Source organism: Nostoc sp. NMS8, from assembly GCF_017115045.1.
Taxonomy (GTDB): Bacteria; Cyanobacteriota; Cyanobacteriia; order Cyanobacteriales; family Nostocaceae; genus Nostoc.
This window is the reverse complement of the sequence record NZ_JABXKK010000046.1, coordinates 1-57,671: the sequence shown is the minus strand read 5'-3', so window position 1 is coordinate 57,671 and position 57,671 is coordinate 1. Positions and strand designations below refer to the sequence as shown.

37 protein-coding genes and 2 pseudogenes (1 of these 39 running past the window's edge) are annotated in these 57,671 nt (G+C 40.8%); 28 read left to right on the top strand and 11 right to left on the bottom strand.

Going from position 1 to position 57,671, the window contains the following annotated elements; all coding sequences use genetic code 11:
• From HWQ39_RS07930 to HWQ39_RS07920, 3 genes are all read left to right on the top strand, one after another.
• On the top strand, positions 1 to 31 hold the 3' portion of the coding sequence (locus tag HWQ39_RS07930) for a hypothetical protein (RefSeq protein ID WP_292843298.1). It extends 386 nt beyond the left edge of the window; the window shows 31 of its 417 coding nt (coding positions 387-417); the start codon falls outside the window, past its left edge; its stop codon occupies positions 29 to 31.
• Positions 24 to 1,250 (top strand): hypothetical protein, encoded by a 1,227-nt coding sequence (locus HWQ39_RS07925; RefSeq protein ID WP_292843296.1) that lies wholly within the window; start codon positions 24 to 26, stop codon positions 1,248 to 1,250. The genes HWQ39_RS07930 and HWQ39_RS07925 overlap by 8 nt, the downstream gene beginning before the upstream one ends.
• Before the next feature lie 117 nt (positions 1,251 to 1,367).
• Positions 1,368 to 2,189: a restriction endonuclease gene (locus HWQ39_RS07920; protein WP_292843294.1), complete on the top strand. Its 822-nt coding sequence runs from the start codon at positions 1,368 to 1,370 to the stop codon at positions 2,187 to 2,189.
• A 122-nt stretch (positions 2,190 to 2,311) separates the two neighbouring features.
• Here HWQ39_RS07920 and mobF read toward each other — a convergent pair whose 3' ends face one another.
• A complete protein-coding gene (gene mobF, locus HWQ39_RS07915; protein WP_292843292.1) occupies positions 2,312 to 8,722 on the bottom strand; it encodes a MobF family relaxase in 6,411 nt (2,136 codons plus the stop codon).
• 624 nt (positions 8,723 to 9,346) lie between these two features.
• Between mobF and HWQ39_RS07910 the strand changes: the two genes are divergently transcribed.
• The 5 genes from HWQ39_RS07910 (at position 9,347) to HWQ39_RS07890 (ending at position 12,444) form a co-directional block, all read left to right on the top strand.
• Positions 9,347 to 10,450, top strand: coding sequence for a ParM/StbA family protein (locus HWQ39_RS07910; protein WP_292843290.1), 1,104 nt, complete (start codon positions 9,347 to 9,349; stop codon positions 10,448 to 10,450).
• A gap of 103 nt (positions 10,451 to 10,553) precedes the next feature.
• A complete protein-coding gene (locus HWQ39_RS07905; protein ID WP_292843289.1) occupies positions 10,554 to 10,823 on the top strand; it encodes a hypothetical protein in 270 nt (89 codons plus the stop codon).
• 10 nt (positions 10,824 to 10,833) lie between these two features.
• Positions 10,834 to 11,637, top strand: a complete 804-nt coding sequence (locus HWQ39_RS07900; protein ID WP_292843287.1) for a hypothetical protein — start codon at positions 10,834 to 10,836, stop codon at positions 11,635 to 11,637.
• Between the two features lie 98 nt (positions 11,638 to 11,735).
• Positions 11,736 to 12,029, top strand: a complete 294-nt coding sequence (locus HWQ39_RS07895; RefSeq protein WP_292843285.1) for a hypothetical protein — start codon at positions 11,736 to 11,738, stop codon at positions 12,027 to 12,029.
• A gap of 13 nt (positions 12,030 to 12,042) precedes the next feature.
• On the top strand, positions 12,043 to 12,444 hold the full coding sequence (locus HWQ39_RS07890) for a hypothetical protein (protein WP_292843283.1): 402 nt from the start codon (positions 12,043 to 12,045) through the stop codon (positions 12,442 to 12,444).
• 220 nt (positions 12,445 to 12,664) lie between these two features.
• On the opposite strand, the gene HWQ39_RS07885 is transcribed toward HWQ39_RS07890, so the two are convergent.
• The gene (locus HWQ39_RS07885) at positions 12,665 to 13,195 is read right to left on the bottom strand and encodes a hypothetical protein (protein WP_292843281.1); all 531 of its coding nucleotides are present in this window, start codon (positions 13,193 to 13,195) and stop codon (positions 12,665 to 12,667) included.
• A gap of 49 nt (positions 13,196 to 13,244) precedes the next feature.
• Here HWQ39_RS07885 and HWQ39_RS07880 point away from each other — a divergent pair, with 49 nt between their 5' ends.
• From HWQ39_RS07880 to HWQ39_RS07865, 4 genes and pseudogenes are all read left to right on the top strand, one after another.
• Positions 13,245 to 18,035 (top strand): hypothetical protein, encoded by a 4,791-nt coding sequence (locus HWQ39_RS07880; RefSeq protein ID WP_292843279.1) that lies wholly within the window; start codon positions 13,245 to 13,247, stop codon positions 18,033 to 18,035.
• 49 nt (positions 18,036 to 18,084) lie between these two features.
• Positions 18,085 to 18,210 (top strand): hypothetical protein, encoded by a 126-nt coding sequence (locus HWQ39_RS07875; protein WP_277926785.1) that lies wholly within the window; start codon positions 18,085 to 18,087, stop codon positions 18,208 to 18,210.
• Positions 18,211 to 18,565: 355 nt separating this feature from the next.
• A pseudogene (locus HWQ39_RS07870) lies at positions 18,566 to 18,976 on the top strand (transposase); the annotation flags it as partial.
• Positions 18,977 to 19,026: 50 nt separating this feature from the next.
• On the top strand, positions 19,027 to 19,380 hold the full coding sequence (locus tag HWQ39_RS07865; protein WP_292843275.1) for a transposase: 354 nt from the start codon (positions 19,027 to 19,029) through the stop codon (positions 19,378 to 19,380).
• 687 nt (positions 19,381 to 20,067) lie between these two features.
• Here the strand turns inward: HWQ39_RS07865 and HWQ39_RS07860 are convergent.
• From HWQ39_RS07860 to HWQ39_RS07830, 7 genes are all read right to left on the bottom strand, one after another.
• Positions 20,068 to 21,519, bottom strand: a complete 1,452-nt coding sequence (locus tag HWQ39_RS07860; RefSeq protein WP_292843273.1) for an NHLP bacteriocin system secretion protein — start codon at positions 21,517 to 21,519, stop codon at positions 20,068 to 20,070.
• A gap of 206 nt (positions 21,520 to 21,725) precedes the next feature.
• A complete protein-coding gene (locus tag HWQ39_RS07855; protein ID WP_292843272.1) occupies positions 21,726 to 22,820 on the bottom strand; it encodes a cyclic nucleotide-binding domain-containing protein in 1,095 nt (364 codons plus the stop codon).
• A 71-nt stretch (positions 22,821 to 22,891) separates the two neighbouring features.
• Entirely contained in the window at positions 22,892 to 23,182 is a 291-nt protein-coding gene (locus tag HWQ39_RS07850) for a CTB family bacteriocin (RefSeq protein WP_292843270.1), read from the bottom strand.
• Positions 23,183 to 23,391: 209 nt separating this feature from the next.
• On the bottom strand, positions 23,392 to 23,898 hold the full coding sequence (locus HWQ39_RS07845; protein ID WP_292843268.1) for a hypothetical protein: 507 nt from the start codon (positions 23,896 to 23,898) through the stop codon (positions 23,392 to 23,394).
• Between the two features lie 374 nt (positions 23,899 to 24,272).
• The gene (locus tag HWQ39_RS07840) at positions 24,273 to 24,596 is read right to left on the bottom strand and encodes a hypothetical protein (protein ID WP_292843266.1); all 324 of its coding nucleotides are present in this window, start codon (positions 24,594 to 24,596) and stop codon (positions 24,273 to 24,275) included.
• A gap of 61 nt (positions 24,597 to 24,657) precedes the next feature.
• Positions 24,658 to 24,906 (bottom strand): CTB family bacteriocin, encoded by a 249-nt coding sequence (locus tag HWQ39_RS07835; protein WP_292843264.1) that lies wholly within the window; start codon positions 24,904 to 24,906, stop codon positions 24,658 to 24,660.
• 83 nt (positions 24,907 to 24,989) lie between these two features.
• A complete protein-coding gene (locus HWQ39_RS07830; protein ID WP_292843264.1) occupies positions 24,990 to 25,238 on the bottom strand; it encodes a CTB family bacteriocin in 249 nt (82 codons plus the stop codon).
• Between the two features lie 591 nt (positions 25,239 to 25,829).
• Between HWQ39_RS07830 and HWQ39_RS07825 the strand changes: the two genes are divergently transcribed.
• Both HWQ39_RS07825 and HWQ39_RS07820 read left to right on the top strand, forming a co-directional pair.
• Complete coding sequence (locus tag HWQ39_RS07825; RefSeq protein WP_292843262.1) at positions 25,830 to 26,798, top strand: DUF3365 domain-containing protein; 969 nt, start codon at positions 25,830 to 25,832, stop codon at positions 26,796 to 26,798.
• A gap of 259 nt (positions 26,799 to 27,057) precedes the next feature.
• Positions 27,058 to 27,888 carry a MinD/ParA family protein gene (locus HWQ39_RS07820; RefSeq protein WP_292843260.1) on the top strand — a complete coding sequence of 277 codons (831 nt, stop codon included), beginning with the start codon at positions 27,058 to 27,060 and terminating at the stop codon, positions 27,886 to 27,888.
• Positions 27,889 to 28,219: 331 nt separating this feature from the next.
• On the opposite strand, the gene HWQ39_RS07815 is transcribed toward HWQ39_RS07820, so the two are convergent.
• The gene (locus tag HWQ39_RS07815; protein ID WP_292843258.1) at positions 28,220 to 28,357 is read right to left on the bottom strand and encodes a hypothetical protein; all 138 of its coding nucleotides are present in this window, start codon (positions 28,355 to 28,357) and stop codon (positions 28,220 to 28,222) included.
• Positions 28,358 to 28,701: 344 nt separating this feature from the next.
• Here HWQ39_RS07815 and HWQ39_RS07810 point away from each other — a divergent pair, with 344 nt between their 5' ends.
• The 14 genes from HWQ39_RS07810 (at position 28,702) to HWQ39_RS07745 (ending at position 57,072) form a co-directional block, all read left to right on the top strand.
• Positions 28,702 to 30,108, top strand: coding sequence for a hypothetical protein (locus HWQ39_RS07810; RefSeq protein WP_292843256.1), 1,407 nt, complete (start codon positions 28,702 to 28,704; stop codon positions 30,106 to 30,108).
• A complete protein-coding gene (locus HWQ39_RS07805; RefSeq protein WP_292843254.1) occupies positions 30,105 to 31,391 on the top strand; it encodes a DUF1822 family protein in 1,287 nt (428 codons plus the stop codon). Before HWQ39_RS07810 ends, HWQ39_RS07805 begins: the two co-directional genes overlap by 4 nt.
• A gap of 483 nt (positions 31,392 to 31,874) precedes the next feature.
• Positions 31,875 to 34,298 carry a CHASE2 domain-containing protein gene (locus HWQ39_RS07800; protein ID WP_292843252.1) on the top strand — a complete coding sequence of 808 codons (2,424 nt, stop codon included), beginning with the start codon at positions 31,875 to 31,877 and terminating at the stop codon, positions 34,296 to 34,298.
• Entirely contained in the window at positions 34,270 to 35,028 is a 759-nt protein-coding gene (locus tag HWQ39_RS07795) for a hypothetical protein (RefSeq protein ID WP_292843250.1), read from the top strand. Before HWQ39_RS07800 ends, HWQ39_RS07795 begins: the two co-directional genes overlap by 29 nt.
• 395 nt (positions 35,029 to 35,423) lie before the next feature.
• A complete protein-coding gene (locus tag HWQ39_RS07790) occupies positions 35,424 to 40,505 on the top strand; it encodes a filamentous hemagglutinin N-terminal domain-containing protein (protein WP_292843248.1) in 5,082 nt (1,693 codons plus the stop codon).
• A 38-nt stretch (positions 40,506 to 40,543) separates the two neighbouring features.
• Positions 40,544 to 44,938: a filamentous hemagglutinin N-terminal domain-containing protein gene (locus tag HWQ39_RS07785; protein ID WP_292843246.1), complete on the top strand. Its 4,395-nt coding sequence runs from the start codon at positions 40,544 to 40,546 to the stop codon at positions 44,936 to 44,938.
• 502 nt (positions 44,939 to 45,440) lie between these two features.
• Positions 45,441 to 46,061 (top strand): hypothetical protein, encoded by a 621-nt coding sequence (locus HWQ39_RS07780; protein ID WP_292843244.1) that lies wholly within the window; start codon positions 45,441 to 45,443, stop codon positions 46,059 to 46,061.
• Positions 46,062 to 46,420: 359 nt separating this feature from the next.
• On the top strand, positions 46,421 to 46,687 hold the full coding sequence (locus HWQ39_RS07775) for a hypothetical protein (protein ID WP_292843242.1): 267 nt from the start codon (positions 46,421 to 46,423) through the stop codon (positions 46,685 to 46,687).
• 466 nt (positions 46,688 to 47,153) lie between these two features.
• Positions 47,154 to 49,838 (top strand): CHAT domain-containing protein, encoded by a 2,685-nt coding sequence (locus tag HWQ39_RS07770; RefSeq protein ID WP_292843240.1) that lies wholly within the window; start codon positions 47,154 to 47,156, stop codon positions 49,836 to 49,838.
• 164 nt (positions 49,839 to 50,002) lie between these two features.
• A complete protein-coding gene (locus tag HWQ39_RS07765; RefSeq protein WP_292843239.1) occupies positions 50,003 to 50,854 on the top strand; it encodes a sensor histidine kinase in 852 nt (283 codons plus the stop codon).
• 205 nt (positions 50,855 to 51,059) lie between these two features.
• Positions 51,060 to 51,428 (top strand): histidine kinase dimerization/phosphoacceptor domain-containing protein, encoded by a 369-nt coding sequence (locus tag HWQ39_RS07760; protein WP_292843237.1) that lies wholly within the window; start codon positions 51,060 to 51,062, stop codon positions 51,426 to 51,428.
• 72 nt (positions 51,429 to 51,500) lie between these two features.
• Positions 51,501 to 52,157 carry a response regulator transcription factor gene (locus HWQ39_RS07755; protein ID WP_292843235.1) on the top strand — a complete coding sequence of 219 codons (657 nt, stop codon included), beginning with the start codon at positions 51,501 to 51,503 and terminating at the stop codon, positions 52,155 to 52,157.
• A 201-nt stretch (positions 52,158 to 52,358) separates the two neighbouring features.
• On the top strand, positions 52,359 to 54,536 hold the full coding sequence (locus tag HWQ39_RS07750) for a ShlB/FhaC/HecB family hemolysin secretion/activation protein (RefSeq protein WP_292843233.1): 2,178 nt from the start codon (positions 52,359 to 52,361) through the stop codon (positions 54,534 to 54,536).
• 316 nt (positions 54,537 to 54,852) lie between these two features.
• Positions 54,853 to 57,072, top strand: a complete 2,220-nt coding sequence (locus HWQ39_RS07745) for an NHLP family bacteriocin export ABC transporter peptidase/permease/ATPase subunit (protein WP_292843231.1) — start codon at positions 54,853 to 54,855, stop codon at positions 57,070 to 57,072.
• Positions 57,073 to 57,446: 374 nt separating this feature from the next.
• On the opposite strand, the pseudogene HWQ39_RS07740 reads toward HWQ39_RS07745, so the two are convergent.
• A pseudogene (locus tag HWQ39_RS07740) lies at positions 57,447 to 57,671 on the bottom strand (transposase); the annotation flags it as partial.

Sequence of the window (57,671 nt, the reverse complement as noted above, 5' to 3'; positions counted from 1 at the left end):
GTCAATTCTCAAAGGCGAAAATAATGATTGATGATGGTGAAGCGAAAGAAATTAAGCGAGATTATTTAGACATTTTAGAATCTCTCCTCCAACTCATCCATGCGAAAGCTAAAGAAAAAGGATTAGATCCCAGCAAGGATGTTCATATTTACTCTAGCTCTAGCAAAGTTTATCAAGGAACATTGGGAGAATCCCCCTCTAAAAACTTATTAACACCAACGATAGTAGAGAACTTAAAAAAAGCTCTGTCTGACCCGAAAAATTCTCAAGGTGCAATTTCTATTAAAATTGGCAATGAAAAAGTATTCCACATTAAAAATGGAGAGGTACTGACTGACAAATTAGGTTTAGCTCCCTCATCACTGAAAAATAAAGTTGTAAGTAATGAGCGAACCTACAGTGTAGAAGCTCTGGGGAAACAAGTGCAAGTATTGCAGAAAAAACTAAGCGAACAACAAAAACTTGTAGATAGTATCAAATCAGAAAAGCTTTCACCCGAATCTTTGTCAGAACTGGCTGCTCAAGTTGCCGAAATGGGTAAGTCTTTAGAAAAGCAACAACAGTTGATCGAAAACACCCAAAAAGCTTTGTCCCAGGTGAATCAGGGGTTTTTACCACAAGTTCAAAATACGGTTCTTCAAAACTGGGTTGGGTCAGTTGAACGTCAGGTAAAGAAAACGGCTTCAAACGCATTTGAGCGCCTTTTGGATGCGCTGACCCCTGAAGTCACGAAGTTAAGGAAAGAAATTGCACAGATGAAAGCTCAAATAGAGCAACAAGTTACTAACCGACTAGATGAAGCCAGGGATGAACTCAATCAACAAGTTGGTAACTTAACTCAAGAGTTACGTACACAAGTAGATGGTGTTAAAAACACGGTTGAGCAAAAGATTAAGGGTGTTCAGTCAGCCATTGACAATACTCGAACTGAACTACGGGCTGCTGTCGATGATGTCAAAGGTCAGGCAATTGAGCAAAGTGTCAAAGCCCTGTTGAATATCTTGGGCAAAGATAACCCTGATGGTTCTAAAAGTTTTAAGAGTACAAGTTTTGATTTTGAACGCCTTGGCGAGAATGTAATCGTTCGTGCCAAAAACGGCGATGCTGTTCTCACTGACGGAGTTTTATCACCTAACGTTAGTGACCAACAGTTACAGGCACTTGGTAAGGTTCAATCTGTTGTTGATATGCATCATCAAATTCAGCAGGATTCTCAACAAGAATCACAATCTAGAGGTATGCACAGATAAGCCCGCGTTTCTCACTCTTCTTGAGGGGCAGAGGGGAAAGAACAAGGCACATTGAACTCTCCTCTGCTCCCTATCTCCTCTGCCCCCGCCCCAGAAAGCTCCCCCAAGGTGGTGAAAATGCTTATTATTGCTTTATTGTTTGTACTGGGTGCGGTAATTTTTATTGCTTGGCTGTTTGGTTTTTTTCCGCCTCCTCTTCCTGAGCCAAAGTATCGCTCCCAAGATTTTAGACCTGACCAATTACCAGCCAAGAGTACAAAAGCGTCGTCAATTTCACCTCAAAATTTTGTACCACTAAGCCCAGCACCAACGCAAAAGGCTCTCTTAACTAAAAATTTTTTGAAGCCTGTACGACAAAGCCCAGCAACGACGCAAAAAGCTCTCTTAACTAAAAATTTCAAAAAGCAGTTACCACTAAGCAAAGCAACAACGCGAAGGGTTAGATTACCTAAAAATCTTAAGAAACACTTGAATAATATTGAGTACGCTTCTCAAGTGTTGCGACAGTTTCGTAGCATAACTCAATTAGCCAAATTGCCAATAGTAATCGCTACACTACGTAAGATATCACCTTACGTTTTTGAAGAGTTGGTACTTACTTGCTGCCTTGAACAGGGCTGGGAAATCCAACGCAACTTTCGGTACACTGGTGACGGCGGGATAGATGGTCGCGTGTTGATTTTGGGAAAGCTCTATGTAATCCAGGTTAAACGCTACGCTAATCACATTAATGCAGAACACATAAAAGATTTCCTGTACTGTATTGAACACGAAAGAGCTAGTGGTGGATTCTTCGTGCATAGTGGCATAACTGGACGGTTATCAAAAGAGTTGATTCGTCGCTCCAACAAAATAATCTTAGTGAGCGGTCAGAAACTAGTAAATTTTGTTTTAGGTAAGCAGTTGAAGATAATAGGGATAACAATACCAGTTAAATGAGTGAACAGTTATCAGTGAATAGTGAACAACTAACCCATCAATGAATTGATGGGAATACCTGATATCTCATACCTGATACCTGATACTTAATAATTGATAACTCTTCACTGATAACTGATAAGTTAGCGCCGGAACCGTAGATGCTCCTCTTTGTCATCTGGCGATGGCGAGTTGATTCCCAATCTTTTCATAATCGATGGTTTGTCATCTCTAATCAGTTGCCTAACGATGTTCATTTGTTGCTCAAAAGTCAAAGCGAAAGCATCAGTTGTAACACTCGTAAATAACTCGCTGATTTTTGCTCCTGTTACCTTTTCACCTTTGACATATTTTCCTACTTCCATAACTAAAGGAGCCAATTTTTCAATATTTAAACACTGAATTATCTGTTTGAGATGCAACTTTAATTCTGCTAGTAATGTTTTAGCTAAGGTTGATTCAGTAGCTGATTGCTCAACAGAATTAGAGGTGGATAAAATAGCTCTCTTCTCTGCATGAGATTGCAACTCAGCCGTCAATACTGTTTCAAAGTCATTGAATGTACTTTTAGCAGCAACAAGTTGTTGATGAGACTGAGAAAGTTGCTCTGTCAATCCTAATATTGTTTGGGCTAAAGCAGACTCGATAGCTGATTGCTCAATATAATCAGAGATTGACAGAATAGCTTTCTGAACTGCATGAGATTGCAACTCAGCCGTAAATACTGTTTCAAACTGATTGAATGTAGTCTTAGATGCAAGAAGTTGTTGATGAGACTGAGAAAGTTCTTCCGTCAATCCTAATACTGCTTGGGTTAAAGCAGACTCAATAGCTGATTGCTCAATATAATCGGAGATTGACAGAATAGCTTTGTTTTGTGCATGAGATTGCAACTCAGCCGTAACCGCTTCATCAAAGTCACTGAATGTACTTTTAGCAGTAACAAGTTGTTGATGAGACTGAAAAAGTTGCTTTGTTAATTCTAATATTGTTTGGGTTAAAGCAGACTCGATAGCTGATTGTTCAATATAATCAGAGATTGACAGAATAGCTCTTTTCTTTACATGAGATTGCAACTCAGCCGTCAATGCTGTTTCAAACTCATTGAATGTACTTTTAGCAGCAAGAAGTTGTTGATGAGATTGAGAAAGTTGTTCTGTCAATCCTAATACTGCTTGGGTTAAAGCAGACTCAATAGCTGATTGCTCAATATAATCAGAGATTGACAGAATAGCTTTCTGAACTGCATGAGATTGTAACTCTTGAGTCAAGGCTGTTTCAAAGTCACTGAATGTACTTTTAGCAGTAACAAGTTGTTGATGAGATTGAGAAAGTTGTTCTGTCAATCCTAATACTGCTTGGGTTAAAGCAGACTCAATAGCTGATTGTTCAATATAATCAGAGATTGACAGAATGGCTTTCTTTTCTGCATGAGATTTTAACTCTTGAGTCAAAGCTGTTTCAAAGTCATTAAATGTAGTCTTAGATGCAAGAAGTTGTTGATGAGACTGAGAAAGTTGTTCCGTCAATCCTAATACTGCTTGGGTTAAAGCAGACTCAATAGCTGATTGTTCAATATAATCAGAGATTGACAGAATGGCTTTCTTTTCTGCATGAGATTTTAACTCTTGAGTCAAAGCTGTTTCAAAGTCATTAAATGTAGTCTTAGATGCAAGAAGTTGTTGATGAGACTGAGAAAGTTGTTCCGTCAATCCTAATACTGCTTGGGTTAAAGCAGACTCAATAGCTGATTGTTCAATATAATCGGAGATTGACAGAATAGCTTTGTTTTGTGCATGAGGTTGCAACTCAGCCGTAACCGCTTCATCAAGGTCATTGAATGTAGTCTTAGATGCAAGAAGTTGTTGATGAGACTGAAAAAGTTGCTTTGTTAATTCTAATATTGTTTGGGTTAAAGCAGACTCGATAGCTGATTGTTCAATATAATCAGAGATTGACAGAATAGCTCTTTTCTTTACATGAGATTGCAACTCAGCCGTCAATGCTGTTTCAAACTCATTGAATGTACTTTTAGCAGCAAGAAGTTGTTGATGAGATTGAGAAAGTTGTTCTGTCAATCCTAATACTGCTTGGGTTAAAGCAGACTCAATAGCTGATTGCTCAATATAATCAGAGATTGACAGAATAGCTTTCTGAACTGCATGAGATTGCAACTCAGCCGTCAAGGCTGTTTCAAAGTCATTGAATACAGTTTTAGCTTCAACTAACTGCTGATTAGACTGAGAAAGTTGTTCTGTTAGCCCTAATATTGTTTGGGTTAGAGCAGACTCGATAGCTGATTGCTCAACATAATCAGAGATTGTATTTAAGAGTTGTCTGGTGGCTGGTTGTGAAGAATGGACATAATTTGCTTCTCTATTAAAAATTGTTGAATCTTGTCCGTTAATTTGTCTTGAGAGTTTCTCTGTTCGTTGACCTCGAAGCCCATCATCTGTAGAGCTTTGGTTAATTCCTGCAATATCGTCTCCATGCTCGAAGACTTTTTCGAGTTCAGCATCTCGGTTAATTGCTGCAAGAAGTTCGACTGATTCGCGCTCATTTCGATTAGGTTCTCGGCTTGGCTCGTTTCTAAGAACTCGATTTTCTGGGTCAATTGCTCTATCTTCTCGGTTAGGAACTGTATCTGGGTTAGGTTGTTGTCGTTGGTTAAAGTCATGGGTTTGTACCTCTGGTCTATTTTGTTGTATAGAACGTTGTTTTGGTATCGGCTTACGCAAAGATGGAAAAGCCGCAGTCTTTGAATGCTGATTCTGCTGTTGCCAGTCCCTTAACTTCATTGCTTCATGGCTCAATTTTTCGTAAGGGAGTGGCCCACTTGCGGCGATGAAATCATCAACACCTTTGTCTGGTCCTGGCAAATTGATGACTTTTACTACAGCACCCTGCTTTTGCAGCAACCACCCAGTCGTAGAAATATCTCGTCTTACATTAACAATCGTTTCGGGCTTGGTTTCATAGTCAAAGCAGAACTTGAAAACTCTATTAGGTGTGGCGAAAACCGCTAATTCTTCATGTAGATAAGACTTGCCGACTTTATTACCAAACTCGGATTTCGGAGTTCGGTATCCCGCCGAAATCCCAGGTAGCCCAATGGCAGCGTGACCCTGGCTCAACAGGCTGGCCGCTTTTTTGGCTCCCTCAGCGATCGCACACGGTATATTATATTTCCATACACAATACCAAAATCCTGATTGGCGATCGCACTCGGTGGGGTTGATTTTGTACTTCGAGTAAATCTGATCAGCTATTTCCTGGGGTACATCAAGCAAAAAGATACTTAGCTCTACCTTTGGGGGATGCTCATATTTGATAAATTTTCCTTCAATGATCTGATTATCCTTATCTTTCTTGGGTCTAGGTGTATTTGGCTTGTAGCATCCCCATCTTTTACTCAAAGGTTTATCGCCTGGGGTTAAATCAGCAAATGAGCGTGGGTCTACTCCAGCATCACACCACCACCCGCCAGCATCAAGATGAGAATATGCGTTTATAAATCCTTGTGTTAAGCTCCCGGTATTTGTACGATTAAGTTTTTCACTAACCATAAGCCTTTCCCAAGCCTCATGCTCACCACCTGCATATTTGAACTGAAGGCTTTCAAAGTTCAAAGCGGTAATATCAGGATGGATAGCGCTATCAAAAAACTCTTGCCAGTGGTCTGGTTCAATGAAATTGGGTACTTCTTCTGACTTTCGAGGTATCCAAAATGCTTCTGTTGGAGCAGCAGTCTTTAATACTGGTTTTGAAAAAGCAGGAGACTTTCTATCATCTCTACGTTTTTCTTTGAGAGTGGGTTTGGCTACAGTTTTTAAACTTGTTGTAACCAATGGGGCTGGCCGACTAACTGGTAGGGAAACTTGCTCTGTGGCTAGCGGTTGAACTTTCAGTGCAGGCTCTGCTATTGCAACTTCAAGTTTTACTACTGGCTCATTAGCTCTTGGACTGACCGAGGCAGTTTTCGCCTGAATTCGTTCTACTTTTAAGGAATTCATCAGCAATTCTAAAGCGTTATCTTTGGCTTTAGACTCTTGCGCCAGTTGCAGCAATTCTGATTTGTCTTTAGTATAAAGTTTGACGTTGTGCCTAGCTCGACTAATCGCCACATAAAAACTTTCTTGCCCAATGGTGTAATCTGCCGCAATCAAGGCTAAGTCAGTGGTTTTACCTTGGCTACTGTAGATTGTGTTGACGAGCGCATAGTCCAGGTTTTGCGGTTGTTTTAGGTTAATAGTTTCAGTAATTTTAGTGTCTAAGTACTCAATTTGGGCAGAGTCTCCCTCAATCGTTGTGACTATAAACTCCTGTCCATTTCGCCTTTGTAGTTGGCAGTCATTTTTCTTCCATTGCAAGCGATCGCCTACAGCAATCTCAATTTCATCACGTTGGTAAACAGCTTTGTCAAAATTGGGATCTACTTCTAACTGCTTTCCATCGTCTGCTTTCAAAATTAATCGGTCGATGTTCTTGCCCACGACTTCATACAGCAAAGCTTTCTCTAAACCCCGGCGTTTGTAGTTGCGCGTTGGCATTACGACATTACCTAGTTCAAAGTTATGGGTATAGCGCAGCTGCACTTTGGTCAAGTTTAGAGCTTGCAACTGGGTAATGTTTGCAGTTGCCCCTAAACTCCCCTCCTGCTTTAGCTTGTCTCGAATCGCCTGGGTAAGTGCTAACTTCTCTACATTTGTGCCAGCGAGTACCAATGTTCGCGCTCGTTGCTCTTGAGCTAATCCTATATAGTCAGCAGCAATTATATCTAGCTTCGTATCAGGCGATACTTCCTGAATACTACCAATTGTCTCTAGTTGCTTAAATCCCGCTTCTACTCTCCCGTCTGCAATTAAGTCTACTGCTATCTTGAGATCCGGGTTACGCTGCCTATTTGATTGGTTTAAGTGTGCGGTCTTGATGCCAGCTTGTTGCAAGGATTTGAATGGGTTTCCAGCTTCCACTGCCGATAATTGCTTGGTATCGCCAACTAGCAATAGTCTTGCTCCCTCAGTGGTCGCTCTTTCTAACAGGGCATGAGCATATGCAGCACTAAGTAAACCTGCCTCATCCACAATCCAAATCTGATTTGATTCAATTAGGGGTGCTGGCTCAGACACCAATAAACTAGCTACAGTCTCGCCTTGTATGCCTAGTTCCTCACTCAGTACCTTTGCTGCCATTGATGAAGGGGCAAAAGCTTTGATTGTATAGCCCTGGGCGAGTGCGATCGCGTTTAATTCCTTGAGGGCGAAAGTCTTACCAGCACCAGCTACCCCTTGCCACGCTACAAATTGGTCTGTTGTGCTTAGAGCCATGTTTACTGCGAGTCGTTGCCCCTGATTGAGCAAGGTTTTCTCTAAAAGGCTTTCTACTACAACTGTGTGCTGTATGGAATTAACTGCCCCAATTCCTGACTGCATTAACTCAATCGTCGCTAGTTCTCTTTTTACTGCCGTCCACGTTGTGTATTGTCTTTCCATTCCCGGCAGAACGATTAACTCTTGATGCTCCTTGATTAATGGCTCAAGTGCAGTCACATCAGTCAAAAGTCTTTCAGAAAGGATAAACTTTTCTAAATCTTCAAGCTTAAAAGCAACATTCCTCTCGCTACAATGAGCGATCGCGGGAGCCAACGCATCTTCAAGACTTTGCTTTGAAACTGAATTTTGTACTACTTGAGTATTTGGCTCAGAAGGCTTGACGAAACTGATGCCCAGTGCCTCCGCTTCTTCATACCATAGCGATTTGAGTTCTGCCTCTGTTAACTTTTGCTTGCGTTGACGAGTAGTATCCCAAACTTGGTTTCGCTGTGCCCATGAAGAAGATGCACCAGCAAGAGCTACGATCTGCTGCCGCCGTTTTGAGAACGCCTCTAAATCTTGTTCTGTAAAACCTTTAATCTCAAATTGTCCATGTTTTCTGAGTTCTACCTCATACCCTAGTTTCTGGACTTCTGCCGCTAGATAGCTCTGGTATGCCATCCCCAGGAATTTCTTGTTAGCAAATATCTCACTATTCACCAAACTCATCCACTGACCATCATTAGCTTGCGTCGTATTCATGACTAAACAGTGGGTGTGCAAATGTGGATCTAAATCCCGACTCTCAATATGGTCAAACTGCGCGACCACCAAGTTACCCGTGTTTACCCTGTGCCTACCGTTGTTTTGTGTCACCCTCGTTATGGCATAACGCCTTTCCATCAGCCCGATCACTTCCTTTAATGCCTGATGGTGCGCGGCAATTAATCTTGAATCCCCACCGACCAACGCCATCAAGCTCACACTCTTGGGCGCAGAGAATGTACAGTCTAGTGCTGCCCTGCGTTCTTTGGGTTTTAACACTCTGGCATTAAGTTGCTTACTCCCATCAGGCGATAGCCCTTCGATTACATTGGTAAATTCTTGCTCATTATCAATTGCACCTGACAACCCCAATTTTTCAGCACCTAGTCCACTCCAGCGCGACTTGCCTTGATGGTAGTAGTTTTTGACGAAGTACTTCACCGCCATCTCTGAGGAAACGTTAGCAGCTGTTAGCATTGCTCACCTCTGCTATGAAACTTCTTACGAAGTAGGGAAAAGGGAAAAGGTGAAAGGGAAATGGTAATACGCTTTTTCCTTTCCCCCTTACCCCTTCCCCTTCGGAAAACCAAAGCAGTCGCCAATAACTCTTGAAGTCATTGTTTATCACCGACATCAAACCAAAAAAAGTTTGATGCCGAGTTAAAAGTTTTTGGTGAGACAATGACAGCAACATTTTTTTATTCACCAACTCTCATGCACTTAAATATAGCTTATTACCGTCTAAAACTTTCCGCCAAATTTGGCGTACTGTGCGTCGTTTTTTGCTATTATTCGCTTGGAAAAAGAATAATATCATTGTAATAGCATATATTTCCAAAATGCTTTTCTTTTATGGCATTGCGCCAGATTAATGCCAGAGTTGTGCCATTTTTCTGAGGAAAAAAGACTTGATTGTCAATAAATTTAATTTGTTGATAAATACTATTTAAAATTCCAGAGTTGTGCTAGAGTTGTGCCAGAGTTACGCCGGATTTATATGGGTTTGAGCCTGTTTTTATCAAATTCCATAAATTTGCCATAATTGCGCTATTAACGACTTGTGATTTCATGAAATGGTTGAGTAATTTTTGTTGAAAGTAGATGGCAGATTTAATAATCTCATTCGATCCGGGAGCATCCTTGAGTAGAGTTTTTTTTACTCTAGATTCAAGTAAGCCGGAGTTGCTTTTGATGGAACCCTACACAGCATTAATCCCGAAACAAAGCCTTTTAAGTTATGAGGAGGATGCGATTGGTATATCTTCTCCAGAGAATTCAGCTTGGATTGAATACAATCAGCAATGCTGGGGTATAGGATTAATTTGTCAGAGGTTTTTTGCAGATTTGAAGTTAGAGCAGCCAAAATTTGAGCTAGCGATTTATAAAACCTTGGCTGTAGTGGGTGCTATAGCTCAAAAGAAGTCGTTAGCCAACGGTGCAAGTATTCGTCTGGGCATCTTGTTTCCTTACGGAGAATACTCGGATCGCAAATTATTTGAGATATCGATTACAGGCGCTCTGCTCAACTTTAAATGGAGAGGTGAAAAACGCTCTTTCAAGCTAGTGGAGTTTGTTTGCCGCCCTGAAGGATTTGGATTGCTCTCACGAGGACGTACAACTACTCATAATTTGCGTGAAAGGAAAGTAGCGGTGGTGATGATTGGCTTTCGCAATGCCTCTATTTTGATTATGGATAAGGGTGCGATGACAAGTGGAGTTACAGAAGACTTAGGCTTTCATAAGTTAGTATCATCAGTACAGCGTCGGGTAGCTGGACAAAAACCTCTGACTCTTGCGGCTGCTATTAGTGCTGCTGGTTCCAAAATAAATCTAAAAGCCTTATTACCTCTAGTTCGAGTCGAAGATGCTTTGCTACAAGAATTAGAAATTCAATCAATCAAATCAGCAATCAGTATTGGTCGTGAAGAATATTGGGCAGTGCTTTCAAGTTATTTGCATCGTTATATTCCATCAGATATTGATGAGATTATTTTTGCTGGTGGAACTGCCCACTATTTCAAGAATGAATTGAATCGATTATTTCCGCGTCCTGAAAAAATTTCTTGTGATGCCTTGGAATATTTAGTACAGCAAGAATTTTTATCTGACAAACCTAAATCAGATTTATCCTTTCGCTTAACTGATAACTACGGTTTTTTCTCTTATCTTTGTAAAAATTATCAACAGGTCGCAAATCATGCCTGAACAAGTTGATTTTCGTTTTCAGTTCAGTACTTCATCTCCTTACCTTCCCCTCTTAAAATATCTGAGTCCCAAAAATAAAACTCTTGAATTTCCAAGACAAAACATGATTATCTGGGCAATCGCTGCCTTTTGGCATCCGATAGCTTGTCGGTGGTTAGGAGGGTTCTCAGAATCAGATTTAAAATCAAAGGCAAGAATTTCAATTTACCAACTGCAACAACAAATTATTTATTTAGCTCAAACTTTTAACTTGGAGCAAGAACTGGAGAATCATCTAATGGTTGCAAACCCTACCGACGAGATTGATACACATTTGGGTTCTTCACCTACTCACGAAGATGATGATTGTTTACTAGAAAATGCCTTTAACTAGGAATAAATTTATGCCTTATACCAAAGAACTGCTACAACAAACATATTCACTCTCTGTAGAAGACGTTGATGCCACGTTGACAGCAAGTAATTTACCTATTGACCAAGCTGATTACAGTGATGAAGAAATTCAGTCCCGTTTTGATGTGATCCGAGCGTTGATTCAACAGGGTAAAACCTATAAGCAAGCGGCAGCACACTTCCAACGACAATCGAAAAAACGTGCCGATAAAACTGAATTTCCACCAATGAATATTCTGGAAATGTTAACTCACATTAAATCAGAGTACGGCATTGAGATAGAACTAACTGAAGCGATTGAGATTATCAGCGCTTGTGGACTATCTCCAAATCAGAAGGAGTATCGTCAGTTGGAGTGTGAGCGCTTTCTCGAAGCTTGCGACCTAATTAAGGAGCAAAATAAAACATATTTTGATGTAGCTGCTCACTTTGGCATAGTTCAACCCCAAGATGAGAGCCAGTTAATTGCTGAGTTTTTTGGTGAGGAAGCATCTGTTTCTGAAGAGGAATTGGTCAATTTAGTGGATAATATTACCCGAAAACGCGCTCAAAATATTCCAGGGCTAGTCAACCAAATGTATCTCAAGAATGTACTCCGCGCACTTTCGGAAAACAAACAGGATATTAAGAAATTTTATTCGGGACTAGAACAACGTATATTGGAGCGCATTGAGGGAAAGTCCCCATTGAAAACTCTAATGGCGAATCACTATCCGATGAAGGATTTTCCGCTTTCTTCGCCCACGCCGATGCTATCGCCCAACGTGTCCGAGAGTGGAACGAGTACCGATTAGAACAAGAAATTGCTGACCAAAAACGCACCATCGATCTGAAAATCGAGAAGGCATCTGATGTTAAAGCTGTTGAAAAGTTAAAGAAGTCCAAAGAATGGTTGAAACATCGCCAACAGCGGTTTGAAAAAGTTAAAGAATTTCTTTTCTGGATTGGTGCTTGGGTCGGCTCTGGTCGCTCTGGTACTTTATTTGTCCTGACTGCCATTGTCACCTTCGCTACTCTTGGACTAATCGCAGGACTCAACTGGCCTACCACCATCGCTTGTAAAAGTGACTCTGAGGGATGTTATTTACTGCGATTTGATAAGAAAACCGTGATTCTTCCCCAACAATTCAAAAATATCCTTGCTGAGTACGAACGTAATAAGGACAAATCCAAGCGTCGTAAATAATTAAGAAATGCTCATGTCTGAACTACAACAAACCAAGCTTTGGGATGATTGGGACGATATTAATTTATCTACTCCAGAACGTCGCATTGAACGCTTAGAAATTCTGCTGTGTCAAAAAGTCTACAAAGGCGAGGACATATCTGAATGTCTGCAAGTTTTAGAGTACTTGAAAAATTGCACGACTCACCAAAAGTTAGAATCTGTTTTCTTTAAGCGAGTTCATTCTAAAATGACTTTCAACTCGTGGAAAATAATTGGTCAGGCTACCTTAATCTCCCTAGTCGCTATTTCTTGCTATTTTGCCATGTATAAAATAGTTACTTCATCAATATCTAATAATTCTTCGTCGGAATTATCTCAGGGCAAACAATTATCAAAAAACACCCCACCACACAGTAAAAAACATCACAAATAAACATAATCGCAGTGCGGTATATTTCTTGAACGCACTGCAATTATTGACTATGATATTCCATCAGCAATCTCTAAAATCTTTCAAGTTAACGAAGTAAAAAGGCAGTTTATGAATATTTACTTTCATACCCAAGGTGAGGCGATCGCTTTCTTTCACATATTCAGGTAAAGTCACTGCATTTGATAGATAAAAACTTTCTTTACAGCGTAACTCACCTACTTTAATAAGAGGTGTCCTTGTCGAAAGGCAAGCTGTCAACATCCTCAAAATTACGCAAGTCTTGCTCCATCTGCTGCCGACGTTGGACGTATGTTCTGCTGTTTCCAATCCTCCCTTCCATCAACCATTCACCAAAGTTGATGCCTTGTTCTACGTGTGAGGCAGACATTTTATTATAATGATCAACCTCCATTTTCTTACGCCACTCAAGTTGTTCCAGGGCACTTTCACTGATGCCAATTTGACGAGCATATTCTACATATTCAGGTCTGAGAGAACCATCTGGGTTAAATTCCTTTTTTTCTTGTTCAGTAAAGAAATCGTAAGCTGTGTAGATTGGCCACGGTTCTGGATCAGTCTCGTCCAGGTGCTTCCATTCGTCATATCTTGCTTTTAGCCTAGAGGCATAATCATCAATTGCCTCGTTACTCATTCCCACAGATAACATTTCTTGTCGAGCTTCATTTTTCAAGCTGCCATCTGGATGGAACTCTTTCTTGTGCATATTTATCCAACGCTTAATCCTTGACATATAAATCTCCTCAGAAATTGATTAAACTTCATCAATTTACTTAGCATTTATGACTCTGGAATTGAAACATTTTGATCCTCGTTTAAATCAGTGGATCTATACAGACGATAACCAAACCAGATCTCAATCAATTTTAACTGAAAAGCTCAGTAATACCTTATTAGAATTTTACTTTCCTGGCAAAGAATTCTCGTTTGGACACTCAGATGAATACAGCACAGCCGAAGAATTAAAGAATCATCCAGATGGACAGATTTTATTGCTATCTTCTAAGACTCGCTTACTTTATGGAGATAAAGAATGTTTAGAAACGATTCAAAAAATTTGTCCAGATAGTAAAGACCGTGGGGCTTATGGTTCAATCTTCCTTGGGGCTTGTAAAAATGCAATTCACGAAAAGTTAAGCATTCTGGTAGTAAATGATTCTACTGAAAAGGCTGGTGAAAATGGAGGGATATTATCGAATGATTTGGCATATAAATTAGTTGGTGACTGTTATGGGCAGATTTCAACACAACTTTATGACAAAGTAACCTTAAGAGAATCCCTTGCAGATAAAAGCTATCGTGTAATTCAGCATCGATTTGGTTGGGTGGATGGAGTTGGAGAGGATACTACTAAATACCATTTTGGCAAAGGAACACTACGACCATACAGGTTAGACGAAATCAAATATGCAGATCCAAATAACAAACCAGAAATAGACATAATTCTCCCCGTAAGCAGTTTTAAGGGAACAGACAAGGATAGACCCGAAGGGCCCACTAAACCGCAGATTAAGCCAGGATTATATCAGCAAAATATTTGGTTAGCTGAAAAAGGGCAATCTCAACAAGGACAGATGTCTATCTCCCAACTGCTGGCATCTTTCCCCCAAGGAATTAAAGATTTTGCCGAAGAGCTAGAGGTACAAGCTCAAAGATTAGCTTCTATTGAAGATGACCCAAGAAGAGTTGCTACTTACTATTGTGAAAGATACGAAAAACGTAAAGAATCATTGAGCCAAAATAAATTAAAAACAGGAGAAGTCACAAATCTTGAAACAGATGTTAAAAACTTAGGGGCAAACGACGACTTAGATGCAGATCAGGAGTTGGATGATGATCCCGGCAAAGATGACTTGTTCATGTACAAACTCATTAAAGCTGATTTACTTGGTCATCAACAGCTTTTAGAAACAGAGAAGGTAAAGCAGGAGCTAAGTCGTTTTGTACAAAGTGAGTGGCGAGATATTGCTATTGGGAAAACGCTCACTTTTGACCGAGCAATGATTATTCCTTCCAAAGAACTCAAAAATGGTGAAATTTGTGTCCCTTGGCTTGATGAGCAAGAAAAAATTCTTAACTTCCGTTCTCCTTTCCTCAACTCTAATGGTTTGTGTGTTTCTAATAATAAACACGTTGAAGACTGTGTTGCTCCAGATGGTAAATCTTTGCAAGGCATAATTGTAGTTAATGACGAAGACCACAAGCGTATACAAGCCAGAATTACAGAGTTAGAAGCACTCTTGATCGATGTTGATTTTATCGACCCAGCAGAAACCGAATCAGAACGCCAAGCACGAGACTACGATGGTGATTGTATTGGTGTAGCACGAGCCGGCTTATATCCTAATTTAACAGCAGAGGCAGAGCGAAGAAATCTCCCCCAAAACGCCTATTCGCCCACGGTTAAGCTCAAAAAACAGTCATTTTATGATCCTAGCGATGGAAGCCAGCCCCCATTTGAAGAGATAGCTATCCACATGAGCGATAGCATTAGCGTGGGCATAATCAACAATCAAGTGACGGCACTGGAGGCATTAGAATCAGAAATTGAGGTACTAAAGACTTACGGTACTTTTGAGCAGAAATCAAATTATCTAGACCAAGTTTCTAACCATTACGAAACCCTGTTTGAACAAGAACGCCAGAAAGAGCCAAAGTTAATTCGAGAAGAATACAAGCTTTATATGCAAGGGGTTGTTGAAATTGCTCATTCTCAAAGAACTCCCGAAATTATCCAGCAAGCAATGGACATTAACCGTCAAATGTACCGGAGCATGATTGAAGAAGGATGTTATCAAAACCAAATAGCGGTTGATTTATTCAAAAGTGCTAAAAAACCTGAGATGGATAAAATCAGGGAAAACAACCGCTACTTGTATCGTGATGTTAACTATATTAAAGATAAAAAGTCGCGTTCAGTTTATTTAAACACAGGTATAACACCAAAGGGCTACTCACCAGTAGAATTATTAATTAGCCAAACTAATAAATATTTCCAAGAATCACAGTTAGAATCGCGTCCCATCGTCCAGTTTAAAGACTTATTCAAAGGAGTAGAATTTACACCACAACAAAAATTTGCAGCGATCGCCGCAAAGTACGAGTTCGATCTGAAGTTCAACGCTGCGGTACGTATGGAGCGACGGCGGGAAACCGAGAAGGGGCCATCAGCAATCATCCAAACTCCACAGTCTTGCCAACTCGAAATTACCAATCTAACTCGTTACGGGCATCCCCTAATCTGGAAAGCCCAGACACTTAACATTCGCCTAGAAGAAATTAAATTTACAAGTAGCGAACGCCCCTACAAATTACTAGCAGTCGCCCAGATTAATGGAGAAATCGATAAAGATGGAAAACCTGCATACCGTCAGTTGGGAACAGTTAGCCAACAATCTGTGACTGACCACAACCTCAAGGCAGGGATGGCCATGCAGGGAGCTAAACTATTAGAACTAAAACCAGAACTTACTAGAAGCCAAACTAAACTACTCTTTGCCTTGGCAAATGATGCAGCAGAAGCATTTTACGCGAAAATCCCAGAGTCAGAAAAACTTGCTCTATCCGCCGCTGCTTGGAGCATCTGTGCATCTCGCCAGGATGAACTCGAAGTTGCAAGAAAAGAAAACGCAAACCCCCAGGTGATCGCTAAAAAAGTCTCTAATTTTGCGTTCGCTGCTTTCCCCAATGAGATTATCTCTCGCTTAGATAAATTGCAATTTACTGAGCCGAAGTTAGTCACATTAAATAATGAAGCGAATCAATTTTTGGGTCGAGACTGGAATCCAACCGAAAAACATCCTATAGAAATCAGAGCTTCTCACCACCCAGTTGGGCATGAGCGCCATGTTTCCAGACTAATGTTTGTCCAGGATGCTGACGGCGAATATAAGGAATTCGCCATGCTCGAAACCAGGGCTGGAATGTTACCAATTGGCACAAAGGCGCAAGCTAATTTCATTGGGGTAGAACCTGCCACTGCCAAAGCAACTATTGGACTACCAGGAAACGAGCCAGTTGAAATTACTATCCGTGAACTCAAGAACTTCTCTTATGCAGGACTTGTTTTTAACGCCGAACCGGTCAACTTAGAATTTGGCACTGTGCCGGTGACTGACAAAACAGTAAAAATCAAAATTGATGCTTTGACTCTGGGCGAGTTAGACAGTGATTCTGTCCAACAGTTGAAACAAGTTGATTACCTAAAAAATGGTAATCCCCTCAAATTAAAACTTACCTCTATCTCCGAAGCTGGAGATCAAGCTTTTGTGCTAGGTGAGTCTCCCAATGGGAATCTCCTGAAAATTAATAAAATTAACTTTTATGATTTTTCTGGTCAGACATTCAATGATCAAGATTACCGAAAACTGACTATCGAAACCTCAGCTTCTAAAACTAGAGATGCAGTATTTTTCAATGGTGAACCCTTGGGGGTATTGCACTTCAAAAAAGATAAGGATGCGCTCAGACAGCTTGGACTACTCAAAACCGGGCAACTTACCCCAGCCCCCGCTATTATTGAAAGTAATTTTTCTGTTATTTGCGCTCAAATTGACCCTAAGACCGTTGAATATCCTACTATTTGGACGAAGGAATTTCAGGCTTTTGGGACTCAATCAGTTAATTCTGAACAACAAGAGATGATTGAGAGTAGTGCGAAAATTCTCCATCATATTAAAGAGCGCCCTACTTTCTTATTTTCTACAGAATCAAACAAAAAACTTGGAGTCATGGGCTTGGCTGTTGACAACCAGAAAGCTGAGACTGTAACTAAATGGTTAACTGCTCAAAAAGTTGAATGGGAGCAAGTACCAACAGAAGATGTTATCAGGGAAACTAAAAAAGGTCTAGCTGTATTTAACTTGGTTGATAGCTCCATCCCTGCCAAAACTTTAGAGAGCATGTCCAAGAAATTTGGGGCTGTGATTGAAACGGATAGTGAGTATCAACAAAGGGTTAATTCCCTCGCCACACGACCGCAGTTTTTGAAACCACTAGAACAAACAGCACAATCCCCACCTAACCAATCAACTCTATTACTCTCCACTACTCCTTCTACACCAGACATTAGTAATGGTGTGAAAACCGAACCTCTAAGTGTAGAGAAGTTCCCGACAGTCACTATTGATGACTTGAGAAATTGGTACAATGCCGCAGATAAGTTAGGGAAGCCGGAGAATTACAAAAAACGCATTGTAGAAGTGGCCAATCAGTTTAAAGCTGGTGAGCAATTGTCAGCCGAAGCGTTGACAGTAATGAATAAAGATAAATTTGAACTTGAAGCCATCAGTCGGCTGACTCAAATTGCTCAAAGGATTGGCATGGTTTGGGGTAAGCCTAATGAAAATGGCACTCAAGTCCAAGGAAAGATTTATGACTTGGCTTTCAATACCCAGCAGAGGGATTTAACTATTTCGCAGAAAAATGGAGAAGTAGTTTTAAACTTACAATCTGGCAAGGTGCAGACTAATAAAGTAACTCCACAGATATTGCAAACTTTTGAGGATGCTAATACTCAAATTGATAAAATACTAGCTAAATCTCAAACACAACAAATAGACATACAAAAATAGATTTATCCTAGAATAGCCTTTTTAAGTAATAGAAAAGGAGGACAGCACTATGGAGACGGCTAATTTAGAGCAAGCACAGGTTTCTTATAATCAAGGTCTGGCACATCTAAAGTCAGGTAATTTAGATGCAGTTATCGAGTGCTTTAGAGCAGGGTATACAGTCAGCCAACTGTAAGGATGTTCAAAACTGATTTTTCCGCAAGTAATAAAGAGAAAGCAGCAGTGTTGGCAGAAATATAACTATTGAAGAACGACTTACTCATCATCTTTTTCAAAAAGGCTTTGAATGTCTCTTGCCCCATGTATAGGGGCTTGAGTAACAGGCGAACCAAAAACCGGGATACAGCGCTTCCGGCTATTATGCAATACAGTTTTTTTCCTTGCCCTTTCCTATCAAAGCTTTCAGATTTGGGAATGTACCTCATAGCTGCCGTAAGTGCTGTAAGCTTGAAAGTCTCATTAGCGCTCTTTTATTACTCTCATAAGAGTATAATTAATTACTAAGAGTTGAACTTAGCAAGGGTATTTAATTGGGTTCAAGAACGGCTACCTCCACGATCACCGTGGTAGATCAGTACTGCGATGCCTATAGAGATTTGTTTCCAGAAGTGAGGACATTTGAAAATTTTAAACATCTTCATGCTGGAATGTTATCTGATATAAAGCGTAAATCTTTGCCAGAATAAGCTTTGGCAGTTGGTTTACACGATGCACAACCCCTGCAAAACTTTCTCACAAATTCACCTTGGTCAGTACTTGCTTTACGAGACAGGCGTTTAGAACTGACTCTCTTAATGTTAGAGGGACGTTCATTTAAGCTAGTAATTGATGAAACTGGAGATAAAAAGAAAGGGAAGCATACAGATTATGTTGCGAGACAATATATTGGGAACTTGAGGAAAGTTGATAATGGAATTGTCTCAGTTAATGCTTATAGCGTTTCCCAGTCAGGTGCGGTACAAAATTGTGTCGCAAGGTGTAGGGGCAATTCATGAATTGCCCCTATGGGTGTACCTCACATGAACGAGAACCGCTATATGGAGTATTAGGAGATTTAACTTTTCCTTTAATATTTTTAATATATAAGCCACGAAAAAGACTTGAAGTAGGAGGAGTCTATAAAACCAAACCACAATTGGCAGTCGAGATAATTGAGGCATTGCTCAAAATTGGATTTAATTTTGATTTGGTTTTAGCGGATAGTGTTTATGGAGAAAGTCCAACATTTATTTCTGTGTTGTCCAAGCATAAAAAGCATTATTTACTAGCGATAAGAAGTAATCATCGAGAGTTTAGCTTGCCAGGACAGGAGGCTAAGTATGGTGTGTGTCACTATAAGCATTGACTGACAAGCCTTTTCGCTGCTTTCTTTCCCACTATTTACTTCTCTCTGGGCTGATTTTTATTTTGTTACCCGATTACTGAATCGGTGTGATTTGAAACAAAAAATGAGATTTTAACTCATGATATGGTTCAAAAATGAGTATCCAGTTTATAGTTCACTTTTAGTATTCGAGTTTTTTTACTAATAATGATTATCGTGTAAGGGATAAAAAGACTGATACGAGAGGCGTTTGTATCAACGCTTCGGCTTGATCATCATTATTATTCAGCTACGATTTGAGTAGGCGATCGCCCAACAACAGAGCGATCGCTTGTTCAATGAAATATTTGATTTTTACTCAGATATCTACTACAACAAAAGTTTTGAATCATAACATGGGTATTTGAACCATATTTTGAATTGAAAGTTGAAGTTAGAAAAATTTTGTCAGGGATTTTTTGTGCAAGTTTTGTCCAATTATGTTTTTTCAACTCCCGTTCTAGTTATGATTCAGAATTTCAACTCTCACTCATAATATGATTCAAAGTTTTAATTTGTGATTAGCGCGAAAGCCTGAATTTTCGTTAACTCTTTTCTAATTTATGGATCAAAATTTTTCTCACATTATCATTCAAAGCATAATCGGTGTTCTAGTACTTTATTTTCCTGCTAGTCGCTAACGGGAAAAGTCAGAATCAAAAATCCGCATTATTCCATACCCGCCCAATCTTTCAAAATAGGTAGAACAAACTCAATAGGTGTTTTTTCGCACACCGTTATTCGCACTGTACTTGTGGTGCCAGGTGTAATTTTTTGCTTTGGTCCTTGAGAAGAAGACCATTTATATCCGCTTTCAGTAAATGAATCGCGTTCAAGTTCAGTAAAAATTGCTAGATGTGGACCTTGACCGATTACACTAGGTAAAATATCTGGATTGCCAACTAAACTAGCTGCACCTTGCTGTGTAACTGGAAATGCGGATACATTTATAACCTTAGCTTTGATGCCACCAAATTCTTCGCGTTTCACGGTTGAAGGTGTAATTTGCAACTCCATATCTGATTTAATTTTCTTCCCCTCACTTACGGGCAAAAATGTAACGTTAACTAACTTGGCATTTGATTCTTGTGCGGAAATAGTGGTAACTCCCACACCCGGTTCTAATTGTTGTCCAGGTTTGGCAGTAATTTCTAAAACTATACCAGTGTAATTACTGAGGATTTGACTAGTATTTTGTAACTGTAATTCTAATTGAGCAATCAGGCGTTGGGTCTCCTGAATTTCTTTGACCCGGTTGGTATTGGTAGTGAAATCCTGTTCTTTTTGTGTTGCTTGACGGCTATCCAAGGCTTTTAATTGAGCTTCTAACTCGTTGACTTGATTGATATTGCGGAGATATTCGCTTTGAGCTTGGGCTTCTTTAACTTCTAGCTGGTTTAACTGCGACTCTGCTTCGTCGATTTGCGCTTGGGCACTAATATATTCTTGCTGTGCCTGGAGTACAGTATCTTGAGGAACAGCCCCTTGCTTTAAAAGAGACTTGCGAACGCTCCAGCGTTTCTGTAACGTGGGTTGTAATTGGCGTAACGTTTGTAAGCGTTGACGAAGATTTTCCCGTTCTTTTTTCAGCACATCTAATCCTTTTTCTCGCAGCACGGGAGTCAGGGATTGCACCGTTTTCAGACTTTGTTGTAAAGTCTGCCGTTGTTGCTCTACAGCATCTTTTTCCAAGTTAAAACGTTGCATCTGCACTAAGCTTGCTGTTTGGTCTTGGATTCGTAGTTGCAGCAGTTTGTCACGGGAAAGCTGTAATTGCTTGCGTAATTCGGATTGGTCAATTGTGGCGATAACTTGACCTTTTTTCACACCATCACCGACTTGCACATTCAGTTCCAGGATGCGTCCGGGATTGGATGCTTGGACTGTGACAACCTTACTCGGATAAATTAGTACCCCTCGACCTGACACAATAATTGGGATGCGTCCGAGTACACTCCATGCAGTACCTAATGCCACCAAAGAACCAAGAGCAAATAATGAAAACCAGCGCTTAGGATTGGTTATTTTAATTAATTGGTCTAGTTGTTCTGGAGAAGCCACTTTGTTTAGGGCTTCTTTGCGAAATAGACTATTTTTCTCTGTATTTTGCTGCGTCACCATTTCATTTTCCCCCGATTTTTATTTATGAAAAAGGAGTAGGGAGTGGGAGGAGATGAGGGAGATGAGGAAGACGAGGGGATAAGGAAGACGAGGGGATAAGGAAGAATATCTCCCCAATGCCCAATACAACTCTTGGAGACGCTACGCGTAGCTTGCTTCCCCGCAGGGAAGGGCAGTACAAGTGCCCCATACCCCATGCCCAATACCTAATCAATTCCAATTTGCTTCAACATCCACTCAAACCGCGCACCGGCTAACGCCACTTGCGTGAGAAAATCCGAATTTAGCTCGTTGGCATAAGATTTGTGCAAAGATTGCCCGCTGCTGTAAGTCAATCTGCCATATCCCAGTCGTTGGACGATTGCTGCTTGCTTATCCGCTAACAAAATTGCCAAAACGCGATAAAACCGCACCGCAAACCCGACATCATGTAATAATTTTGCCGCCAAGCGCCAACGAGGAATCGATAACACCCGCGAATCTCGCACTGCTTTGACTGTAACCGCAGGGGGTTGTACCTCAAGAAACGGAGTCTCACCAAGAATATCGCCCCGCGATAACCGCGCAAATTCTTGCTCTAAAGGTTGTTGGCTGCCTTCTAAATTAGAAAAAGCTCGCGCTAATGGGTTAATCTCTGCTGCTGCTGCATTCAACCCCACGGCACCATCAAGTAAAATATGTAAAGCCTCAATTGGTCTACCACTGCGAATTAACACCGTATCAGCAGCAATTTGTTGGACTCGTCCCGCAGCAATTAGCCATTCGATATCGCTATCGTGCAACTCTGCAAAGATAATCAATGCTTCTCGAAGTTGCGGCTTAGTTAAAATTACCGTACTCCGTCCGAGTTGATTCATTATTTGCTCCAGCCGATTCGCCAACAAAACTGCACTTGCACGGTAAAGGTGCGCGGCAAAATCAAGGTCTTGGTGCAACTTTTGAATTAGTCGATTTCTGGGAATTGTCAAAACTAAGGATTTGGTTGTCGCACGAACTGTAGTAGACGGTAAGTAAGTTTCTATAAAGGGAATTTCTCCTACCATCTCCCCACTTGCTAGTCGAGCAATTTCCCGTCCGGGTAACGTTCCTCCTTCTAGCGCTGCAAAAGCGCGACCCAATGGATTTGTATCCGGTTGAGTTAGCGAAACCGTCAATCCACCATCTAAAAGAATATGCAGTGCCTCGAGGGGTTGACCTTGCTGAATCAGAATGGTTCCCGACTCAATTTCTACTTGATGTCCCGCTGCTAACATCCAATCTATATCTTGATTGCTCAGTTCCTTTAGTAGAACTTCTGTCATTTAAATAAACTCCAGATGAAATCAATGTCTGGGAAGACAAATGATTTTGAAATAGTTTGATGGTAAATTGATTATCTTCGCCCAAAAAGTGCAGCTAATCCGCTAAAAAAGCTCATAATATCGTTTGGAGAATTCAATCCAAAACCAATAGCTTGAAACGCAGAAGAAAATATATTGGAAGATTGGAACATAGAATTTCTTCTACTACATTTTCTTCTGGAGCTACTTCGCTGGGCTGAAAAAATATCACTTTTTTCAAACATCGAGCTAGATAAGAAAATGCTGATTCCACCAGAGATTCCGTCAAGTTCTTCTTCAGATAGTTCAACATTTGTATGATTTCTGTCTATCTCATTAGACATTTGTTTCTCCTTTGGCTTTTGCTGATACAAGCAGGTTAATCACTTGTCTTTGAAAGCGATTAACGATTTCTGAAATTAAACTATTTCTGGGAGGTAAGGACTTATGCAGGTGTGTGGGTGAATCGCCTAACTGGGAATGATTAAAAATTTTTAGGGTGAGTTACCAACACCGTAACGCACCCAAATTTTATTACCATCGACACTTTTGACTATTGAGGTATTACCAAGCCAACATTTGGAACATAACCAAAAATTTGCGAGCTATCACTCCAATAGAGTTCTCCTGATGAATTAGTACCCAGATCAATGTAACAGGCAACTGTATAATATGGATGAGAAATATCTTGGAATTGTGAACCATTAAAGTAAGACCACTTACCATTCGAAGTTATAAGATAAACTGTACCAGCTTCAGATTTACATAGATTTCCAACGAAATGGATATTAGAACTTTGTGGATGGGAATTTGTAGAATTAAAAATAGTACTCCTAGTCTGCTTAATTATATATCTTCCTGCCTTATTACCAAGAAAACGTAAAATCTTTTGACGAATTGAAGGTGGAATTTTAGGCAGTTTAGGCAGCTTAAATTTTGGAGCAGCTTCAGCAGATTGTCCAATCTCTAGACGAAAATTTTGAATGCTATCAAAGTTGTTAAAAGAAGGGGTAACTAATGCAAATGAGATGAAAAATAGACCAATTAATGACCGTTTCATGTTGTATTTCTCCGGAAATATGATTAAATATCAAGCATAAATAAGTAAAGTTTAACTAAATATAAGTAAGTAAAAAATAAGTCTGGAATGTTGGTTTTAATGATATTTGAAAAATTTTTGTTAAAATTTGCGTTGTCTAGATACCCGACTTGTTTGAGAAGTCGGGTATCTCATTTTTCACGAATGATTTAGGACTGCTATAGTATTTTAGTGGCGTTGCATATTTGTAAGATGAATTAAGATTTTTGACTAAAGCTCAAGGTAGATTCTTTACGTCTTGACGCGCCAGCTGCTTATAAAGGAAATCTTTAAGACCGCGCTGCCTTACCTTTGTGTGAGGCAAAAATTATTCTATCAATCAGCAACGCCTTATTTTAGTTATGCAATTTGCGACTTATATTAACAAATTTCACAACTTGCGCTGGATCATTGAGAGCTAAAGAAGTATCACGAAGGTCTACTCTTATAGCATCAATCACACCATCATGATTGGCGTCTATATTGTAAGCAACACCTGTGTGGTCAGTAATTCCATCGTGATCGCTATCAATTGCGAGTAATAATCCACCGAAGATATTATCTCCATCAGCATCGATCGCCCCAATAATTTGCACGTCTGGATCTACTGGAACTTCTAAAGAGCCATCAAAGAAGATAGCATCGAATAAACCTGTTAAAAATTCCCAAATTTCTTGCATAATGACACCTATTTTTTTTGATTTTATGAGGTGGGCAAAATGCCCACCTGAATCAGCTTTATTAACCAACAGCGATCGCCTGACCAGCAGAACTGAAGATTTCTTGAACGTTGGTTAAAGAAGCAGTACCGCTACCATTGGGTCCAGCGAAGGTTTGTTGACCAACTGTGAGATTTTTCTGTGAGAAGGTGTTGTTAGCATCGGATGCAAAGCCTTGAACATCACCAAAAGTAATTGCCAATCCACCAGCTAGGGTGTCGAGTTCGCCTTCAGATAATTCAACTGCAAGGATGTTTTTGATATCAGACATGATGTTTTCTCCGTTATTGTGTAAATAAATTGGGTGAAATATATCGGCTTTGGTGGGCATTTTGCCCACCTGAATCATCTTTATTAACCAACAGCGATCGCCTGACCAGCAGAACTGAAGATTTCTTGAACGTTGGTTAAAGAAGCAGTACCGCTACCATTGGGTCCAGCGAAGGTTTGTTGACCAACTGTGAGATTTTTCTGTGAGAAGGTGTTGTTAGCATCGGATGCAAAGCCTTGAACATCACCAAAAGTAATTGCCAATCCACCAGCTAGGGTGTCGAGTTCGCCTTCAGATAATTCAACTGCAAGGATGTTTTTGATATCAGACATGATGTTTTCTCCGTTGTTTTATTGTTGTATTTTTCTCTGGGATATTGCAGTTTATTTAACCGATTTGTTGTTGTCTTGGTTCTCTTCGCTGCGTTTCCTTTCGATGTGCTTATAATAGGAAACTCGCCAGGAAGTGTACATCGTCAAAACGTTTGGTTTGCACCTTGGGTTATATCCACCAAAGCGACTCCTACTAAAGTTGGAGTTCCTAGAGAAAGCAATTTTGAACGAAAAATATTAGATATTTCCGAAAAATAATGTAGAGACGTAGCAGTGCTACGTCTCTACAAGGGTTATGGATAAGGCATATTTAATTTATGGAAATGTCTATTTGGCTTACTCCCCTTCCTTTGCAGGGAAGTAGGGATTAGGTTTGTATTGAACTCAACTCAGAAGCAGTATATATATAATCGGGTTTACGGTTTTCGTGGTTGGGAAAAATATGCTTGAGTTAATGGGGTTCAGATATATGAGTAAAAAAGAGCGTTGGTAGAAATTAGGAAAATGCTATGTCGTCTAAAACTTGCGTCTCAATTTACGCTGCTTCTCTCTTTAATCTTTATTAGTGGAATTGCATTAGGGGGATTTGCGTTGTCTCAAGCGCTTGAGCAAAAAGCCGAAGTGGAAATGAGTTATCGAGGGCAGATGGCGATGCAGATGGTCAATGCAGTTAAAAGTTATACAATTAACGACATAGCAACTCGATTTGCTCAAATAACCGATCCAGAAACTCAGTTTATTCCAGAAACTATACCCAGCTTGGCAGCAAGACAAGTATTTGACACGCTGAAGGAAATCTGGAAATACAAAGATTTTATTTACAAAGATGCAACTTTAAATCCGACTAATTTAAATGACCAAGCAGACCGATTTGAGGCAAAATTAATTGAGCAGTTTCAGGGCGATCGCACTCTCAAAACTCTCTCTGGTTTCCGTTTTCAGACTGGCGACAAACTATTTTATAGCGCTCAACCTCTAACTGTGACCAATTCAAGCTGTCTTAAATGTCACAGTTCACCAAAGCTTGCTCCCAAAAGCCATGTAGAAAAATATGGGATTCAAAACGGTTATGGCTGGCAATTAAATCAAGTTATCGGTACCCAAGTTATTTATATACCTGCTAGTGAAGTCACAAACAACGTTCGGCAAGCACTTGTTCTATTCATCAGCATATTTATTGGCATTTTTGCATTAGTACTAGCCTCTGTTAACTATCTACTTAAGTGGAGAGTAATTCAACCTTTAAAGCCAATGGCGCAACTTGCCCAAATAATTAGTCTCGATACCATTAACGCTCACGAAGTCAGAGTATTGGAACCAGAGGAGTTAAGCAAAATTGCTCAACGTCGAGATGAACTAGGACAACTTGGGCGGGTGTTTCAAAAAATGGTGCGCGAAGTTTGCGATCGCCAACAGCAACTATCTGAACAATTAAAGCAGCTACGAGTAGAAGTTGACCGGACTCAAGTAATACATCAAGTCGCGGAAATTGCTGAAACAGATTATTTCCAGAAGTTGCAACAAACTGCTAAAGATATTCGCAATGAATGGAATGAATAGGGGAATGGGGAATGGGGAATGGGGAATTGGTTATTAATTCTTCCCTTACATCTTGCACTCTTGCACTGGAAGTCGCGGCTACACAGGCAAAACCCGCCTGCGCGGGTTGAAAACATTGATTTTGCGTTAGTCCTCGCAGGTGGACTTTGTTTGTATAGCCACGATTTCTAATCGCTAGGACTAGGTGCAAGATGTGAGTTCCCCCCACTCCCCACTCCCCAATCCCCGTAAATTTAAAAAATAGAGGAATACATAAATAATGGCGAAAATTATCTCAATTCACTCTTTTCGCGGTGGAACTGGTAAATCTAATGTAACTGCGAATCTGGCAACGGCGATCGCTCGTGCAGGATACCGGGTTGGAATTGTAGATACCGATATTCAATCACCAGGAATTCATGTCCCTTTTGGTTTGGATGACACGAAGGTAAAATACACGCTAAATGATTATTTATGGGGACGTTGTGCAATTGACGCCGCTACCTATGATGTTAGTTCAGTATTCACAACACGACAAAAAACTAACTGGTTTGGAAATAATCGAAGCAAAATCTACCTAATTCCATCCAGCATCAAAACGGGTGAAATTTCGCGGATTCTGCGTGAGGGATATGACGCTCGTTTGCTCAATGATGGGTTTCGCCATTTGGTGCAGCGTCTTCAGTTAGATTACCTATTTATTGATACTCATCCTGGAATTAATGAAGAAACTCTTCTTTCTGCCATTATCTCTGATGTACTATTAGTAATTCTGCGCCCCGACAAACAAGATTATCAGGGAACGGCGGTGACAATCGATGTCGCCCGAAAATTAGAAGTGCCAAAAATGCTGTTGATTGTGAATAAAGCATTACCTAGCCTAAATTTTGAGGCATTAAAGCACCAGATTCAAGGAACTTATAATGTCCCAGTGGCCGGGATTTTACCTGTTTGTGAAGAGATGTTTCATTTGGGAAGCAGTGATATTTTTTGTTTGCGCTACCCCGAACATCCCTGGACAAAAACTGTGAGTGCGATCGCCAAACACATCAGCGAAAGCAGCAAACCAGTAAATCAGCCATTTCAACTAGGAAGAAGGTGCGATCGCTGAGGCAGAAGGCAGGAGGCAGAAGATTGCAATATAGCTTTCTTGCTAAGAGGTTGTTTGAAAAGTAGTTAGCTGTGATTTTAGGCACTTGTTGATCCCCCCTTTCAATGGTAGGGGTTTAAAAATCAGGCAGTAGAGAGAGTGATTTGAGACACATGAAGTTGTGGAGTCAAGGTTGGCCAAGGCTCAGGAAAAAAACTACCGATTGGTAATGGTAGACGTTTGAGAACAGCAGCCTTAATGACTAAAAATCCCCGGCGAAAACAACTCAAGCAACGATGGAGAAGACTATTTTTGAAATTGCGTCGTGCCACATGAGTTGGTGGTAAGTCATCTAAACTACTAATGGGTAGATTGGCATCAACTTCTCCACCAACGCTGACTTGCCAAAAGCTGGTTTACGAGTCGCAAAAGCTGGTTTACGAGTCGCAAAAGCTGGTTTACAAGTCGCAAAAGCTGGTTTACAAGTCATAAAAGCTGGTTTACAAGTCACAAAAGCTGGTTTACCGAAGTGAAAAAACCTGTCGATAATTTTGCATGAGTTCCCTAACGCCAGAAATAGAAGGATATAACCCAATACAGTTCCAGTTATCTGTTAAAGCATCAAGCAGGAGAAAAGAGTGTTTTAGGCTAGTTTACTCTTCTTCACATAAATAATTTGGTGGGAATAAACAAAACTATATTACAAAAAGTAAATACACCTGAAACCTTGCAAATGACGAATGACAAATGACAAATGACTAATGACTAAGTAAATTGCTTTTACTTCAAGGATGTGAAAAAATTATGGATAAATAGCTTTAAATAAAAAATATTGTGGCTTCAGCATCAAGATATTGGGAATTTGTCAAGTTAAATTCTACAAATAAACGTAGGGTTGAAATGATGGTAGTTGCTCGAACTTATTTTCACTCATTATTTCCAGAAAAAGTTGAAGTTGGTGATGCAACAATTCAGCGACAACTTTGGCAACAAATGCGTGTGAATAATCAAACCGATACAGATGCATCCAATTTGCCAGAAATTTGTCTTCGCTGCTATATTTCTCACAGAATATATCAAGTTTGCTTCGATTTAGGAACTAAATTTGGCAGTCGTAACGGTTTTAGTTGTGAAGATTTGTTGCCGTTCGTATTGGATGATGAGGTACTTTTAGCAGCGCAAACCCAACAAACAAGACCTGGATCTTCTTATCAATCTTTAGCGACTACTGTTTTGAAAACATTCGATCCAGCTAGAGGGTCGTTGAATACATGGGTAAGTCGCTATGTTAAACAACATCCCGAACTCAAACGATTTTTGCTCCAGCATGGTGTTTTTTTGGTGAGCGATTGGGCGCTTTTAAATGATACCAATTCTAAGGAGGTACAACGAATTTTTACTGAGATGTATCGTTCTGCAAAGATTGAAATTCAGCAAGCCTGTGATTTATTGATAAGTTACCACGCAGTTTATCGGCAAGACCGCATAGAACAACGACTTACGGGAGGAACTCTACCCTGTCAGCCACCAACACTTGAGCAGTTAACTCGCATTGCAAATCACCTGCAAACCCTGAGTGGTAAGAAACTTAGCACAGAGGTAGTGTTAAATCAACTTTCGGCGATCGCCTCTAAGCTCAGACGGTATAGAATTGCTGCACAAGGTGGTTCTGTTTCGTCGGTTTCTTTTGACCAAACTGATGTGCAAGCAATTGTCGAGCGATCGCAAATTCATCAAGATGACGAAGAACAAAATGAATTTCTAAATTTATATCAAAATCAATTCCGTGAAAGTTTAGACCAAGCTATTTCTCAAGCTGTTAATGATTTTATTAATAAGCTACAACGGAAACGGAATACTGTTGAAGAATCTTTTATTAAAGCCTTGCATCTTTTTCATTGTCAAGGCGAATCGATGAATCAAATTGCACCTCAAATTGGTTTAACAAAACAATACGAAGTCACCCGCTTATTAAAACTTAGCGAATTGCGTGCTGATATTCGCCAAAAGCTGTTATTGATTTTGCGCGATCACGTTATTGATCTTGCTACACACTTCGCTAACTCCGAACGCTTGCAAAGTTTGGATCAACAGGTAGAAGCGATTTTAAATGAGCAAATTTCTGACATGATTCAACAAGCCGAATCAGAAGTCAAAAATCCCATTCGTAATCAACCGCTACCTAGTCTCTTAGCTCGTCGCCTCTGTTATTATCTCAATTCTAGGAATACCAAATTATGATAAATCAACCATCACCTCAAGACTTCAGCGATTTGCTCGATTGGCGATCGCTCAAGTCAGCGCGAACGGAATTATTACCAGAGCATTTCCAACAAGCTGCACGTTTGAGTAAATTGATATATCTCCCGCAACAACGCTGGCAAGTTTATCTTAGCGCTTTGGCAGTTTTGGGATTTGAGCAATGGCTAAAAGAACGCGCTCCCGATTTACATATACAGACCGATTCTGCCTCCATTTGGCAACCTGCATACGCAAATTTACTAGCTGTGGCTTATAATATTCGGGTTGGTGATTTTAAAATCTGCTTGATCACTTCCAGTAATTTAACTGATCAACATAGCGTCCCTTTCGCAGCTTTCGATATCCCTGATTTTGCTGCTCATTTCTATGTGTTAATGCAAGTTGAAGAGGAGGAGCAGCAGGTTGCTGTATCCAGCTTCATGAACTACGAGCAGTACGATCGCTATCAAACAGCAGCAGGGTTAGAGATAGATGCAGATTGGACATATACCTTACCCTCAACTTGGTTTAACCCAGACTCAGATGCTTTACTGCTAAATCTCCGCTGTCTGCAAGCAGATGCAATTAAATTGCCGACACTTAGTCAAACTACACAAAATAATACAGTTTTTGCACTGCGACAAAAGCTGATAAATCTAATATCTCAACTCAAAAATAAGTATATTTGGCAAGTTTTAACAGTAAAAGAAGGTACTATTCTGCTAAGTAATCCCGACTTAGTTAACTTAGCGTACAAAGGTGTATCTGCTGCTTCCGTGCAACCTTTAATTAACGTTGGTTTGTGGTTACGCGATCGCATTGATGGATTAGCTCAGGAATTGGGTTGGATGTTAATGCCATTGCCTGTATTGTCAGGAATGCGATCACTACAAGATGAGTTTGACCAGATTCGAGCTGGATTGGAACAGCAAGGAGTTCACATTCCCCCAACTGCGCGGGGTGCTTACCGCGACTTGGAATCAGAGCAAGGTAGCGTGCGGATGTACGTAATTATGTGGGTGCTATCAGAAACTACAGAAAAACCTGAATGGATGCTGTTGGTTGCCTTGGGTTCCCAACCACAGGCGCAAATGCCAAAAACATTGAAGTTGGAGGTGCGTGATGAAGCACAGATATTATTTGGAGAATCGCTGCAAGGAACAAGCCAAGGTATACTCTATGCTCAAGTTATTGGTGATTTAGACGAGAAGTTTTGGGTAACTGTAACTGCGGATGATGCTGTATTTGAGATTCCGCCTTTTGGTTTGGAACTGGAAAAATAATTCGTAATTCGTAATGGGCTACGCCCCGCTACGCTAACGTAATTCGTAATTCGTAATTCGTAATTCGTAATTCTGAATTATATAAACCAATTGATTTCGCTAATAATAATCTAAATTGCTATTAAACCAAACTCCTAATATCATGTCCTTTGGAATCACCATAATATCCGCACTACCCCAAAGAGCCAAAGCTAAAGGCTCCCCTCCCCTTAGCAAGGCTACCGTGTATACACAAGTTATCAAATCATTACCAGTCCTTGAATTACCCCACCCTAACCCTCCCCTTTGCAAGGGGAGGGAACTAGATTTACGGTTGTTAGAGGGAACTAGATTTTCCGATATCCCCCCTTGGAAAGGGGGGATTAAGGGGGGTAATTCAACTTGTGTGTACACCGTAGCCTTACCAAAGAGAGGGGTTGTAGGGTACTTTTCTTATCGGTAATTGAGCAGACTTGATATAACTCCTAACTCCTAACTCTTGTTATGAAACTTCCTTCCCATATTTTTAATTTAAAAGTTCACAAAATCGAGCAAACCTGTTTGTTTGAATTGTCTTGGGGACAAGGGCAAAGATTGAACGCACAGGTTAGTTATCCAAACACCTTAACGCAACTGTATCAAGAGTGGCGACGGGCATATCTCAACTTTTATCAGTCGGAACATCTGCGGGGACGGACGGTTGGCGGTGGGGTTGCAACTATTACTGTAGACTTGCACGCGGAACTTGTGAAGGCAGAAAGCAAGTTGATGTATGAGTTTCATCGCTGGTTGCGTAGTGGAGAATTATATGAAATTCGGGGAGCCATTGCCCAAGCGAGTCAGGAACTTGTAAAAGCGAATCTCGAACCAACCACAATCCAAGTTTTTCTCACCTGTGCGCCTATTGAGTTAGATCGTTTCCCGTGGGAAGCGTGGGAAATTGGTACGGAATTTGCGACTACTGGGGCAATTCAACTGATTCGTGCCCCGTTAAATATTGGAGACAATACAGTAAATTACGGCAAACTCAAACAGCGCCGCGCCCGGATTCTGGCAATTTTGGGCGATGATACTGGGTTGAATTTTCAGAAAGAAAAAGAGGCACTAGAATCGTTACTGCGAATTGCAGATGTGACATTTACTGGTTGGCAACCAGAACAAACACCTAGTCAAGTTATCCAGCAAATTACCGACGCGATCGCTGATGAACAAGGATGGGATGTATTGTTTTTTGCCGGACACAGCAATGAAACGGAAATGACGGGGGGTGAATTGAGTATTGCTCCCGGTGTGTCGATTTCCATTAACGAAATTGCCAGCCAACTCAGCGCCGCCAAAAAACGCGGTCTTCAGGTAGCAATTTTCAATTCATGCAGTGGGTTGAATATTGCTGATTCTTTGATTGACTTGGGTTTTAGTCAAGTCGTCGTCATGCGCGAACCAATTCACAACCGTATAGCCCAAGAATTCTTGGTGCTATTTTTACAAGGATTGGGGAAACACCTGGATATTTACGAGTCCATGATGGCGGCACGGCAATCTTTACGCAGTCATACCTATCCTTCTGCTTACTTAGTGCCTTCGCTATTTTGCCATCCGGGGGGTAAATTATTTTGCATTCCTCCTTTTGAGTGGAAGCAACGACTACGGCAGTTTTTACCAAGTTCTTTAGAAGCGATCGCCTTAACAGCAAGTTTAGTTTTAAGCCTAATTCCTGGTGTCCAAGAAATACTCCTAGATGGGCGAATACTTACCCAGTCAGTTTATCGTCAGATCACCACCCAAATTCCCTCAGATGAGGCTCCGCCTGTGGCATTGGTCGAAATTGACACCGAATCGATTTCTCGCGCCAACTTGCCGAATTCTCAACTGCACCCAATGAACCGCAGCTACATCGCCAAGTTGATTGACAGGGCGAAAAATTTGAACGCTGCTGTTGTCGGGGTGGATTTTGTCTTTGATTCGCCGCAAACAAACCCGCGATTTGGAGATAGAGATTTAGGTAAAGCAGTGCGTCAGGCGGTAGATGGGAATATGTGGCTAATTTTTGGCGCAATTCTCACATCTAATCAAGAATTGGGAGTTAGTAACTTAACAGCGATCGCTCACCGCAATTGGACATTACAAGGATATACCGATGCAGACCCTTATCGTGTCGAATTACCTGGCGATTGCAATCAGACTTGTCCCATTGCATATTTAATGTCACTCGTGCAAACAGCGAACCAAGAAATTAGCGGATTACCACAGCCGCAGACTACACGAGTCACAAATTTACGCACACAACTACTAGATACAATCCAAAAGAAACAACCCGAAAAGGGTAATTTACCATTCTTGTTGCAGATACATTCTTTTTTAGGATTGCAACCCTTAATTGATTTCTCCATTCCCAACGACCAGATTTATACCAAGATTCCAGCTTGGAAATTACTCGAAAATTCAGCTACCAATAAGTTTCCCTTGATTTCCAAACAGGTAGTTTTAATTGCCTCAGGAAACGATGAACGTTTAGGAATCGCACCTGGACAACCCGACTACTCGCCAGCACCCTCCGCAATGAACTATTGGACACAGCAATCTTCACTGACAGGTGGTGAATCCTTAGCCTATATGACTCACCATTTTCTGACACGGCGGTTGGTGATTCCCATACCCGATATTTTGATGATTGGGGTGGCAATTATTATCGGTAAGATTGCGATATTGGCACTGAGAAAACAGTCGAATTTGAGTCCCCAACTGCGGCTAAAAATCATCATAGCTTCTTTGAGTGTAGTCATCGCCTACGGTATTGCAGCCTTACAAATTTACATATCTGCGGCGATTTTACTCCCTTGGTTTTTACCTTCATCAGTTTTCTTAACTTACGTTTTATCTACTACAAAGAAAAAACATCATGCGCAACCTCCAACAGTCTTTATTTAGCTTGGCACTTCTTCCTGTTGTTGTCACTTCCGGTGGTAACAGGGATTGGGGATTGGAGGGGATGAGGGAGATTTCCCAGTTCCCAGTCCCCAGACAAATCATTGCTCAAAATACATTCATTGGTTCAATCGCCTCATTTTGGGGACGCACACCGAAAAGACGATTAGTGTCCCGTAGTGGCGTATGTGCAATATCGCCTGGTTTAGTTGAAACATATTATGTTTGGAGCGATCGCCCCTTATTTTTGTGGTACAGTTCTGGAGAAAACAAAACCGCCCAATTAATTGTTCGCGATCCAGCAACAGAAGAAGTAGTGTGGATGCAAACCGTCAATCTCACAGACCAAAAAGTTTTTTATAGCGGTGAAAAAGCTCTGGAAGCTGGGAAGCCTTACCAATGGGAACTATTGGCAAGCGGTAACTCGATTGTGACTCCACGCTCTACATTTCAAATTATGGCAGATGGCGATCGCAACAAAATCCAAACTGACTTGCAAACATTAGAGCAAAAACTCAAAGTAAATAAAGCTTCCCCAGAAGAAATTGCCTTGCAAAAAGCCGATTACTTCGTCAATTACAAAATCACCCATAAAACCGAAGAAGGAATTTTCCACCTTTGGTCTGATGCCTTAGAGATTCTTTACAAAGTTGATAAACCATCTCCATCCTTCATTACAAAACGCCAAGAAAAAGTTGAAGATTTATGTAAACAACCAAACCCAACCCCCTAATATCAAGTCCGGTTAACCACTTATCTTAATTCCCTGTCTTTAGAGAATGTTTGAAAAGTCATTATTGATGTATCAAATATTCTTTTACCCCACCCTAACCCTCCCCTTATAAAGGTAACGGTGTACACACAAGTCCGAAAAACTTCTCCACCAAAGATTTGCGGTGCGTTACCTTGGCGTGACAAAGCTAAATTGTTACAATCACGGCGATGCCTACGGTTGGCTACGCCTACGCATTTGTTGATTCGGCGAGTTTACTTGGACTTGTGTGTACACCGTAGCCTTATAAAGGGGAGGGAATCGGATTTTCTTGTTTCCCCCTTTATAAGGGGGGTAATCATTCGATTAGTATCACAACGTAAAACTTGCGTATCTACCATCTTTCAAGGAAATTAATGATGCCTCAACAAAATTTATTTCCCAAGTTTTTTATATTCACCCTTTTTATACTTGGCAGCATACCAGCCCAGGCACAAATTACTCCTGATAACACCCTTGGCGCAGAACGTTCTAATATCACACCAAACGTTCTAATTAATGGTGCTTCTTCAGATTTAATTAATGGTGGTGCAATTCGGGGTAGCAATCTTTTTCATAGTTTTACTGAGTTTAATATCGGTGATGGGCAAAGAGTGTATTTTGGCAATCCATCAGGCATAGAAAATATATTGACACGGGTTACAGGTGTAAATAGGTCGAATATTTTAGGGACATTGGGAGTTAATGGCGCGGCGAATTTGTTTTTGATTAATCCCAATGGGATTTTATTTGGACAGAATGCGCGGTTAGATGTGCGTGGTTCCTTTGTGGGGACAACTGCGAACGGCGTGCAGTTTGGAAATCAGGGAAATTTCAGTGCGACAAATCCACAAGCGCCGCCATTGTTGACGATTCAGCCTTCGGCGTTGTTGTTTAATGTGATTAATCAAAATGCAGCGATTCAAAATAATTCCGTTGAACCTACAGGTATATTAGACCCAGCTGGCTTTAATGTATTTGGTTTGCGTGTTCCCGATGGTAAAAGTTTGTTGCTTGTTGGCGGTAATGTCAGCATGAATGGCGGGGAATTAAATGCTTACGGTGGGAGAGTTGAGTTAGGAGGATTAACGGAATCTGGAAATGTAAACCTTCTTTTTGATGGAGATAATTTGAAGTTGGGATTTCCTGAGAACGTGACTCGTGCAGATGTATCACTGACCAATCAAGCGCGTGTGTATGTAGAAGCTGCTGGTGGAGGAGATATTGCAATCAATGCCCGGAATTTAGAGATATTGCAAGGAAGTGAGCTTTCTGCTGGTATTGGGCAAGGTCTAGGAACTCCTGAAACTGTTGCTGGGGATATTACCTTCAATGCTACGGGGGAAATCAAAGTTGCTGGCTCCGGGAGTAGGATTAGCAATCTTGTGCGTGGAGATTCAAAAGGCAATGGCGGTAACATTTTTATCGATTCTGGCTCATTGTCATTAGGCGATGGTACTCAAATTTCTGCCTCAACTTTTGGAAAAGGGAACGCGGGGAATGTGACAGTGCGTGCAAAAGATGCTGTTTCCCTTGTGGGTGGTGACATCTTCAATACTGTGGAATCTGGAGGTGTAGGTAATGCTGAAAATATCGACATTAATACTGGTTCGCTTTCCTTAACTAATGGCGCTCAAATTAATTCCTTTACTCGTGGACGAGGCAATGCAGGAAATATCACGATTCAAGCCAGAGCTGCAGTTACTTTTGATAAGGTCGATAGCGATGGATTTTCCAGTGGTTCATTTAGTAGTGTACTAGCTGGTGGAGTTGGTAATAGTGGAAAGATTAAGATCACTGCTGGTTCATTATTCTTGACTAACAATGGACAATTAGATGTTAGTGTGCGCGGAGCTTCTGATACCATTGCTGCTGGTGAAGGTATTGGTGGCACAGTAGATATTAATGTGCGCGATACGTTCACAATATCTGGAACAAATAGCGGCATATTTGCTAACCTCGGTGCTGGTGCTGTAGGTCGTGGTGGAGATATCACTATTAAAGCTGGAGAGATTACTGTCGAAAATAGTGGGACTATAACTTCGGAAACCTACGGCAAAGGAGACACAGGAGATATAACCATTAATACCAGAAATCTAATTGTCAGAGATTCCCAATTAGGCTCTGTTGTACATGATGAGGGCAATGCAGGTAATGTTAAAATTATTGCTTCCGATTCTGTAGAATTAAGTGGAGAAATCCCTGGTAATGAAAATGGATTTCCTGGAGGCATACTTGCCCAATTAGATGTAACTGGTAAAGGAAAAGGAGGCAATCTTTATATTGAAACTAAACGCTTAAGCGTAAGTGATGGTAGTAAGGTACAAGCTGCAACTTTTGGTCAAGGCGATGCAGGTAATTTATTTATCCGTGCTGATGATATAGATGTTTTTGAGACTGAAAAACCAAACTTCTATTCCACAGGTATTTTTGCTGGTGTTCAATTTGATCCTCGCACAGTCAAGTTACCTCAAGGGAACGGTGGAGATTTGAGAATTGAAACCAGAAATTTAAGCCTCCAAAATGGTGGAGAAATAGGTTCTAGCACTTCTGGTAAAGGTGATTCAGGTAATATTTTTATCACAGCCAGTGATGCAATTTCTCTAGATACTGCATCATATATTTACAACAATGTTGAGAGCCGTGCTGAAGGTGATGCTGGAAAAATCGACATCACAACTGGCTCACTTTCCGTAACAAATGGCGCTCAAATTAATTCCTTGACTCGTGGACGAGGAAACGCAGGAAATATCACGATTCAAGCTAGGGATGCAGTCACTTTTGATGGGAAAGATAATAACGGTAATAGAAGTGGTTTATTTAGTGTTGTTGGTGCTGATGCAATTGGTAATGGAGGAACTATTAATATCACAACTGGCTCTTTATTCTTAAATAATGGCGGAACATTAGGAACTTACGTTAGCAATACATCAGATGAGCTTCAAGGTAAAAAAAGTTTTGGTGGTACAGCAAATATCAACGTGCGTGATGCATTTACAATTTCAGGAAAAGGCAGTGGTATATTCGCAAGTATAGGGTCTGGTGTTGTAGGGCGTGGTGGTGATGTCAATATCGAAGCTGGAAATCTTTTTATTCAAGATACTGGAGAAATCAGTTCCTTTTTAGCTTTGGGCGCTGAAGGACGCGGTGGTGATATCAATATTCAAGCTGGAAACTTGTTTATTAAAGATGATAGTGAAATTAATTCTAGTATTTATGGCAGAGGTAATGCAGGTAATATTTCGATTACAGCCCGTGACGCAATTTTTATAGATTCTGCATCATATATTTACAACAATGTTGGGACTCGTGATGCTTTAGGTAACGCTGGAAAAATCGACATTACAACTGGCTCACTTACTGCAACTAATGGCGCTCAAATTAATTCTTTTACTCGCGGACGAGGTAATGCAGGAAATATAACGATTCAAGCAAGAGATGCAGTCACTTTTGATGGGTTAGATAGTGATGAATACACGGGTTCGTTTAGTAGTGTAGAAACTGGTGCTATTGGGAATGGTGGAAGTATAAATATTACATCTGGCTCATTGTCTTTAATTAATAGTGGAATATTAGGAGTTAGTGTTGATAGAGCTTCTGAAGCACTTCCAGGTGGGCAAGGTATTGGCGGTAATATAAATATAAACGTGCGTGATGCATTCACAATTTCTGGCACAGATAGTGGTATTGATGCATTTTTAGGTGCTGGTGCAGTAGGAAAAAGTGGAGATGTCAATATTCAAGCTGGAAACTTATTTATTAAAGATGGTGGTGCAATCAATTCCAGCACTTATGGCAAAGGAAACGCAGGAAATATTACAGTTGAGGCTAAAGATTTAGTAGAAATATTGAATGATAGTAATTTAGATTCTGATGTTCAACAAGGTGCTAGAGGTAATGCTGGAGATATAACAATTAAAACAGGAAGGTTAATCGTTAGAAATTCACAAATCGGCCCTAGTGTCTTTGGTGAAGGAAATGCAGGGAATTTTACAATTCTTGCTTCCGACTCTGTGGAATTGAGTGGGCAAATTAATAGACGTGAAGGTGATACGAGTCAAGAAGGTTCAGTTGGTTTTCCAGGTGGTCTCTTCGCTCAAGTAGATGCACTTGGTAAAGGCCGAGCAGGTAACTTAACTATCGAAACTAGGCGCTTAAGTGTAAGTGATGGGAGCAAAATCCAAGCTGCTACATTTGGTGATGGTGACGCTGGTAATGTTTTTATTCGTGCCGATGAAATTGATTTATTTGAAACAGAGAAACCTAACTTTTACAATGCAGGTATTTTTGCAGGTGTTCAAACAGATGGAAGAGTCGATGCAGGTATTATAGACCCTCGAAACGGCAGACCACCTAAAGGACAAGGTGGAAATTTGACAATTGAAACTAGAAAATTAAGTGTAAGAGATGGTGCTGAAGTTTTTGTTCAAACAACAGGAGAGGGTGATGCAGGAAAAATCTCCATCCGTGCTAGCGAATCTGTAAATGTTACAGGTGTATCTAAAGGCTCCCTGGAAAGACAAAGAACCAGCGAAATCACTGCTGGTGCATCTCAAAGAAGTACAGGTAATGGTGGAAGTTTAACAATTGAAACGCCACTGTTGAACGTCGCAGATGGTGGAATTATTAGCAGTAGCAGTCAGGGAAAAGGTACAGCAGGTGATATTAATATTACTGCTGATGTTGCCCGTCTCAACAACGGTCAAATCACTGCTCAAACAGCCTCTACTGATGGTGGCAATATAGATTTCAATCTTTCCCAATACTTACTCTTACGCAATGGTAGCCAAATTTCCACCACCGCAGGTACAGCCCAAGCGGGAGGCGATGGTGGTAACATCACAATTAATACACCCTTCATCGTCGCCGTCCCCAACGAAAACAGCGACATCACAGCTAATGCTTTCTCTGGTAAAGGTGGCAATATCAACATCAGCACTCAGAGTCTTTTCGGCATCGAACCCCGTCCCAAATTATCAGACCAAACAAATGATATTACTGCCAGTTCCGAATTAGGGGTACAGGGACAAATCGCCATTACCCAACCAGAAGTCCAACCGACGCAAGGACTAATTCAACTACCAGATGAAAGAATCGATGCAAGTAATCAAATTGGCCAAATCTGCCCTAAAGGGAGTTATGCAAAGAAACCCTTGGGCGAATTTATCGTTAGCGGACGCGGTAGTTTACCACCTAATCCTCTGCAATCAATTACGGGTACACCAAACTTAATTCCCCTAGCGACTTTGGCAGGGGAGACAGCGACGCCAGTACGTGGGGATGCAAAAACGCAAAGAGATGCACAGATAACTCCGGTGATTAATAATGGGAGTTCTACAATTATTGAAGCCCAAGGTTTTGCTAGAACTCCAGAGGGCAAAATTATCATTGTTGCCTATGCACCAAAAGCTACGCCATCATCTCGCCCAACGGCTGCTGCATGTCCTGCAAATAGATAATCAATATCCAATGTATCTACCATCACTTAAGGTAATCAATGATGCCTCAAATCAAAAATTTCCTGCCAAATCTTTTAATACCAACCCTTTTAATACTTGCCAGTACTCCCCTACAGGCACAAATCACTCCAGATAATACCCTTGGTATAGAAGCTTCCAGACTCACTCCCAATGTCTTAATTAACGGCGCTTCTTCAGACAGAATTGATGGTGGTGCTACGCGGGGTAGTAATCTTTTTCATAGTTTCACTGAGTTTAATATTGATAATGGTCAAAGAGTGTATTTTGGCAATCCATCAGGCATAGAAAATATATTAACGCGGGTAACGGGTGGGAATGCGTCAAATATTTTTGGTACGTTGGGAGTTAATGGTGCGGCTAATTTGTTTTTAATAAATCCCAATGGGATTGTATTTGGACAAAATGCAAGTTTAGATGTGCGCGGTTCATTTGTAGGTACAACTGCAAACGGCATACAGATTGGGAATCAGGGGGTTTTTAGTGCGACAAATCCCCAAGCACCGCCCTTGTTAACCATCAATCCTTCAGGGTTGCTATTTAACCAACTAAATCAGGGGGGAATCACTAATCAGTCTCAAGCACCAGCAGGTATTAATTCTATTGGTGAAAATGTTACAGGTTTAAGAGTAGCAGATGGTCAGAACTTATTGCTTGTCGGTGGAAATATCAACATCAATGGCGGAGGACTCCGGGCTTACGGTGGCAATATTGAATTAGCAGCTTTAGCTGCACCAGGAACAGTCGAACTGAATATTGAAAATAATAATTTGCCTAGTTTAGCCATACCCGATGGTGTAGAACGTGCAGATATCTCATTGAGCAATGGTGCAGAAGTCAATGTTCGGGGTGCAAATGGCGGTAATATCAAGATTAATGCGCGAAATGTAAACTTAACAGGGGAAAGCAAACTGCGAACAGGGATAGAAACAGGTTTAGGAACACCGAATAGTAAAAGCGGAGATATTGTAATTAATGCCACAGGGACAACGACTCTAACTGATAAAAGCATTATCAGCAACTCAGTACGCGAACGAGCATTTGGCAAATCTGGTGACGTTAATATCACCACAGGTTCTTTAAACTTAAACAAAGATGCATTAATTAACCTCAGCACTCTTGGAGAGGGTGATGCAGGCAATATATTCATACAAGCATCTGATACTGTCTCTCTAGATAGCAATACAGGCATTTACAGCAGCGTGGGAAGTGGAGCCGTAGGTAATGCTGGTAGCATTAATATTAATGCTAGCTCACTGACTCTCAGTGATGATGCTGCATTAGCAACGGATTTAGTCGGAGTTTTTGAAGCATTTTCTGTTGGGCGTGGAAATGGAGGCAATATCAATATTAAGGTTGGGTCACTTTCCCTCAATAACAGTGAATTCAGTGCTAGCACTTCTGGACAAGGTAATGCTGGTAATGTTTTGATTCAAGCAAAGGATGCTGTTTCACTTACAGGTGGTTCTGGTATTTACAGTTCTGTGGAAAAAGATGCAGTGGGTAACGGTGGTATCATCGAAATTCAAGCTGGTTCACTGTCGCTAATCGAGGGTTCGGAAGTCAATACCAAAATTTTGGGACAAGGTAACGGAGGTAAAATCGCTATCAACGCCCGCGATACGATTTCTCTAGATGGGTTTGGTAAAGATAGTAATATATTTAGCCGCATAATTGGTTCTGTCAACCCTTCAGGTGTAGGTAATGCAGGAGATATTCAGCTAACAACCAGTAATCTTTCTGTTACTAGTGGTGCTTTGATTAGTAGCAGCACCTTAGGGAAAGGAAATGCTGGTAGTATTTTGATCCAAGCAAAGGATACTATTTCACTTACAGGCGATGCTAATATTTACGGTTCTGTCGGATATTCAGGTGTAGGTAATGGGGGAGATATTCAGCTAACAACCAGTAATCTTTCTGTTACTAATGGCGCTTTGATTAGTAGCACCTTTGGGAAAGGAAATGCAGGCAATATCAATATTAATGTTGGGTCACTGTATCTCAATAACGGCGAACTCAATGCTAGCACTTTTGGACAAGGTAATGCTGGCAGTATTTTGATTCAAGCTAAGGATACTATTTCACTTACAGGGGGTGCTAAGATTTTCAGTTATGTGGAAAAAGATGCAGTAGGTAACGGCGGTAGCATCAAAATTCAAACTGGTTCTGTTTCTTTAACCGAGGGTTCAGAAATCAACACCAGAAACCTCGGACAAGGTAACGGAGGTAAAATCGCTATCAACGCCCGCGATACGATTTCTCTAGACGGGTTCGGTAACAATAGCAATATATTTAGCCGCATAATTAGTGCTGTTAATCCTTCAGGTGTAGGTAATGCCGGAGATATCCAGCTAACAACTGGTAATTTTTCAGCTACAAATGGCGCTTTTATTAGCAGTAGCACTCTGGGAAATGGTGATGCAGGAAATATCATAATTGATGCCAGCGGCACCATCAGCTTTGACACAGATGCTTTTGCTGGGAGTTCTGTTAGTACTGGCGTAGTTGGCAAGGGTGGAAACATTCAAATCACAACTGGGTCACTTGCAGTCACTAAAGGTGGAAGACTGTCTAGCGGTACAAGTGGCAAAGGAAACGCTGGTAATATCTCAATCCTAGCTACAGACAAAGTTTCTCTTGCCAATGGCAGCAGTATAAATAGTAGCATCTCAGAAACAGGTGTAGGTAATGCCGGAAATATTGATATCTTTGCCAAGTCTTTTTCTGTAAGCGGAGAATCCTTAATTTTTAACAGCAATCTTGGCGGTAAAGGTAATGCTGGTAATATTTCCATAAATACACAAGATAATGTTTCCTTCACAGGTGGTTCTTCGCTAAGTAATGGTACATTGGGTGTAGGTGATGCCGGGAATATCAAAATTCAAGCTGGTGGTGCTGTGACAATTTCTGGAGGCAGTGAAACACTTGGTAGTGGAATAGCTAGCGGAGTGTTGGAAACTGGCATAGGTAACAGTGGTGATATTGAGATTGTAGCCCGTAATTTAGAGCTATCTAATGGCGCTAAATTGTTTACATTTTCTAATGGTAAAGGCAATGCGGGTAGCGTCTTGATAACCACATTAGGTACGACAACAATCAAAGATAGTGCTATAGCAACATTTGCCACGGACGGAAATGCTGGTAAAATTACAATTCGAGCAGGTGGCGATGTCTTGATTTCAGAAAAAAGCGTTTTGTTCTCCATTCTTTCCCCAAATGCAGTAGGTAAAGGTGGAGATATTGAAATTCAGGGGCGTAATTTTTATTTATCTGATGGCGCTGCTTTAGCGTCCGCGACTATTGGTAAAGGCGATGCTGGTAATGTGCTAATTAATATCAATAATGATATTTCTTTCACAAATGGTTCTCAAGTTAGGGCTGATACTTTGGGACAAGGAAATGCAGGTAATGTGACATTAAATGCTGGGGGTACGGTATTGTTTGATGGCATGGGTTCTGATGGTAGTAGAAGTGGAATTGCAACTCAAGTAACAACAGAAGGAGGTTTTACTGGCAAAGGCGAGGGTGGTGATATTAATATAAATGCTCCGACTTTATTGATTACCAATCATGGAGTATTAACTTCCAGTAGCACGGGGCAGGGAAATGCTGGAAATATTAATATTAATACTGGTACTGTCAGTTTAGATAATGAAGGAATTATTGCTGCTCAAACAAACTCTGGTAATGGTGGAAATATTAGCTTAACTGCTACAGATTTATTACTATTGCGACGTAACAGCAATATCAGCACAACTGCGGGGTTAGTCAAATCAGGTGGCGATGGGGGTAACATCAACATTAATACACCCTTCATCGTCGCCGTACCCAACGAAAACAGCGATATTACAGGCAACGCCTTCACAGGAGCGGGGGGCAATATCAACATTCGCACTCAAAGTATTTTCGGCATCGAAGCACGTCAAAAACCATCAGATACAACAAATGATATTACTGCCAGTTCCGAATTAGGGGTACAGGGACAAATCGCCATTACCCAACCAGAAGTCCAACCGACGCAAGGACTAATTCAACTACCAGATGAAAGAATCGATGCAAGTAATCAAATTGGCCAAATCTGCCCTAAAGGGAGTTATGCAAAGAAACCTTTGGGCGAATTTATCGTTAGCGGACGCGGTAGTTTACCACCTAGCCCTCTGCAATCAATTACGGGTACACCAAACTTAATTCCCCTAGCGACTTTGGAGGGGGATGCAGGGACAGGGGGACGCTCTGACGCGGGGACGCAAAGAGATGCACAGATAACTCTAGTAAGTAACAATGGGAGTTCTGCAATTATTGAAGCCCAAGGTTTTGCCAGAACTCCAGAAGGCAAAATTATCATTGTTGCTTATGCACCACAAGCTACGCCATCATCTCGCCCAACGGCTGCTGCGTGTCCTACGTCTAACTAGAAGTGGTTAGCGGTGGAGGCACTGTTAAACAATCAGATGGTGCGGGTGTTGGAAGTGTTGCAGTTGGGATTAAGTTCACCCGAGCATGGGGAGTTTGTGGAGCAATTGGGAAAGAAATAAAAAGGCGATCGCCTTGAAAAAGTATAATTCAATCCTTATTGTTGCTGATTCCAAATATGAATTTAGTTCACGCAGACGCGCAGAGTCGCTACAGAGTAAGAGTTAAGAAGAGTTGATTTTTGAATTTCATATTCAAATTCAGCAACGCCTTATTATACATTGTCATCGCTTACTCCACTCGCAATGACAATGTATATTTAATTTTGCACTACTACTTATATCGACCCGATCTCTTCATACTCTTTTTTTATCGAAAGTATTTGAGCTTAAATGCATGAGTTATTAACTACCAGAAATATATACTTTCAGAGCGATGAATTCAAACTCAATACATATAAACAAGTTTCGGATTCAGATATCTGACAGAGAAGAAAAGAATCGCATGATTCCTATTTGGGTTCAGCAACGCTCAGATAAACAGTTACTACTACCTAATGAAGTAAATAAGGAGGATTCAGATATGCAATTAACTACTCATGCAATATCAAAATTAGCTCTTTCGGCTTTAACAACGGGATGTGTCTTGATATTGTCAGGATACACTAATAACACTGCAACTGCTCGTACTACACCGACACCTATAACGCCAACATCAGTGGTCTCTGGAAATACTAAGGGACAACCTACTATACAAGCTAATCGGCCATCAACACCACAACCAACTAATATACCAGATGGAACTATAAAACTACGTTACAGTTCTGGTGGAGTTGTACACGAAGGTAGGCTAATTATCAATGGAGATTCAGGTAAATTATTCACCAGATTCTTTGATATTAAGAGGAACAAAACTGCTACTGTCGAACAAACAATCGAGATAGAGAATACTGCTAAAGGTTTAGTTTTATGGGGTTATTACCCTGTATATCCCGGTACTAAGACACCATATCCTGATTATTCTGCCGACAATTTTGTACTCAGAATTAACGTTGATGGTTCCTATTTTTTAAGAACTTGCGATGATGCAGAGAATTGTTCTGATGTCGAAGTGATTGATAACTAACTCATAGTTTCAAGAAAGAGTGATGCAAAAGCCGACGCTAGGCAATCGCACCTACAAAATTGCGCTTCGTGTTTTGCAGAATGCATCGCTTTTACTTAATTATGATATAACTCATCCAACAAAAATGCATGAGTTATTAACCACCAGAAATATATACTTTTAGAGCGAAAAAGCAATCGCACTGTAATTGTAAACAAATTTTCTGCGATCGCTTTACTCCCTACATAACCATATATAGCGTTTCCTAAGCAATTGACTAAGCTTAGTAGCTTTGATAACTTACCTCACCAGATCGGAATCGCTATATTTTGCCCTAGATGAAAATATGTTCAACAAAAAACAAGGAAAGGAGTTTTGAGATGTCTGCTTCTGAATATGTAATGCACAATATATTTAACAAAATTGTTGCAGAGTACCATCCCTTTGCAGAGTATCAAGGTTATGCAGAGGGTGAAAATGGGTTCATAGTCTACTATCAAGGTGCAAATGGTCAGCAACATATGGTAGTAGATACAGAGGGAAATATCGTCACTGACACGACGATGGGAACCACACGTTCTCTAGGCATACTAGCTGTGGCTGCATCTTTTCTCTCAGCGTTTATGGGTGGTCAGTCAGATTATTAATCACCTGCTTTTTAGAGCTTTTCAGCATTCGTCTATTTTTTCTCTGCTATTAGGCAGTTAATTACATAGAGTGTCTGATACTTAACGATTGTTTCTTATCTATTTAAAAGCGATCGCAGCTGCAAAATTGTGCTTTGTGTTTTGCAGAATGCATCGCTTTTACTTAGTTATTCAAGCGTTATTGGGGGTAAGTTATTTTATTTGTACTTTTTCCTTTATATGACGATATTTATGGTATGAAACTGAGTGTATGTGAAATATGGCAACTTTAGGAGATTTTGGCGGAAAAATATCCAAATGATTTTGCGTGTTGGCTATCAGCTGAAGAACCGCTTACTAAGAAGAGGGGGGCTATCAGCTGAAGAACCGCTTACTAAGAAAAGGGGTGTTAAAGACAGGGTGAAATTCATGCAGACTTGATATTATTCATATTTTCATTCAACAACACTATCAAAACAATTAAAAAATGAGAAATACTAAAATCAAACGTCTCCAAAAATATTACCAGCACTTGCTTCGGTTTGTCATGTTAATGAGCATGACAGCTTTGTTGTGTATTACATCACCTGGCTTTGCTCAAATTTCCAAAATGCCCGAAACTACATCTATTGCCCAAACCCAATCAGGGTTATCGCTAGAACAGCAAGCACGAAGGTTATATCAAGAAGGTAAGTTTTCTGAGGCTGCAAAGCTCTTTGAACAAGCAGCCCAAGCTTATAAAGCCTCTTCAGATCCGATTCGTCAAGGGCTGAGTCTGAGCAATCTGTCGCTTTGCTATCAACAATTGGGGCAATGGAATCAGGCAAGTAGTGTAATTACTAATAGTCTGGAAATATTAAATACTAACAAAAGTAAAAATTTAGAGGGATTATTGGCACTTGCACAAGCGCTTGATATTCAAGGGGGGTTACAATTAGCACGGGGACAAGCAGATGCAGCGCTGAAATCTTGGGAAGGGGCTACGGTGATTTATACTCAGCAAAATCAGAGCCTACGCCTCCTCGCTAACCAAACCAATCAAGCCCAAGCTTTACAAAATTTAGGTCTTTATGGACGATCTGTTTCTCTACTGGCATCTGCATTAAAGTTGCCGGCAGATTCTATTACTGACGCCAAAAAACTCAAAACTTCTCTCGAAGGAGTTTCTGCTTCCCCAGAAACAACGATCGCTCTGCGTAATTTAGGCGATGCATTACGGGTTGTCGGCACGTTTACCCCAGCACAGTTGGTTTTAGAGCGCAGTTTGACGATCGCTAATCAGTTACAATTACCTGATATAGTTGCATTGGCACAACTCAGTCTCGGCAGTGTTTCCCGCGCTCAAGCCGATGCCAAAACTGCACTAAATTTCTACCAAAAAGCTGCCGCACCATCTGCAAATAATCATATCCGCATCCAAGCACAACTAAATCAACTAAATTTACTTGTTGATACCCAGCAACAAGATGCAGCTAAAATTCTGCTACCCCAGCTAAAGCAGCAAGTTGAGGCATTACCCCCTAGCCAAATGGCCATTGAAGCACGGGTAAATCTCGCCTATACGATGATGCAGATGGCGGAAAAATCGGCTGATGAGACATTTTTAGGTGACATAGCGCAACTGCTGACGGTAGCAGTTCAACAAGCCAAAGAATTAGGAAACCCTCGCCTCCAAGCTGATGCCTTGGGAAGTCTGGGCAGCGTTTACGAGCGATCGCAAAAGTGGGTAGAATCAGAAAAACTGACTCAGCAAGCAGTTCAATTAGCCCAACAAATCAATGCTGGTGATATTGCCTATCGCTGGCAGTGGCAATTGGGACGAGTAACCAAAGCACAAGGCAAAATTGAAACGGCGATCGCAGCTTATCAAGAAGCGATCAATAATATTAAATCGTTACGCGCAGATTTAGCAGCCGCCAGTCCCGATGTGCAGTTCTCTTTCCGCAATGCAGTTGAGCCAATTCACCGCGAACTCGTTGGCTTGCTTGTGGAATCAAGCCAAAAAGATAATCTGAAGACAGCGCGAGATGTAATTGAAGGATTGCAATTAGTTGAACTAGATAACTTTTTTCGAGAAGCTTGTCTAACTGCTAAACCAGAACTTATAGACCAAGTTGATCAAAAAGCAGCAGTAATTTATCCGATTATTTTAGAAGACCAACTAGCAATCATTGCCAGTCTACCAAAATCCCCCCAAGCCAAAGCAAATAAACCAAAAGAAGCAGATACCCGCGATTTTCGTTACTACAAAACCGCAATTAAGAAAGATGAAGTCGAGCGTTTAGCATTAAAATTACGAAACAATCTCAACCAATCAAATGCCTCTGACTTTGTATTGCCCCTATTCCAACAAATGTACGATTTGGTCATCGCGCCAGAAGCCGCAGACTTAGCCGCAAGTAAAGTTGAAACATTAGTATTTGTTTTAGATGGTGTGCTGCGGAATATTCCAATGGCAGCACTATACGATGAACAACAAAAAAAGTTTCTTGTAGAGAAATATAGTATTGTTCTCACACCCGGACTACAATTATTAGCACCGCGATCGCTCCGACAAGAGCGACTAGGAGCCTTGGTAGCCGGAGTTAGTGAAGCTCGTCCGGGGTTTTCAGCATTACCTAATGTCAAAAATGAAGTGCAAAAAATTGAATCTGATGTTCCCACCCAAGTCCTTTTAAACGAGAAATTTACAAATTCCGCATTTCAAGATCGAGTCTCTGTGGTTTCTTACCCGATTGTACATTTAGCCACCCACGGGCAATTTGGCCCTACAGCCGATGAAACATTTATTCTCACTTGGGATGGCACAATCAAGGTTAATCAACTTAGTAGCCTGATTAAAACAGTCGAACTATCGCGCAATAACTCCCTGGAACTCCTGATTCTCAGCGCTTGTGAAACAGCCTCAGGTGATGCTAAATCTGCATTGGGATTAGCAGGTATTGCAGTCCGTTCTGGTGCCCGTAGTACCGTCGCTACCCTCTGGCGTGTCAATGATGAAGCTTCAACAGCGCTCATCAGTCAATTCTACGACCAATTAATCCAAGCTAGCAAAACAGGTGTCTCAAAAGCTGAAGCTCTGCGACGGGCCCAAATTTCTATTTTGCAAAACTCAGAATATAAATCCCCGTACTATTGGGCGGCATACGTGTTGCTGGGAAATTGGATTTAGGGGACTGGGGACTGGGGAAGAAATTCTTTCAAGGTTTGGTTAAAGTCTAAATGCTTATTCAAATATTCCCAATCCCCAGTCCCCAATCCCCAATCCCCTGCATAAGCTTTATTCTCTCAGAAATATAAAAGAATTAGCTGGACGTTACGAAGAGAGTACCTGTCGTGGTTGAAGAACTTTACACACCAGAACAACTCGATCAAATGCATCAGCAGTTGTGGCAATGTGTGCTGCAATTTGCTAACTTTTCGGCTACACAAGAACGCAATCGGATTGCGCGAGACTTGCATGATTCTCTGGGACATGCGCTGACTGCACTTAACTTTCAATTACAAACTGCGATTAAACTTTGCAAACCTGATCCCAATCAAGCACAGGAATTTCTCACAGAGGCACATCGCTTGGTGGGGATCGCCACTCAAGAAGTCCGCCAATCTGTAAAATCATTACGTAGTGATGCAATTGAAACCCAATCCCTAGAAAAACTGCTCGAATTGCTAGTTGATAATTTTCAGAAAACCACGGGAATTTTGCCGGAAGTTGAGGTTAGCCTACCCATCGCTTTATCACCACAGCTTGTCACACCTATTTATCGAATCATCCAAGAAGCGCTAAACAATATCTGCAAGTATGCTCAAGCAACATCTGTGCAAATTCAGATCCACACAAATGCCAAAGAGGTGTATTTCATTATTCAAGATAACGGTCGTGGGTTCAACCCGGAAAATGTTTCAGGTGGTTATGGATTACAGGGAATGAGAGAACGGGTTGCAGTTTTACAAGGTCATCTTCAGTTGACATCTCAACCGGGATATGGTTGCTGTATTACAGTTAAAATTCCCATGCACGTATCTAAAATATCTGATAAATCTGAAATCAAGGTTTCTCAGGAATCTTTTCTCCGGGAAATGCCAATCCAGATGTCTGAAATATCTATTTATCAAGAATATTCGCCTGTTAACCAACAGAAAATCACAATTGGTGAATGGCAGCCGCTAAATCTAAATGAATGGTAAAACTTCGCAATCATTAACAATTTTTCAACTGCAATGTTTGGGTTAGAACTTTTTACCAATACCAAAACCCCATTCCAACTAAAGTTTGAAAATCATCGTCATATCTAGTCAAATACTGCAATTGGAGTTATTAATAAAATAGGTGGAATGGAAAATTTAAAAAATTATCTATTTGCCAATTTATTGTCATGGAAACCAAAAATATATGACGACTATTCTGTTTTTGACAATATTGCTTTTAACACTCCTTTGCCAATTTTTGAAGATGGTTTATCACAATCAACAAAAACATCAGCAATTGATCCTAGCTCAAAAACAATTACAAACCTATGCTTTACAGATTGATAATTTTAGCGAAATGCAACAAACCAATGATAATTTACTAAATTTATATAATGCATTAGGACAGTCGATCGCTGCTTTGCATATCCAGCTACAAGTTTCCCAAAAACTTTGGCAAATTAACCCCACACAAGCCCAACAATCACTGTCAGAAGCCTATCAAATGAGTGGGACTCTGATGCGGGAAGTCCGTCAAGTTGTTAAGATGTTAGGTCAAGATTATTCTCAATAAATATTGCTGTAATGTTCAAAAATTCACGTTACATGCCTATATTAGAAAAACTGAAAAAAATTGGAATTGCTTATGATTCGCCTATTAATTGTAGATGACCAAAGTTTAGTTCGCCAAGGTCTCAAAGCAATGTTGAGCTTAGAATCTGACCTCCAGATTGTGGGAATGGCGGAAAATGGAGAAGAGGCGATCGCTCAAGTCGAAATATTACAACCAGATGTTGTATTAATGGACGTGCGAATGCCTGTAATGAACGGTAGTACCGCCACTCGCATCATTAGCGAACGATTTCCCGATATCAAAGTTTTGGTCTTAAGCACTTACGATGAAGACCGCGATGTGAGTGAAGCAATTCGAGCCGGAGCTAAAGGTTATCTCCTCAAAGATATGCCTTCGGAAGAACTTGTTAATGCCATTTGTTGCATCAATTCTGGATATTCTCAGCTTGCACCTGGTCTTTTAGAACGGGTTGTTAACCAAAAACAAATTCAGCCAAGTCTAAGCGAGTCGATTCATCCCGGACTCGCAGAATTAACACCAAGGGAGTTGGATGTAGCGCGTTTAGTCGCTGTTGGCGCCACAAATCAAGAAATTGCCCAGAAATTATTTATCTCGGAAAGTACAGTTAAAACTCACATTAACAGTATTTTTAATCGCCTTAATCTCAAAAATAGATCGCAACTAGCGATTCATGCAAATTCTGTTTTCGGTTGTAGTACAGCTGCTTAAATCATTGAATAGTTACCCTGTTTATAGTGGTGGGTTAAATTCTCCAAAAACACCTTCCGTCAATGGGTGATAACGTGTAAAAGCTTATCCATATTGGCTTTACTCTTGTAGCATCATCCTAAATTTTCGGTGCATTAACTTGCCTCTCGCCTTAGGGAGTAGGTCGTTTTTTCATCTACCTTTTTTAGTGTCATGTTAAATATGTATTTATTCAATAAGATTTTATCGATTATTGCTCAACAATTATTTCTACTATTATTGAGCTTGTCCGCGATCGCTGTTCAATCTCAACTGGCTTTAGCAGATAACAGCATATCTGCATTACCGTCTGGTCAAATTACGAATAACTCACCAGAAGTAATCGCTGTTCAATCTCAGGCGTTGCTGAATCAGGGGATGAATGTCTCACGCAAAGGCGCATACTCCTACGGAGAAGCAAGCTACGCGCAGCGTCTCGTAGAGAAGACGCAAAGAAAAATCCCTAAAATCATCCCGCATTTATACAAGGTTCAATCTCAAATAGCTTTGGCAGATAACAGCATATCTGCATTCTCATTTGAGCAAATTGCGAATAACTCACCACAACTAAGGACTAGGGATTGGGAAGATGAGTATGTGTATTCAGTGGAAAGTCAGAACGTCGGTTTCCACCGATCTGAATTTTCCAAGACATACCCTAACCAAATCTTAAAAGAATTTCTTCCCGAATCCCCAGTCTATGAAATTACTCAGCGGATTATCCCCACAATTCCTTCTCAAGATATACCGCGATCGCTTCCTCCGCAACCAAAACCTCAGCAAACGCCAGAAAAAGTTCCACTTCCTGAAGATTTATTACCAACACCGACGACACCCCAGCCATCGCCAGAATCGCCTGATACAACCTTTGATAATCTTTTCGTCAGTAGATTTGAAGTTGTTGGTAGCACTGTTTTTAGTTCCAAAGAACTCACCGACTTACTAAAAGACTACACCGGACGGAATATCACCTTTACAGAATTGCTCCAAGCTCGTTCAGCTATTACTAACCTTTATATCAAAAATGGCTACATCAGTTCTGCTGCCGTTATTCCGCCACAGAACCCCGAAAATGGGGTTGTCAAAATTCAGGTGATTGAAGGTTCCTTAGAAGATATTAAAGTTAATGGTATCAAGCATTTGTATCCTAGCTATATTAGCGATCGCATTGGACTTGCAACCACTGCTCCCTTGAATATCAATCGCTTACTCGAAGGATTGCGACTTCTGCAACTCGATCCACTAATTGAAAACATCTCTGCTGATTTACAAGCCGGAACCAGTCCCGGAAAAAATGTGTTGGAGGTAACTATAATCGAAGCCAAAACCTTGAGTGTTTCCGCATTAATTGATAATAATCGTTCTCCTAGCGTCGGTAGTGTCCGCCGTCAAATCGAATTAAGGGAAGCCAACTTACTGGGTTTTGGGGATGCTTTACAAGTCGGTTACACCAACACCGATGCTAGTAATAGGTTCGATTTCAACTATACAATTCCTCTCAATCCTCGTAACGGTACACTCAGCCTAGCTTATGGGACTTCAAATAGTAGTGTGATAGAGCCTCCCTTCGATCAACTGGATATCCAAGCAAATTCAAGTTATTACGAACTCACCTACCGTCAGCCTATATTTCAACAATCGAGAGAAGAGTTTGCTTTAGGACTCACCCTATCACATCAACAAACTCAAACCAAACTAGGAATTGATAATATCGGTGGATTTCCCCTTTCTCCGGGAGCAGACGATCAAGGTAAAACTCGCGTTTCAGCTATCCGATTTTTTCAAGACTGGGTTGAGCGTGATGAACGACAAGTTTTAGCGGCGCGATCGCAGTTTAGTTTAGGAGTAGGTGTATTAGATGCAACCATCAATGATAGTTCTCCTGATAGTAACTTTTTCAGTTGGCGCGGACAAGGACAATGGACGCGACTTTTAGCTCCTGATACATTATTAATCATGCGCGGAGATATTCAGTTAAGCGAGCGGCCTCTTCTTCCTCTCGAACAAATTGGCATTGGTGGACAACAAACAGTCCGGGGATATCGTCAAGACGCATTGCTCACAGATAACGGCGTCTTGTTCTCCACAGAATTGCGCTTACCAATTCTCAAAACTCAACAGTCTGGTGGAGTGCTACAACTGACACCATTTATTGACATGGGTGTAGCTTGGAATAATGGCAACAATAATAATTCTGATTCCAATACTTTAATTGGTACAGGACTAGGATTGTTATGGCAAGAAGGAGACTTTTCAGCGCGAATAGATTACGGCATTCCTTTAATTTCAATTGATACTGAAAAACGAACCTTACAAGATAATGGAATTTATTTTTCAATCAGATATAATCCATCATTTTAATTTTTGATTTTAGATTTTTAATTTTGGATTGAAGGGAAAATCGCCATAATTCAGGAGAGAACTTGATGAATATAAAACTTACACACACTCTAAGAATTCTCGGCGCTCTTGGCGTCTTCTCTACGAGACGCTGCGCGTTGGCGTCAGCCTCTCGAAGAGAAGGCGGTTCGATAAATTAGGCATTTTAGCAGTTTTTGCGTAAGTCCTGGAATAAATATAGCAATGATATTAGATTATGATATTACTTCTGAGTTTGGGGCGCTGAATCATTACGAAAAATCTAAAATCTAAAATCCAAAATCACCACCCCTATCCTATGTTTAAACAAATTCGCCAAAAACTCTTTAAAAATCCGACGAAACTTCAACCTATTCGCCGCACACCGACATTACTGCAAATGGAAGCAGTAGAATGTGGTGCAGCATCCCTGGCGATGATTTTAGGCTACTACGGTCGCATTGTTCCCCTCGCAGAACTACGCCAAGCTTGCGGTATTTCACGCGATGGAAGTAAAGCGTCAAACATCCTAAATGCGGCGCGAAGTTATGCTTTACAAGCAAAAGGTTTCAAAATCGATTTAGAAAATTTAAAAGAACTTGTATGTCCTTATATTGTTTTTTGGAATTTTAATCACTTTTTAGTTGTTGAAGGCTTTACGAAAAAGCAAGTTTTTCTCAATGACCCGGCAACCGGACGGCGTGCAGTTTCTCTAGAAGAATTTAGCGAAGCATTTACTGGAGTTGTTTTAGTATTTGAAACCAGCCCAGAATTTCAGAAGGGAGGACGCAAACCAAATTTATTTGTCGCCTTATGGTCACGATTACAAGGAAGTATTTATCCACTAATTTACTGTATATTAGCCGGATTTTTTCTCGTACTTCCTGGTTTAGCAATGCCAGCATTTTCTCAAATTTTTGTAGATCAAATATTAATTCAAGGTCGAGAAGATTGGTTGCGTCCGTTGATATATGCCATGTTATTTACCGCACTTGTCAGCGGATTATTAACACGTCTGCAATTACAATTATTGCGGCGGATGAAAATTAAATTAGCAATGGGAATGTCGAGCAAATTTATCTGGCATCTTCTCCATCTTCCTGTTAGCTTTTATGACCAACGTTTTGCCGGGGAAATTAGCAGTCGGATTCAACTAAACGATCGCCTCGCCAATCTCCTCTCTGGTAAACTAGCAACAACGGTGATTTCTGCCGTGATGGTAATTTTCTACGCACTTGTAATGCTGCAATACGATAAAGTATTAACACTGATTGGTATTGCCTTTGTCATCGTCAACTTAGTGGCGTTGCAGTGGGTAGCACGACTGCGGGTAGATACAAATATCCGCTTGATGCAAGAAGAGGGTAAAGTTAGTGGAATAGCGATCGCTGGATTGCAAAGTATAGAAACCCTCAAAGCTTCAGGATTAGAGTCAGATTTTTTTACCCGTTGGGCAGGATATTACGCCAAAGCAATCAATGTCCGGCAAGATATGGATAGCCTGAATCAAGGATTGGGAACATTACCCGCGTTTTTGTCAGGTATTACCTCCATGCTATTGATAGCTGTTGGTGGTTTGCGCGTCATGGATGGCGCCTTGACCATTGGGATGCTCATAGCATTTCAATCTTTGATGCAACAGTTTATGCAACCTGTGAACCAACTTATAAGTTTAGGCGGTGATTTACAAGAACTTGAAGGCAGCTTAAATCGATTAGATGATGTATTGCAAAATCCCACAGAAATTGATAACTCACAAAGTTCTCTCAGCGCCTCTGCGTCTCTGCGTGAGCCAAAATTACAAGGATACCTAGAACTACACAACATCACCTTTGGCTACAATCGAACTGCACCGCCCTTAATTGAAAATTTTAGTCTTTCGCTCCAACCAGGACAGAGAGTGGCATTAGTGGGCGGCAGCGGCTCCGGAAAATCTACAGTTGCCAAACTTGTAGCAGGGCTATACGAACCTTGGACAGGTGAAATTTACTTTGATGGACAACCAAGACAACAAATCCCGCATCAGGTGTTGGTAAATTCCATTGCCACAATTGAGCAAGAGATTATGCTGATAGCTGGTAGCGTGCGCGATAATTTGACGCTTTGGGATACAACTATCCCAGATAGTAACTTAACACAAGCTTGCCGCGATGCTGCCGTTGATCAAATAGTGCGATCGCTTCCTGGTGGTTATGGTGCAGACTTGTTAGAAGGTGCAACAAATTTGAGTGGCGGACAAAGACAAAGATTAGAAATTGCCCGGGCTTTAGTAAATAATCCGTCAATTTTGCTGATGGATGAAGCGACAAGCGCATTGGATGCAGAGACAGAAAAAATTATTGATCAAAATTTACGTTTGCGGGGCTGTACCTGCTTAATTGTGGCACACCGTTTGAGTACAATTCGTGATTGCGATGAAATTATCGTTTTGAATCGCGGTAAAGTCGTGCAACGCGGTACCCATGACGAATTATGCTCTCGTGAAGGTTTCTATTTAGAGTTAATTAAAAGCGAAGGCGGAACATTGGAGTCAACTTAAGTTAAAAGGGCAATTAAAAACCGCATTTACACAGGTAAAACCCGTCTACGCGGAAATTATCTTAGCCCAGGTCGCTATAAGCTGTTGCGCCTTTAATTTGCACTAATATTTTTTCAACATGGTTGTGGGGTGGGCAACATGAGCGCCCGTGCAAGTTGTATACCTAACAGTTTAGCTCTTGTTTTGTAGCCGCGAATTCTATTCGTCGGGGCTGAAATTCACTTAACTAAGTTTGGGGGTTTAAGTCCCCTGGCTCTACAGGCAGAATGAATTGAACGCCTAAATCTAAATCCCCGTCACAAAACGTAATTACGAATTATGTTAGCGTAGCGGGGCGTAGCCCATTACGAATTACAAATTATTTAATAATCGCACTACAAAAGTTGTCTCAATTCCTCAACAGAGTTTACAGTTTTGATCGCTTGTTGAATTACTTTCAATCGTTGTAAATCTGTAATTTCATAGATAATTGGCATTAATTCCAAGCCAAGATTGCCAAATTTTATCTCTAATAATACCTCAAGACCCGTCTGAATTCCCCGGACTTCTCCACGGGCTTCTCCACGGGCTTCTCCACGGGCTTCTCCACGGGCTTCTCC

Excerpts from the sequence above, each read along its gene's own strand:
- HWQ39_RS07805 (WP_292843254.1), top strand. The coding sequence starts at position 30,105 with ATGATAAATCAACCATCACCTCAAGACTTCAGCGATTTGCTCGATTGG.
- HWQ39_RS07775 (WP_292843242.1), top strand. The coding sequence starts at position 46,421 with ATGTCTGCTTCTGAATATGTAATGCACAATATATTTAACAAAATTGTT.
- HWQ39_RS07790 (WP_292843248.1), top strand. The coding sequence starts at position 35,424 with ATGATGCCTCAACAAAATTTATTTCCCAAGTTTTTTATATTCACCCTT.
- HWQ39_RS07785 (WP_292843246.1), top strand. The coding sequence starts at position 40,544 with ATGATGCCTCAAATCAAAAATTTCCTGCCAAATCTTTTAATACCAACC.
- HWQ39_RS07850 (WP_292843270.1), bottom strand. The coding sequence starts at position 23,182 with ATGTCTAATGAGATAGACAGAAATCATACAAATGTTGAACTATCTGAA.
- HWQ39_RS07815 (WP_292843258.1), bottom strand. The coding sequence starts at position 28,357 with ATGACTTGTAAACCAGCTTTTGCGACTTGTAAACCAGCTTTTGCGACT.
- HWQ39_RS07890 (WP_292843283.1), top strand. The coding sequence starts at position 12,043 with ATGTCTGAACTACAACAAACCAAGCTTTGGGATGATTGGGACGATATT.
- HWQ39_RS07900 (WP_292843287.1), top strand. The coding sequence starts at position 10,834 with ATGCCTTATACCAAAGAACTGCTACAACAAACATATTCACTCTCTGTA.
- HWQ39_RS07925 (WP_292843296.1), top strand. The coding sequence starts at position 24 with ATGATTGATGATGGTGAAGCGAAAGAAATTAAGCGAGATTATTTAGAC.
- HWQ39_RS07905 (WP_292843289.1), top strand. The coding sequence starts at position 10,554 with ATGATTATCTGGGCAATCGCTGCCTTTTGGCATCCGATAGCTTGTCGG.
- HWQ39_RS07840 (WP_292843266.1), bottom strand. The coding sequence starts at position 24,596 with ATGCAAGAAATTTGGGAATTTTTAACAGGTTTATTCGATGCTATCTTC.
- HWQ39_RS07910 (WP_292843290.1), top strand. The coding sequence starts at position 9,347 with ATGGCAGATTTAATAATCTCATTCGATCCGGGAGCATCCTTGAGTAGA.
- HWQ39_RS07745 (WP_292843231.1), top strand. The coding sequence starts at position 54,853 with ATGTTTAAACAAATTCGCCAAAAACTCTTTAAAAATCCGACGAAACTT.
- HWQ39_RS07885 (WP_292843281.1), bottom strand. The coding sequence starts at position 13,195 with ATGTCAAGGATTAAGCGTTGGATAAATATGCACAAGAAAGAGTTCCAT.
- HWQ39_RS07855 (WP_292843272.1), bottom strand. The coding sequence starts at position 22,820 with ATGACAGAAGTTCTACTAAAGGAACTGAGCAATCAAGATATAGATTGG.
- HWQ39_RS07845 (WP_292843268.1), bottom strand. The coding sequence starts at position 23,898 with ATGAAACGGTCATTAATTGGTCTATTTTTCATCTCATTTGCATTAGTT.
- HWQ39_RS07875 (WP_277926785.1), top strand. The coding sequence starts at position 18,085 with ATGGAGACGGCTAATTTAGAGCAAGCACAGGTTTCTTATAATCAAGGT.
- HWQ39_RS07880 (WP_292843279.1), top strand. The coding sequence starts at position 13,245 with ATGACTCTGGAATTGAAACATTTTGATCCTCGTTTAAATCAGTGGATC.
- HWQ39_RS07830 (WP_292843264.1), bottom strand. The coding sequence starts at position 25,238 with ATGTCTGATATCAAAAACATCCTTGCAGTTGAATTATCTGAAGGCGAA.
- HWQ39_RS07795 (WP_292843250.1), top strand. The coding sequence starts at position 34,270 with ATGCGCAACCTCCAACAGTCTTTATTTAGCTTGGCACTTCTTCCTGTT.
- HWQ39_RS07820 (WP_292843260.1), top strand. The coding sequence starts at position 27,058 with ATGGCGAAAATTATCTCAATTCACTCTTTTCGCGGTGGAACTGGTAAA.
- HWQ39_RS07835 (WP_292843264.1), bottom strand. The coding sequence starts at position 24,906 with ATGTCTGATATCAAAAACATCCTTGCAGTTGAATTATCTGAAGGCGAA.
- HWQ39_RS07760 (WP_292843237.1), top strand. The coding sequence starts at position 51,060 with ATGACGACTATTCTGTTTTTGACAATATTGCTTTTAACACTCCTTTGC.
- mobF (WP_292843292.1), bottom strand. The coding sequence starts at position 8,722 with ATGCTAACAGCTGCTAACGTTTCCTCAGAGATGGCGGTGAAGTACTTC.
- HWQ39_RS07920 (WP_292843294.1), top strand. The coding sequence starts at position 1,368 with ATGCTTATTATTGCTTTATTGTTTGTACTGGGTGCGGTAATTTTTATT.
- HWQ39_RS07755 (WP_292843235.1), top strand. The coding sequence starts at position 51,501 with ATGATTCGCCTATTAATTGTAGATGACCAAAGTTTAGTTCGCCAAGGT.
- HWQ39_RS07780 (WP_292843244.1), top strand. The coding sequence starts at position 45,441 with ATGATTCCTATTTGGGTTCAGCAACGCTCAGATAAACAGTTACTACTA.
- HWQ39_RS07865 (WP_292843275.1), top strand. The coding sequence starts at position 19,027 with ATGAATTGCCCCTATGGGTGTACCTCACATGAACGAGAACCGCTATAT.
- HWQ39_RS07860 (WP_292843273.1), bottom strand. The coding sequence starts at position 21,519 with ATGGTGACGCAGCAAAATACAGAGAAAAATAGTCTATTTCGCAAAGAA.
- HWQ39_RS07770 (WP_292843240.1), top strand. The coding sequence starts at position 47,154 with ATGAGAAATACTAAAATCAAACGTCTCCAAAAATATTACCAGCACTTG.
- HWQ39_RS07750 (WP_292843233.1), top strand. The coding sequence starts at position 52,359 with ATGTATTTATTCAATAAGATTTTATCGATTATTGCTCAACAATTATTT.
- HWQ39_RS07800 (WP_292843252.1), top strand. The coding sequence starts at position 31,875 with ATGAAACTTCCTTCCCATATTTTTAATTTAAAAGTTCACAAAATCGAG.